The sequence below is a fragment of the Asticcacaulis sp. genome (genome assembly GCF_051954415.1).
GTDB lineage: Bacteria > Pseudomonadota > Alphaproteobacteria > Caulobacterales > Caulobacteraceae > Asticcacaulis.
Genome location: NZ_JBQCHT010000016.1, coordinates 1 through 51,488 on the forward strand (window position 1 = coordinate 1; position 51,488 = coordinate 51,488).

Annotated in this window: 53 protein-coding genes and 2 riboswitches; of the genes, 26 read left to right on the forward strand and 27 right to left on the reverse strand. The window is 58.6% G+C overall.

Features of this window, described 5'->3' with window-relative positions; genetic code table 11:
- Nucleotides 1-33 precede the first annotated feature (33 nt).
- The 5 genes from ACTHND_RS05280 to ACTHND_RS05300 form a co-directional block, all read right to left on the reverse strand.
- Nucleotides 34-501, reverse strand: coding sequence for a hypothetical protein (locus tag ACTHND_RS05280; protein WP_440176475.1), 468 nt, complete (start codon nt 499-501; stop codon nt 34-36).
- Nucleotides 502-612: 111 nt separating this feature from the next.
- A complete protein-coding gene (gene thiC / locus ACTHND_RS05285) occupies nt 613-2,454 on the reverse strand; it encodes a phosphomethylpyrimidine synthase ThiC (RefSeq protein WP_440176477.1) in 1,842 nt (613 codons plus the stop codon).
- 54 nt (nt 2,455-2,508) lie between these two features.
- Nucleotides 2,509-2,623, reverse strand: a riboswitch (TPP riboswitch).
- Nucleotides 2,624-2,661: 38 nt separating this feature from the next.
- On the reverse strand, nt 2,662-3,087 hold the full coding sequence (locus ACTHND_RS05290; RefSeq protein ID WP_440176576.1) for a hypothetical protein: 426 nt from the start codon (nt 3,085-3,087) through the stop codon (nt 2,662-2,664).
- On the reverse strand, nt 3,080-3,541 hold the full coding sequence (locus ACTHND_RS05295; RefSeq protein ID WP_440176479.1) for an AlbA family DNA-binding domain-containing protein: 462 nt from the start codon (nt 3,539-3,541) through the stop codon (nt 3,080-3,082). Before ACTHND_RS05295 ends, ACTHND_RS05290 begins: the two co-directional genes overlap by 8 nt.
- A gap of 83 nt (nt 3,542-3,624) precedes the next feature.
- The gene (locus tag ACTHND_RS05300) at nt 3,625-5,337 is read right to left on the reverse strand and encodes a hypothetical protein (RefSeq protein ID WP_440176481.1); all 1,713 of its coding nucleotides are present in this window, start codon (nt 5,335-5,337) and stop codon (nt 3,625-3,627) included.
- A gap of 221 nt (nt 5,338-5,558) precedes the next feature.
- Here ACTHND_RS05300 and ACTHND_RS05305 point away from each other — a divergent pair, with 221 nt between their 5' ends.
- Together ACTHND_RS05305 and cytX are read left to right on the forward strand one after the other, a co-directional pair.
- Complete coding sequence (locus ACTHND_RS05305; RefSeq protein ID WP_440176483.1) at nt 5,559-6,392, forward strand: TIGR00266 family protein; 834 nt, start codon at nt 5,559-5,561, stop codon at nt 6,390-6,392.
- Between the two features lie 76 nt (nt 6,393-6,468).
- Nucleotides 6,469-7,770, forward strand: a complete 1,302-nt coding sequence (gene cytX / locus ACTHND_RS05310) for a putative hydroxymethylpyrimidine transporter CytX (RefSeq protein ID WP_440176485.1) — start codon at nt 6,469-6,471, stop codon at nt 7,768-7,770.
- Here the strand turns inward: cytX and ACTHND_RS05315 are convergent.
- Nucleotides 7,767-8,240, reverse strand: coding sequence for a hemerythrin domain-containing protein (locus ACTHND_RS05315; RefSeq protein ID WP_440176487.1), 474 nt, complete (start codon nt 8,238-8,240; stop codon nt 7,767-7,769). The two genes, cytX and ACTHND_RS05315, sit on opposite strands and share 4 nt — an antisense overlap.
- Before the next feature lie 201 nt (nt 8,241-8,441).
- On the opposite strand from ACTHND_RS05315, the gene ACTHND_RS05320 reads away from it, so the two are divergent.
- The 4 genes from ACTHND_RS05320 to ACTHND_RS05335 all read left to right on the forward strand — a co-directional run bounded on the left by ACTHND_RS05320 (nt 8,442) and on the right by ACTHND_RS05335 (nt 15,843).
- Complete coding sequence (locus ACTHND_RS05320) at nt 8,442-8,813, forward strand: hypothetical protein (RefSeq protein WP_440176489.1); 372 nt, start codon at nt 8,442-8,444, stop codon at nt 8,811-8,813.
- Nucleotides 8,814-8,896: 83 nt separating this feature from the next.
- Nucleotides 8,897-10,525 carry an alpha-amylase family glycosyl hydrolase gene (locus tag ACTHND_RS05325; protein ID WP_440176491.1) on the forward strand — a complete coding sequence of 543 codons (1,629 nt, stop codon included), beginning with the start codon at nt 8,897-8,899 and terminating at the stop codon, nt 10,523-10,525.
- A gap of 121 nt (nt 10,526-10,646) precedes the next feature.
- Nucleotides 10,647-12,680 (forward strand): alpha/beta hydrolase family protein, encoded by a 2,034-nt coding sequence (locus ACTHND_RS05330; RefSeq protein WP_440176493.1) that lies wholly within the window; start codon nt 10,647-10,649, stop codon nt 12,678-12,680.
- A gap of 202 nt (nt 12,681-12,882) precedes the next feature.
- Nucleotides 12,883-15,843: a TonB-dependent receptor domain-containing protein gene (locus tag ACTHND_RS05335; RefSeq protein WP_440176495.1), complete on the forward strand. Its 2,961-nt coding sequence runs from the start codon at nt 12,883-12,885 to the stop codon at nt 15,841-15,843.
- A 113-nt stretch (nt 15,844-15,956) separates the two neighbouring features.
- On the opposite strand, the gene ACTHND_RS05340 is transcribed toward ACTHND_RS05335, so the two are convergent.
- Nucleotides 15,957-16,727: a PhoH family protein gene (locus ACTHND_RS05340; RefSeq protein ID WP_440176497.1), complete on the reverse strand. Its 771-nt coding sequence runs from the start codon at nt 16,725-16,727 to the stop codon at nt 15,957-15,959.
- 364 nt (nt 16,728-17,091) lie between these two features.
- Here ACTHND_RS05340 and ACTHND_RS05345 point away from each other — a divergent pair, with 364 nt between their 5' ends.
- Together ACTHND_RS05345 and ACTHND_RS05350 are read left to right on the forward strand one after the other, a co-directional pair.
- Nucleotides 17,092-17,622, forward strand: coding sequence for a gamma carbonic anhydrase family protein (locus tag ACTHND_RS05345; RefSeq protein WP_440176499.1), 531 nt, complete (start codon nt 17,092-17,094; stop codon nt 17,620-17,622).
- 54 nt (nt 17,623-17,676) lie between these two features.
- Nucleotides 17,677-17,964 (forward strand): zf-TFIIB domain-containing protein, encoded by a 288-nt coding sequence (locus ACTHND_RS05350; protein ID WP_440176501.1) that lies wholly within the window; start codon nt 17,677-17,679, stop codon nt 17,962-17,964.
- Between the two features lie 7 nt (nt 17,965-17,971).
- Here the strand turns inward: ACTHND_RS05350 and ACTHND_RS05355 are convergent, their stop codons facing one another.
- From ACTHND_RS05355 to ispH, 3 genes are all read right to left on the reverse strand, one after another.
- Complete coding sequence (locus tag ACTHND_RS05355) at nt 17,972-18,796, reverse strand: flagellin (protein ID WP_440176503.1); 825 nt, start codon at nt 18,794-18,796, stop codon at nt 17,972-17,974.
- A gap of 97 nt (nt 18,797-18,893) precedes the next feature.
- A complete protein-coding gene (rnhA, locus tag ACTHND_RS05360) occupies nt 18,894-19,346 on the reverse strand; it encodes a ribonuclease HI (protein ID WP_440176505.1) in 453 nt (150 codons plus the stop codon).
- Between the two features lie 2 nt (nt 19,347-19,348).
- Nucleotides 19,349-20,305 carry a 4-hydroxy-3-methylbut-2-enyl diphosphate reductase gene (ispH, locus tag ACTHND_RS05365; protein WP_440176507.1) on the reverse strand — a complete coding sequence of 319 codons (957 nt, stop codon included), beginning with the start codon at nt 20,303-20,305 and terminating at the stop codon, nt 19,349-19,351.
- Nucleotides 20,306-20,599: 294 nt separating this feature from the next.
- On the opposite strand from ispH, the gene ACTHND_RS05370 reads away from it, so the two are divergent.
- From ACTHND_RS05370 to ACTHND_RS05440, 15 genes are all read left to right on the forward strand, one after another.
- Nucleotides 20,600-21,271 (forward strand): Tat pathway signal sequence domain protein, encoded by a 672-nt coding sequence (locus tag ACTHND_RS05370; protein ID WP_440176509.1) that lies wholly within the window; start codon nt 20,600-20,602, stop codon nt 21,269-21,271.
- Between the two features lie 60 nt (nt 21,272-21,331).
- On the forward strand, nt 21,332-23,167 hold the full coding sequence (gene argS, locus ACTHND_RS05375) for an arginine--tRNA ligase (RefSeq protein ID WP_440176511.1): 1,836 nt from the start codon (nt 21,332-21,334) through the stop codon (nt 23,165-23,167).
- 230 nt (nt 23,168-23,397) lie between these two features.
- Nucleotides 23,398-24,087 carry an NYN domain-containing protein gene (locus ACTHND_RS05380; protein WP_440176513.1) on the forward strand — a complete coding sequence of 230 codons (690 nt, stop codon included), beginning with the start codon at nt 23,398-23,400 and terminating at the stop codon, nt 24,085-24,087.
- Nucleotides 24,080-24,514 carry a hypothetical protein gene (locus ACTHND_RS05385; protein ID WP_440176515.1) on the forward strand — a complete coding sequence of 145 codons (435 nt, stop codon included), beginning with the start codon at nt 24,080-24,082 and terminating at the stop codon, nt 24,512-24,514. Before ACTHND_RS05380 ends, ACTHND_RS05385 begins: the two co-directional genes overlap by 8 nt.
- Before the next feature lie 166 nt (nt 24,515-24,680).
- Nucleotides 24,681-25,175 (forward strand): Panacea domain-containing protein, encoded by a 495-nt coding sequence (locus ACTHND_RS05390; RefSeq protein ID WP_440176517.1) that lies wholly within the window; start codon nt 24,681-24,683, stop codon nt 25,173-25,175.
- Nucleotides 25,175-25,543 (forward strand): hypothetical protein, encoded by a 369-nt coding sequence (locus ACTHND_RS05395; RefSeq protein WP_440176519.1) that lies wholly within the window; start codon nt 25,175-25,177, stop codon nt 25,541-25,543. The genes ACTHND_RS05390 and ACTHND_RS05395 overlap by 1 nt, the downstream gene beginning before the upstream one ends.
- Before the next feature lie 44 nt (nt 25,544-25,587).
- A riboswitch (glycine riboswitch) is annotated at nt 25,588-25,676 on the forward strand.
- Nucleotides 25,677-25,783: 107 nt separating this feature from the next.
- Nucleotides 25,784-26,920, forward strand: a complete 1,137-nt coding sequence (gene gcvT, locus ACTHND_RS05400; protein WP_440176521.1) for a glycine cleavage system aminomethyltransferase GcvT — start codon at nt 25,784-25,786, stop codon at nt 26,918-26,920.
- A gap of 11 nt (nt 26,921-26,931) precedes the next feature.
- A complete protein-coding gene (gcvH, locus tag ACTHND_RS05405; RefSeq protein WP_440176523.1) occupies nt 26,932-27,309 on the forward strand; it encodes a glycine cleavage system protein GcvH in 378 nt (125 codons plus the stop codon).
- A 153-nt stretch (nt 27,310-27,462) separates the two neighbouring features.
- Nucleotides 27,463-28,803, forward strand: coding sequence for an aminomethyl-transferring glycine dehydrogenase subunit GcvPA (gene gcvPA, locus ACTHND_RS05410; protein WP_440176525.1), 1,341 nt, complete (start codon nt 27,463-27,465; stop codon nt 28,801-28,803).
- Nucleotides 28,800-30,338 carry an aminomethyl-transferring glycine dehydrogenase subunit GcvPB gene (gene gcvPB, locus ACTHND_RS05415; RefSeq protein ID WP_440176527.1) on the forward strand — a complete coding sequence of 513 codons (1,539 nt, stop codon included), beginning with the start codon at nt 28,800-28,802 and terminating at the stop codon, nt 30,336-30,338. The genes gcvPA and gcvPB overlap by 4 nt, the downstream gene beginning before the upstream one ends.
- Before the next feature lie 96 nt (nt 30,339-30,434).
- On the forward strand, nt 30,435-30,839 hold the full coding sequence (locus ACTHND_RS05420; protein ID WP_440176529.1) for a PGPGW domain-containing protein: 405 nt from the start codon (nt 30,435-30,437) through the stop codon (nt 30,837-30,839).
- Nucleotides 30,840-30,994: 155 nt separating this feature from the next.
- Nucleotides 30,995-31,378, forward strand: coding sequence for a hypothetical protein (locus tag ACTHND_RS05425; RefSeq protein WP_440176531.1), 384 nt, complete (start codon nt 30,995-30,997; stop codon nt 31,376-31,378).
- A 165-nt stretch (nt 31,379-31,543) separates the two neighbouring features.
- Entirely contained in the window at nt 31,544-31,993 is a 450-nt protein-coding gene (locus tag ACTHND_RS05430) for a hypothetical protein (RefSeq protein WP_440176533.1), read from the forward strand.
- Nucleotides 31,994-32,107: 114 nt separating this feature from the next.
- A complete protein-coding gene (locus ACTHND_RS05435; RefSeq protein WP_440176535.1) occupies nt 32,108-32,482 on the forward strand; it encodes a hypothetical protein in 375 nt (124 codons plus the stop codon).
- A gap of 68 nt (nt 32,483-32,550) precedes the next feature.
- Nucleotides 32,551-33,501, forward strand: a complete 951-nt coding sequence (locus ACTHND_RS05440) for a cation diffusion facilitator family transporter (RefSeq protein ID WP_440176537.1) — start codon at nt 32,551-32,553, stop codon at nt 33,499-33,501.
- Nucleotides 33,502-33,536: 35 nt separating this feature from the next.
- Here the strand turns inward: ACTHND_RS05440 and ACTHND_RS05445 are convergent, their stop codons facing one another.
- From ACTHND_RS05445 to ACTHND_RS05490, 10 genes are all read right to left on the reverse strand, one after another.
- Complete coding sequence (locus ACTHND_RS05445; RefSeq protein ID WP_440176539.1) at nt 33,537-34,028, reverse strand: F0F1 ATP synthase subunit B family protein; 492 nt, start codon at nt 34,026-34,028, stop codon at nt 33,537-33,539.
- 5 nt (nt 34,029-34,033) lie between these two features.
- Nucleotides 34,034-34,729 carry a F0F1 ATP synthase subunit B family protein gene (locus ACTHND_RS05450; protein ID WP_440176541.1) on the reverse strand — a complete coding sequence of 232 codons (696 nt, stop codon included), beginning with the start codon at nt 34,727-34,729 and terminating at the stop codon, nt 34,034-34,036.
- 61 nt (nt 34,730-34,790) lie between these two features.
- Entirely contained in the window at nt 34,791-35,048 is a 258-nt protein-coding gene (locus ACTHND_RS05455; protein WP_090644350.1) for a F0F1 ATP synthase subunit C, read from the reverse strand.
- A 46-nt stretch (nt 35,049-35,094) separates the two neighbouring features.
- Nucleotides 35,095-35,856 (reverse strand): F0F1 ATP synthase subunit A, encoded by a 762-nt coding sequence (locus tag ACTHND_RS05460; protein WP_440176574.1) that lies wholly within the window; start codon nt 35,854-35,856, stop codon nt 35,095-35,097.
- Between the two features lie 62 nt (nt 35,857-35,918).
- Entirely contained in the window at nt 35,919-36,215 is a 297-nt protein-coding gene (locus ACTHND_RS05465; protein ID WP_245678844.1) for an AtpZ/AtpI family protein, read from the reverse strand.
- 247 nt (nt 36,216-36,462) lie between these two features.
- Nucleotides 36,463-39,936: a chromosome segregation protein SMC gene (smc, locus tag ACTHND_RS05470; RefSeq protein WP_440176544.1), complete on the reverse strand. Its 3,474-nt coding sequence runs from the start codon at nt 39,934-39,936 to the stop codon at nt 36,463-36,465.
- Between the two features lie 113 nt (nt 39,937-40,049).
- The gene (locus tag ACTHND_RS05475) at nt 40,050-40,667 is read right to left on the reverse strand and encodes a DsbA family protein (RefSeq protein WP_440176546.1); all 618 of its coding nucleotides are present in this window, start codon (nt 40,665-40,667) and stop codon (nt 40,050-40,052) included.
- A 3-nt stretch (nt 40,668-40,670) separates the two neighbouring features.
- On the reverse strand, nt 40,671-41,294 hold the full coding sequence (locus tag ACTHND_RS05480) for a thioredoxin domain-containing protein (RefSeq protein WP_440176548.1): 624 nt from the start codon (nt 41,292-41,294) through the stop codon (nt 40,671-40,673).
- A gap of 8 nt (nt 41,295-41,302) precedes the next feature.
- Nucleotides 41,303-41,950 (reverse strand): DsbA family protein, encoded by a 648-nt coding sequence (locus ACTHND_RS05485; RefSeq protein WP_440176550.1) that lies wholly within the window; start codon nt 41,948-41,950, stop codon nt 41,303-41,305.
- A gap of 117 nt (nt 41,951-42,067) precedes the next feature.
- Entirely contained in the window at nt 42,068-42,619 is a 552-nt protein-coding gene (locus ACTHND_RS05490) for a DUF721 domain-containing protein (RefSeq protein WP_440176552.1), read from the reverse strand.
- Here ACTHND_RS05490 and ACTHND_RS05495 point away from each other — a divergent pair.
- Nucleotides 42,618-43,697, forward strand: coding sequence for an A/G-specific adenine glycosylase (locus ACTHND_RS05495; protein ID WP_440176554.1), 1,080 nt, complete (start codon nt 42,618-42,620; stop codon nt 43,695-43,697). The two genes, ACTHND_RS05490 and ACTHND_RS05495, sit on opposite strands and share 2 nt — an antisense overlap.
- Nucleotides 43,698-43,755: 58 nt before the next feature.
- Here the strand turns inward: ACTHND_RS05495 and ACTHND_RS05500 are convergent, their stop codons facing one another.
- The 6 genes from ACTHND_RS05500 to ygfZ all read right to left on the reverse strand — a co-directional run bounded on the left by ACTHND_RS05500 (nt 43,756) and on the right by ygfZ (nt 48,281).
- Nucleotides 43,756-44,874: a site-specific DNA-methyltransferase gene (locus tag ACTHND_RS05500; RefSeq protein WP_440176556.1), complete on the reverse strand. Its 1,119-nt coding sequence runs from the start codon at nt 44,872-44,874 to the stop codon at nt 43,756-43,758.
- Nucleotides 44,875-45,031: 157 nt separating this feature from the next.
- Nucleotides 45,032-45,637, reverse strand: coding sequence for a ribonuclease HII (locus ACTHND_RS05505; protein ID WP_440176558.1), 606 nt, complete (start codon nt 45,635-45,637; stop codon nt 45,032-45,034).
- Between the two features lie 46 nt (nt 45,638-45,683).
- Nucleotides 45,684-46,277, reverse strand: coding sequence for a DUF805 domain-containing protein (locus tag ACTHND_RS05510; RefSeq protein ID WP_440176560.1), 594 nt, complete (start codon nt 46,275-46,277; stop codon nt 45,684-45,686).
- Between the two features lie 22 nt (nt 46,278-46,299).
- Entirely contained in the window at nt 46,300-46,917 is a 618-nt protein-coding gene (locus tag ACTHND_RS05515; RefSeq protein ID WP_440176562.1) for a DUF805 domain-containing protein, read from the reverse strand.
- A complete protein-coding gene (locus ACTHND_RS05520) occupies nt 46,856-47,446 on the reverse strand; it encodes a DNA-3-methyladenine glycosylase I (protein WP_440176564.1) in 591 nt (196 codons plus the stop codon). The genes ACTHND_RS05515 and ACTHND_RS05520 overlap by 62 nt, the downstream gene beginning before the upstream one ends.
- On the reverse strand, nt 47,433-48,281 hold the full coding sequence (gene ygfZ, locus ACTHND_RS05525) for a CAF17-like 4Fe-4S cluster assembly/insertion protein YgfZ (RefSeq protein WP_440176566.1): 849 nt from the start codon (nt 48,279-48,281) through the stop codon (nt 47,433-47,435). Before ygfZ ends, ACTHND_RS05520 begins: the two co-directional genes overlap by 14 nt.
- 42 nt (nt 48,282-48,323) lie before the next feature.
- Between ygfZ and ACTHND_RS05530 the strand changes: the two genes are divergently transcribed.
- Together ACTHND_RS05530 and ACTHND_RS05535 are read left to right on the forward strand one after the other, a co-directional pair.
- On the forward strand, nt 48,324-49,283 hold the full coding sequence (locus ACTHND_RS05530) for a glycosyltransferase family 9 protein (RefSeq protein WP_440176568.1): 960 nt from the start codon (nt 48,324-48,326) through the stop codon (nt 49,281-49,283).
- A 68-nt stretch (nt 49,284-49,351) separates the two neighbouring features.
- A complete protein-coding gene (locus ACTHND_RS05535) occupies nt 49,352-50,680 on the forward strand; it encodes a dihydroorotase (RefSeq protein WP_440176570.1) in 1,329 nt (442 codons plus the stop codon).
- On the opposite strand, the gene ACTHND_RS05540 is transcribed toward ACTHND_RS05535, so the two are convergent.
- A partial coding sequence (locus ACTHND_RS05540) for a hypothetical protein (RefSeq protein WP_440176572.1) occupies nt 50,677-51,488 on the reverse strand: 812 nt, incomplete at its 5' end. The two genes, ACTHND_RS05535 and ACTHND_RS05540, sit on opposite strands and share 4 nt — an antisense overlap.

The following is a 51,488-nucleotide window of genomic DNA, read 5'->3' on the forward strand; positions in this document are numbered from 1 at the left end:
GTATCCATACCGATCCTTATAATATTATCCATTTTAGGTCCTCCCAATGAGTTCGGAAATCATAGACCTGTAGGCCTTGAACTCCGAATGTGATTGAGAAGCCGTCCACACCAACACATTGGCTATTTCACCGCTGCATATGGCTTGCGAGAGTGCCGTCATTTGCTGGATACTGGCTTTAACCTTATCCTGAATGGGTTGCAGAGTGGACGGGTCATAGTCGTTCTGGATCAGCTTGTCATGAAGGCTTGTAAGTTGCTGGTCAGCCGTAGTTACTGAAAGCGAAGCGTTTTTGGCCAGATCGCAGGCTTTTTCAGCGTCGCTGGTTGCCAGGTTGATGGCGTCTTGAGCGTCCTTGCCGGCGGGAATAAGGTAGGTATCGGCAATGGTTTTGACCTCTATCTGAGGATCAAAGCCAGGCTGTGCTTGTGCCATCGGTGTAAGAAGGGCTAATGATGTAAACGCCCACAACAGAGCCATGCCGGTTTTGATGATTGTCATATTTCCCCCCAATTTTTGCCGACCCTAGCGTCGGTACCTAATACTGACAAGGATTGATTTATTGGGCACAGTTCCACTTTGTGGCAAAAGTGAAACTGTGCCTTCGTTACGCTATCCCTTTGCTACGGCTATATCGATTTCCGAGCCAAGGGCACGGAATTTTTGCGACATATCCGCCATGCCGTTTTCTATGTCGGCGCGTTCGTTATCGGTCAGGGTGGCGGAGTAATCCCGCACTTCCTGGCTGATCTTCATCGAGCAGAACTTCGGCCCGCACATCGAGCAGAAGTGCGCCGTCTTGTGGGCTTCCTTCGGCAGGGTCTCGTCGTGGAAGGCACGGGCGGTTTCCGGATCGAGCGCCAGGTTGAACTGGTCCTGCCAGCGGAACTCGAACCGCGCCCGGCTCATGGCGTCGTCCCAGGCTTGCGCGCCGGGATGCCCCTTGGCGAGGTCGGCGGCGTGGGCGGCGATCTTGTAGGTGATCACGCCGGTTTTGACATCGTCACGGTTTGGCAGCCCCAGATGTTCCTTGGGCGTGACATAGCACAGCATGGAGGTGCCGAACCAGCCGATCATGGCCGCGCCGATGCCCGAAGTAATATGATCATAGCCCGGCGCGATATCGGTGGTGAGTGGCCCCAAGGTGTAGAAGGGGGCTTCGCCGCAGGTTTTTAGCTGCTTGTCCATATTGGCCTTGATCTTGTGCATCGGCACATGGCCGGGGCCTTCGATCATCACCTGGCAGCCCTTTTTCCAGGCGATCTGCGTCAGTTCACCAAGCGTTTCCAGTTCGGCGAACTGCGCGGCGTCATTGGCGTCGGCAATCGAGCCGGGGCGCAGGCCGTCGCCTAAGCTAAACGACACATCATAGGCGCGCATGATGTCGCAGATCTCTTCAAAGTGCGTGTAGAGGAAGTTCTCCTTGTGGTGCGCCAGGCACCACTTGGCCATGATTGAGCCGCCGCGCGATACGATGCCGGTGACGCGCTTGGCCGTCAGATGGACGTAAGACAGGCGTACGCCGGCATGGATGGTGAAGTAGTCGACGCCCTGCTGGGCCTGTTCGATCAGGGTGTCGCGGTAGACCTCCCAGGTCAGGTCTTCGGCCACGCCGTTGACCTTCTCCAGCGCCTGGTAGATCGGCACGGTGCCGATCGGAGCCGGGGAGTTGCGGATGATCCACTCGCGGATATTGTGGATATTACGGCCGGTCGACAGGTCCATGACATTATCCGCGCCCCAGCGGATGGCCCAGACCATCTTTTCGACCTCTTCTTCCATCGAGGAGGTGACCGCCGAATTGCCGATATTAGCGTTGATCTTGACCAGGAAATTGCGGCCGATGATCATCGGCTCGACTTCGGGGTGGTTGATATTGGCCGGAATAATGGCCCGGCCGCGCGCCACTTCGTCACGGACAAATTCCGGCGTCACGTAATCGGGGATGGAGGCGCCAAAGTCTTCGCCGTCGCGGATGACCTCAGCGGCCTTGGCGCGGCGCAGGTTTTCGCGGATGGCGATATATTCCATTTCCGGCGTGATGATGCCGGCGCGCGCATATTCATATTGCGTGACCGATTTGCCGTCTTTGGCACGCAGCACCTTCGGCAGGTTGGGGAATTGCGGGGCCAGGGCGCCTTCGGAGACATTGCCGTTGTCTTCTGGCTTCACTTCGCGGGCCTCGATATATTCGACATCGCCACGATCCACGATCCACTGTTCGCGCAGGCGCGGCAGACCCTTGGCGATGTCGGGCGTGAAGTTTTCATCCGTATAGGGACCGGACGAATCGTAGATGGTCACCGGCGGTTCGTTGGCGCTTTCGTGCAGCGCTACCTCACGGAAAGGCACGCGGAGTGCCGGAAAGCGGACGCCCGGCTCATAGACCTTGCGTGAGCCCGGAATAGGGGAATTCTCGACCTTGATAGGCTTCTGGATGACAGGTTTATTCATTATGTCCCTCGCAAATTAAGAGGGATCATGCGCGCAGATTGCGGGCGCTAATTGTGTTTAGCGTATCCAACTCCCTTCGCCGGCATGACCCGGATCAGGTTCGGCGGGTTTGAAGGACTAGACCCTCGTCTCAGCCCGCCTTTACGCGCGGACACCCCGGTGAACTGCGGATGAGCATAGGCGGAATGAAGCTGGGGTCAAGCTGTTTTATTGTGATGCAGTTTTGTAAGGATTAATAATTCCATAATTATTTTCCAGAACACTTTCAATAATTTTTATGTTACTGGCCATTTCGGGGAATATAGACCGAATCAGGTTTCTTAATTCATTGATTTTCATATTGTTATAAATGTCACCTCTGGAAAATGATAAAATATTCATTAGTATAATTTTTTGTGAATTAATAGTATTTAAAAATCTTCTTATAGAATTAAGTGCCATGACAATATTTTCATTACCTTTTATAATTGAATATGATTCAACCATAATTCGATCTATCATTTCCATATTATAAATGTCATTTATGAAATAATTGTCTGGCACGTTGCAGTGCGCGTATAGTGAATCTCCAATATGTCTGAGTTCAACTACCATAAGAGTTAATTTTTCTCTTTTTTCCTCATAATTATTCATTTGTTGCCTGACACTCTTCAAGTGTCATCTGGGTGCAATCGGCACCTTGGCGTTTCCAAAATATTCGCTCGTCTTGAGGGGTGGGAAGATGTGGGCGTCTAAGGCTAACAGGAATTTCAAAAACGTAGAGTAATTTTTCTGAATTTGGGGCGGCTATTATTTTAGGTCTGGGTACAGTTATGTCAGGGCTCGCCTTCAATTTTGCATTGAATTTGCCATATAATTCTTTGTCGGCGTCAATTCCAATAATTTCAAAATTAGCATGGCCACTATCTTTGATTCCAACAATTATGAAGCCTCCAAAAGTATTTGCAAATGCGCAGCAAATTTTCGTAAGATTTTTTGTATCTGGCAAATTGAATTTGAAATCATGTCTGTCGCTTTCTGAGCTCCCGGCAGTACACAAATATTTTATATTTTCGTATGACCAGTCATCTAATTTTGTAGGTATCATGCTTTGCTCACTATGCGCCTGTGCTTCCAATTTTATAGATTGTAGCAACGTAAGTAATTAAGTCATTTTATAAATGAATATAGTTAGTGCCTTAGGTCGACGGGCTTCGCCGATTGCGCCGTGGCGGTCAGGGCCTTCATCCGATCGATGACCGTCTGGGCCTCGCGTTTATGTACGTCCGCCAGGCGGGCCGTATTGATGATCGAAAGCGTCAGCCCGTAAACCGGCGTTGAGTCGGTGATGTAGACGTCGTGATCGTCATTGCCCGTCAAATCCATCACGGCATAGACGATCACGCCGCACCGGTCGGTTTCGCCGGGTGCCGCGGCCGAAGTATCATAGGCGCGCGCACCATAACGATCGGCGTAGATCGCCTTCAGTGGCCAGTTGCTGTCCAGTCCGTCATAGGCGTATTTCGACACGCAGTAGGTGGCCGGAGCCGGCTGGGCCGAAAGGGCCCGGTAAAGCGTCATGAAGGCCGGGGTGCCGGCTTCAATCGGGGAGGGGACGGTGAAATTGGCGTCATTTAATCTGATCCGGGTCGAGAGCCCATCCGGCGAGGCCTGCAGGGACCAGGCTTCCGGCTGCAGGGGCGTCTGTCCGTCGGGATAGACCCACGCCACCACATTGCGATAAACAAAGGACGGTGTCCCGAACTGGTTGCGCAGGGGATCGAGGATGACATTCATCGGCTGCGGACTGGGGTGATCCGCCAGCGGAGGGCGGCCGCTGGCATCGAGAGAAGGGCTGTCGGTGAAGCGTTGCGAACGTATGATCGCCGCCACCGTGCCTTCGGGCGCATATTCGACACTGAGAAGATTTTCGTCCTCATGGCCGATGCCGGTGCAATGCAGGCAGAAGCGGGTGGTTTTCAGATAGGGGCGCACCAGTGAGCGGATTTCGGCGCTGTTTTCCGGATTGGCCAGCCAGGCATTGACGCCGAGATAGTCCGGGCTATAGGCGGCGCCTTTCCGGTAGGCTTCCCAGGCCAGCAGGCGGGCGCCGATTTCTATGCTGCCGGGGCTGTAGGTCTGGCCAACCGCCTGGGCCTGGATGCGGACCTCGCCGTTTTCCGAGGCGCACAGGGTGTCAATCACCTTGCGGCGGTTCATGCCCAGTTCGATGCCGCGGATGGAGATAGGCGCGGGCGGAGTGGCGTCGGGCGAGATGAAGAGGCAGGGCTCCTTCTTCATCTCATCGATATAATAGGGGATGGTGCCGACATTTGCCGAAGGGGCGGCTGCCGAGCCTTGCGCATCGTCCTGGCGCTGGCTGGCCTCCTGAAGCACAGGACTGACCGAAAGGACACGGCGCAGGAAGCGTTGCTCTACGCCTGCCATGAGCACCGCCTGGGCGATGACCGTGCGGTGGGTGGTTATTTCCTGGGCGTGGGTAAGGGCACTGTTTGGGTCGGTCCCGCTGTAATTGACATGTTCGGGGTCGATCTGCGCCAGCAGGCCGTTCTCTATGGATATCCGGCGTTTCAGTTCCTGGAGGTTGGCCTTGCGCGCCTGGGCAAAGACCGCCAGGCGCCCGAGTTGCCCGGACTCGCCGGATGTCAGTATGGTCTTCAGTTCGGTGTTCAGCCGTTCGTTTTCCGCCTTGAGCTTGTCCTTGAACGCCTGGCGGGCCGCATCGGGCATCTTGCCGAGGGTGGCGCGGGCGAAGGCCATTGCGGAGGCGGGATTTTTGACCACGTCTTCCGGTGGGCTGCGGGTGTTTCCGCAGGCCGAAAGTGAGGCACACACCAGCGACAATATAATCAGGACCAGAGGTAATCTGGAACTCGAAATCATGGGCATAGCTTCCCCGGCCACCCGGTTTCACCGGTCCGACAATGACGGAAATGTCTCGAAAGGCGTGTGTTTCTGAACGCTTCGGGAAACCTACTGCAAGGGCGGCGTTTCGGCAAGGTTTACAACGAAGTATCGTCGCCTGTTCACTTCCTTTTGCAAAGTCCCTTCACATTGGCGTCGGCATCGCTACATCTTCGGGAACTGTCACCAGAGAGGTTTCCATGCTGCCGTCCGTTCCCGTCACTCACCACCGCCAGTCCGGTATAGCCGATGATATCGATTTCGAGATCAAGGGGCAGGAACTGCAGTTCGTAGAGATTGAACTCGATCCAGGCGAAAGCGCCATCGCCGAAGCCGGCGCCATGGTCTGGAAGGATGCCAGTGTCGGCATGACCACGGTGTTTGGCGATGGGTCAGGCCAGCAGGGCGGCGGCTTCATGGGCGCGCTGCTCGGCGCCGGCAAGCGCCTGATCACCGGCGAGAGCCTGTTCACCACCGTGTTCACCCATAATGGCCGCGACAAGGCCCGCGTGGCGTTTTCGGCGCCGGTGCCGGGCGCCATCGTACCGATCAAGCTGTCGGATGTCGGCGGACGCCTGATCTGCCAGAAGGACGCCTTTTTGTGCGCCGCCAAGGGCGTGTCTCTCGGTATCGCCTTCCAGAAGCGGGTTATGACCGGTCTGTTCGGCGGCGAGGGCTTCATCATGCAGAAGCTCGAAGGTGACGGCTGGGTATTCGTCCAGTTCGGTGGCATGGTGATCGAGCGCGAACTGAAGGCCGGAGAGGAACTGCACGTCGATACGGGCTGTGTCGCGGCCTTTACCGATACGGTCGATTTCGACCTGATCCAGGCTGGCGGGGTGAAATCCATGCTGTTCGGCGGGGAAGGGGTCTTCTTCGCCCGCCTGACTGGGCCGGGCAAGGTTTGGGTGCAGTCCCTGCCGTTCGCACGCCTGGCCGGACGGATAGGTGCAGCCATCGGCGGTGGTGGTCCGTCGCGTGGTGAGGGCTCGGTCCTGGGCGGCCTGGGGGATCTGATCGGCGGGAATAATTAAACGACAGGCCAGCCGGGGTGTCCTGCGGCGGCAAGTCTGTTAAGAATAAGGTTTATCTGATTCCAGAACCTTACCCATGACCGAAATCTCCGACCAGGACGCCTATGACCCGCTCGTGCCGGTGCCCGAAAATAAGCGCACCCTGACCCTGCGCGACGCTTTCTCGCTGTGGTTCTCACTGGGGATCGGCCTGCTGGTGCTCCAGGCGGGCGCCTATCTCGTCCCCGGCCTGTCGCTGGCCGAAGGATTGCTGGCTATTATTATCGGCAGCGTGGCCGGGGCGGTATTGCTGGGGCTGGCCGGCGTGGTTGGGGCCGATACCGGCCTATCTACCATTGGGAGCTTGCGCCCGACGCTGGGCGTACGCGGCGCATCGGTGGCGGCGATCCTCAATATCATCCAGTTGGTCGGCTGGGGGGCGTTCGAGATCATCGCCATGCGCGACGCCGCAAATACGCTCTCGACCAACGCCTTCCATTTCACCTGGCCAGTCTTGTGGACGCTCGTTTTTGGCCTTGCCGCCACCGGCCTGGCCTTTCTGGGGCCTCTCAGTTTTGTCCGCCGTTTCCTGCGCCACTGGGGCATCTGGCTGTTGCTGGCGGGGGCGGCCTGGATGACATATGCCTTGCTGGCCGACCATAACCTGGCGGAGGCTTTTGCTCGTAAAGGCGACGGTTCAATGTCTCTGGGTGGCGGTATCGATCTGGTCATTGCCATGCCGTTGTCATGGCTACCCCTGATCGCCGATTATGCCCGCTTCGGCAAGTCTCCCGGCGCGGTCTTCAAGGGCTCGACCCTTGGCTATCTGCTGGCCAATATCTGGTTTTTCGCGCTCGGCGCCGCCTATGCCCTGATGGCGGTGGGCAATCCGGATCAGTTGCTGCTGTCGGCCCTGGCGACCACCGGCGGCGGGCTGGCCCTGCTGCTGATCCTGATCGACGAAACCGATAACGTCTTTGCCGATATCTTTTCGGCGGCCACATCACTCGGCAGCCTGCTGCATTTTCGCATTCGCCATCTGGTGATCGGTTTTGGTGTCCTGTGTACGGGAATCGCCCTGTTTGTGCCGATGGCCGAATTCATGAGCTTCCTTTACATGATCGGTTCGGTTTTTACGCCGCTCTATGGTGTGCTGCTGGTCGATCACTTCCTGATCCGCAAGCGTCAGGTGTCGATGTTGGATATCAGTCGCATCAGTGGCGTCTATCGGTTCAGTTATGGCGTGCATGTCAGCGCCTTTGCCGCGTGGGCGGCCGGTATCGCCACCTATTACTATGTCCTCAGCCTGCTGCCGGCGTTGGGCGCCACACTGCCGGCCTTCTTTATCTCCGCTGTCACATATTGGGCGCTGGCAAGGATGTTTGGAAAGCCGGCCTAGAGATAAATGACAGCCGAAGAATCCTGACCGGCCAGGATCTGCTGTTTCAGTGCATCCATCTGCAGAGCCAGGCGATGGGCGTCGAGCGGTGAAATGGCTTCCTTGGCGCGCGGGAATATCTCGCCTTCTTCCTTGGCGACATGGTGTTCGATGGCGAATTTCAGTTCGCCGAACTTTTCCATCCATTCCTCGCTGCTGATCGAAAACCGGTCCAGCACATGGAGCAAAGCCCTTATTTCATGGTGCTCGTGTTCGGAATGTTCGAGCTTATCGTTCATTTCCTGGGTCGGGATGGCGTGTTCGAGGGCGGCGTAGAAGGTGCGCTCTTCGGAATCGCTGTGCGCAGACAACTCGGTTTTGATCTGATCGAACAAGGTTTGCCTGACCGCTGGCAGCCGGATTGACATCAGGTCGTCCATCAGGCCGGACAGTTTGCGATGATCGCGGACGATATAGGCGTAGATATCCATGGCATGCGCTCCTTTATCCACAGGAGGATGCGACCGTGGGAATAGTTTGAAAATGCGGGTTTTGCCTTTCCTTGCAAGGAATGTGTAAATAAGAAGCAGGGCGTTTGCGAGATATTTCCACAGTTGTGGAAAATATTAACCCTTGGGGCGTAAGTTTACCTGCGCGGCAACTAGTGCCATGCGGGGAACGATGCAACGCCAATGCTTGCCCTGATCTTCAGATTTATCCTTATTGCCGGCAGCAGCCTGATCCTGTCGGGCTGCAATCACATCGGCCTGTGTACGGAAGAGCAGGTCGATACGATTGACTCACCGACCGGTCATTATCAGGCGGAAGTCATCAACAAGGATTGTGTGTGGGGCTCGCCGGTACAGGAGGTCTTTCTGCGCCGCACGGAGGGGCTGATGAATGGCCGGACGGCCGTGGCAATCTTCGATTCCTCAAACCCGCATAAACCGGTGGACTTGGCGGTCAAATGGCGGGGCGAACACCGCATCGTTATTACCGCTCACGGGGCAAAAGTCTGGTCTTTCCAGCCCAACTGGCGCGATGTGCGGGTCATGGAGCGTTAATTCGCGCATACGTATTCAGCTTCCCAAGCCGCGGGCGAGGTGCCACCTTGCGGCACAGAATAAAAATAAAAGGGAGCTCAATCATGTCTATGAAGCATATCGCGCTATGCGCCGCCGTATCCATACTGGCCCTGGCAGGCGCCGCCCAGGCGGAGATAGACGTCTCGCCGGTGGCTGTGGAAGCCAAGGCCAGCGCCCTGCCAAAGGACTGGAACAAGACCGCCGCTTTCATGGAAATCTTCGTCCGTTCCTACAAGGACAGTAACGGCGACGGGGTAGGGGATTTCAACGGCCTGACCTCGCAGCTCGATTATCTGCACGAACTGGGCGTGACTGGTATCTGGCTGATGCCAATGATGCCCAGCCAGGATGGCGACCACGGTTATGCCGTCAATGATTATCGCGCCGTCAACCCCGATTACGGCACCATGGCCGACTTCGAGCACTTCGTGCAGGAGGCGCACAAGCGCGGCATTGGCGTTATTCTCGATTTCGTCGTCAATCACTCCGGCAGCGGCAACGCCATTTTCCAGGACGCGGCGAAATCGAAGGCCAGTCCGTACCGCGGCTGGTATGTTTTCGCCGACAAGAACCCCGGCTGGTACAATGAAAAAATGCGCGGTGTCAGCGGCGCCTATTATAACGATCCGTGGAAGCCTGTGACGAAGATCGTGCCCGGCGGGGTCGGGCTCTATTATGGTGTCTTCTCGGATTCCATGCCGGACATGAACCTGAAGAACCCGAAGGTGATCGCCTATCTGCAGGACACCATGCGTTTCTGGATGAACAAGGGCGTGGATGGGTTCCGGCTGGATGCCGTCACCATGCTGATCGAGGATGGGCCGAAAGCCTATTTCAACAATCCTGCCAATCCCGGCATCGTGGCGAAGCTGCGGGAAGCGCTCGATGACTATGACAACCGCTACATGATCTGCGAAGCCTCGGAAGGGGCGGACATGTATGTCAAGGCGTGCAGCGCCTTTGCCTATGGCGTGCAGGGATCGATTATCGACAGCGCGAAAAAGGGCGCACTACAGGCGCCACTGGTCAGGCAACTTGCCAATCCCAATCGGGATCTGATGCCGCTGGCCCTGCAAAGCCATGACGCCTATGTCGGTGACCGGCTGATGAACCAGTTCGGCGTCAATAATCCGGCAGATTACAAACTCTCCGCCGCCATCTCGATCCTGGCCTCGGCCACGCCCTTTGCCTATTACGGCGAGGAAATCGGCATGAGCAATGGCGGCGTGTTCAACGACCCCGGCATCCGTTCGCCGATGAGCTGGACCGGATATCCGCGCACCGCGGGCTTTACCACGGGTAGGCCTTACCGCGACGTGGCGATCAATGTCGCCAGCCAGAATGTGGCGATCGAAGCAGGCGACCCGAATTCGCTTCTCGAATATTACCGCGCGCTCTATACGCTCCGCCGCGATCATCCGGTTTTCGGCACGGGCGAAATGTCGGTGCAGTCGAAGGCCGGCGATCCCGCTTTGGTTTTCACGCGCAGCAGCCCGAAGGATAAGGTGGCCGTGATGGTCAATCTCTCCGATGCGCCGCAAGCCTTAAGCGCCACGGTGGGTGAGGGGCGGTTCGTCCAGTCCCTGCATGTGGTGGGAGAGGTGCCGGCCGCAGCGGTCGCCAGCGAAGGCGGCAGTCTGACAGTCGTGGTGCCGGCCAAGACGGCCTGGGTTTTTACGAAAAGCCAATAGGCGCAGGGCGCATTACAAATTGTTAAGGTGACGCAAAAGCGCCGTCAATCCGCCGCAAACGGGTTGACGGCGGCTTTGTGTCATGGCCAGTTTGTTGCAAAATTTACCGGAGCGCTGCCCCATGACACGCGTATCATTCAATCCTCTTAAAACCCTGCTGAAATCCACCGCCGTCGCTGCCGTGTCGGTTGGGCTGATGGCGGGTGGTATCGGCATTGCTCATGCCGCCTACACACCGCCGGCCAATCCTGTGTCGATCGACGACCTGGCGCGCTACGACGAGCTGACCGGCGTCACTATTTCGCCGGACGGTAAGCACATCGCCGCTCTGATTGCGGTAAAGGACCAGCAATGGCCGGTCATTTCGATCTGGAATGCCGATGATCTCAGCCAGAATCCGGTGTGGATACCCTCCAAGACCCAGCGCATTATCGCGGTCGATTTCTTCAGTAACGACAAGATATATTTCATCACCGAACAGCCGATCACCGGTGGTGACGGCAAGCCGACATTTACCAACAAGCTCTACTATTCCGACCTCGAAGGCCGCAAGATCGAGGAGCCCTTCAAGATGACGGGCACACTCAACAAAGACGTGCGCGATTCCCTGGAGCGTGGCATCTCGGCAACCATTTTCAACCGCAATCTCTATGATAACAGCAAGGTGCTGATGGAAACGGTCAATCCCGATGATTTTGCTCAGAAAATATTTGAACTCGACACGAAGACCGGCAAGACGAGAACCATCGCTCTCGGTTCAACCGAATTCAACTATTTGGCCGCCGGCGTCGATCTCAACACCGGCGAACCGTTGATAAGGGAACAGATAGACGCCGTGAGTGGCGAATACTGGTATAAGGTCTATATCAAGGATAAGGCTAGCGGTCAGTGGGTCTATCATGCGCCATTGAGCTACAAGGTGGCTGAACGTAAAAATATTACCATCCTCGGTTTCGACACCGATCCAAACCAATTGGTGATTTCGACCAATATAAACGGCGATCACAGCGCCATCTATGATTACGATATCAAAGCGCAGACGTTCTCAGCGGAGCCTCTGTTTGCCAATGACAAGTACGATATCAACAAGGTCAGCTTCGCTATTGACCGTGCCAACAAGAAAACGGACATCTTCGCGGTTGCAGTCGAGGGGCCGGATACCATTGTCAGCTACCTTGATCCGAAATGGGCGGCGGCGCAAAAATCGATAGAAGCCAGTTTCCCTGGTAAAAATGTACACTTGACCATCAACCGCGACACTTACCAGATGGCGGTTGTTGAGGTTGAATCCCCGGACTTTCCACCACAATATTACCTGTACAAGAATGGCAAGCTGCAATCATTGGGCGGCGCCAAACCTTGGATCGATCCAAAGACGCTGGGTAAACCGGAATTCGTCACCTACAAGGCGCGCGACGGCCTTGAAATTCCGGCCTTCATCACCTATCCGCCGGGCTGGACGCCCGATCAGAGACCGGTGCCGTTGATCGTCCTGCCGCATGGCGGCCCTTGGGCGCGCGACGAACAGACTTGGGACATGACCGGCTGGCCGCAATTTTTTGCTACCCGCGGCATCGCCGTCATCCAGCCCCAGTATCGTGGCTCGGAAGGTTGGGGAGACAAGTTGTGGAAGGCCGGGGATAACGAGTGGGGCCTGAAGATGTCGGACGATAATGATGATGCCGCCGCATATATGGTGTCGCGCGGTGTTGCCGATCCGAAGCGTATGGCGATCATGGGATATTCCTATGGCGGTTTCGCGGCCATCGCTGCCAGTGTACGACCGAACAGCCCTTACAAATGTGCCATTGCCGGTGCAGGCGTTTCCAGCCTGCAACGCATCGGCAATCTGTGGGGAGGTAGTCATGTTCAGCGGGATATCCAGGGCCATACGGTCGATGGCATGGATCCGCTGAAGAATGTCGACAAGGCCAATATACCGATCCTGCTGTTCCACGGAGACCACGACCGCCAGGCCGATACCGAGCATTCCCGCATGTTTTATGCGGCCATGAAAGCGGCTGGAAAGGATGTGCAATATACCGAAATCAAAGGCATGTGGCACACCTTGCCGTGGCATGTAGAGTGGCAGGAGCAGAGCCTGGGGCTGATGGAGGCTTTCCTGAAAAGCCCGAAATGCGGCCTGATCAATTAGGTATTTCAGCACTACAAACATGAACGATTTGTAATATATCGCCCCTTTACAACGCACTGTTTTGCCTTGTGTTTATTGAAGTGCGGCAAAGTGATCACACAATTACTTATAAGTTTGCATTGCAAACATTTTGTTATTGCGTCGAAATTGTGACGGGATAGTGTTCGTTCAGGTCCGGGGACCATACACAATGGAGCTTTTTATGTCGAAATCGACGAATTTGACGCGCAAATGGTTGCTGGCCGGCACCATTCTGACCACGCTGTATGTGGGGGTGCCGGCTTTTGCCCAGGATGCGCCGCCCGCAAACGACACGACAACTGCCCCCGCAGCCCCGGAAGCCGCGCAGGCCGATGAAGGCACGACGGAGGTTGTGGTTACGGGGTCTCGTATTCGGAAGTCCGAATTCAATTCAGCCGCTCCCGTCCAGATCATCACATCGGAACGTTCGAGTCTTTCCGGCATGATCAGCGCTGCCGACGTACTCCAATCTTCGTCGATCGCGGCTGGTGCAGGTCAGATCAACAATACCTTTACCGGTTACGTAGTGGATGGCGGGGATGGTGTGAACACACTCTCCCTGCGTGGCCTGGGCGCGCAGCGCTCGCTGATTCTGATTAACGGCCGTCGTATGCCGCCTGCCGGCGTCAGCGGAACCGTTGGTGCGGTTGACTTGAATTTCATACCGCAATCCCTGGTGTCGCGTTATGAAATCCTCACCGACGGCGCTTCGTCAATCTATGGTTCCGATGCCGTCGCCGGCGTGGTCAATATCATCACGACAAAGAACTATGACGGTCTGCACCTGGAAGCTTCGGGGTTAAAATCCGAAAAGAGCGGCGCCGATAGCTACAGCGCCAGCGCCATGTGGGGCAAGAGCTTTGACAAAGGCAATATCCTGGTTTCCGGCGAATATTACGAGCAAAAGCCGCTGTACCTGTCCGATCGTCCTGGCCTGGCTTGCCCGCAGGATTACTATTATAACGCTGACGGCAGCCGCGCAGATCTGGTAGACGTAAATACTGGCAAATATAAGTGCTATAACGCCAACGGCCTGGCCCAGAACGTCGTGATTGATGCTTTAACCGGCCGTTACTACCGTTCCATGCCGGGGGCGGTGACTACGGTTGGTATACCCGGCATTCCTGATTTCGAATCCGTTACGAAGAATTCGCAAATCGATTTTGATCCCCAGGAAGCGCTCGATTCTACAGCGTTTTCGCCGGTAAAGCGCTCTTTCCTTTACGCGCAAGGCAATTATCGCCCCGACTGGATGGGGGGGGCAGAGCTCTACACCGAACTCATGTGGGGACGCCGCGAGTCATCGCAATCGCAATACGGAGAGCTCTTCCCGTATTATTCCGATTACGCCTCGGTCAACCCATTCCCGACCATTGCTCAGCCGATTGCCTTGCATAAGTTTGTCTCGACGCAAAAGGTCGACTTCACCCGTCTCCTTGGGGGCGCGCGCGGTAATATAGGCAACTGGAACTGGGATGCTTATGTGTCGCATTCAAAGAGCGACGGAACCTATGCCGGTACCGCTATCTATGCAGATCGCGTAAACTGGGGCACCGGTTTTGATCAGGTGAATTTCGATTATATGGATCAAAATACGGGCGATGCTTGCGGCACCGGTGCGCCGGCGGGTTGTATTCCGCTCAATCTGTTCACCAATGACGCCCTGACCAAGGCCAAGCTCACACCTGAAGAAGAAGCCTGGTATTTCACCCAGGACGTTGGCAAGACTGTCTATGAACAGAACATCGCCGAAGCCACAATCACAGGTGATCTGTATCAATTGCCGGCCGGTGCTCTGGGCGCAGCATTTGGTGTCAGCTTCCGGGAAGACAAGATCGATGACTTGCCGGGGGAACTGTCGCGTTCCGGTAATTCCTATAATCAGTCTTCGGCGGGTGAAACAAAGGGCACCGACCATCTGTCTGAAGCCTTCTTCGAACTGGAAGCACCGGTGGTGCGCGGCAAGAAGTTCTTTGAAGACCTGACCCTCAATCTTTCGGGCCGTTACAGCAACTACAAAAGTGTTGGCGGTTCCGGCACCTATAAGGTTGGTTTCAACTGGGCTGTCGATAACATCTTCCGCGTTCGCGGTACGGCAGGAACATCGTTCCGTGCGCCGGCTCTCTACGAACTGTATCTGAATGACCAAACCGGTTATCTGAATCAGTTGGGTCTCGACCCCTGCATCCGTTATGATGACACCGATGCCGTCACGGGCCGCCCGAAGGTCAGCCCAACCATCAAGGCCAACTGTCTGGCGGATGGCATTCCGGGTGATTATGATGGCGCCAATCCATCTGCTGTCATCACGACTCACGGTGGTACCGATCTGGAGCCTGAAACCTCTTATGCCACCACGCTTGGTTTCGTTCTGACGCCGCCGAGCACGGGCTTCAAACTGGCGATCGATTTCTGGAAAATCAAGATCGCCAACCAGATCAGCTCCAGTGGTGCGGCTGTCGTGGGCGCCTGCTATGCCAGCGTCGATTTCCGCTCCAAGCCGGGCTATTGCGATCAGTTCGTCCGTGATATGGACCCGCTTTCGCCGACCTATCATTCGATCCTCACGATCGATGGCAGCTATCGCAACATTCCGACAGAAGCCAGTGCAGGTATCGACTTTACGGTCAATTACGAGCATGAGTTCAACTATGGTACTCTGTCGTCCGACGCTAAATTCACGTACTATAAGTACGACAAGATTCAGCTTTATCCGGACTCGATCATTGACAACTATACGGGGCTGATCGGTCAGCAACATTGGGCGGGTGACGTACAGACGCGCTTTACGCACAAGGACTGGACCCTGGCCTGGACATTCAACTACATCGGCAATGCCAGCAATATGGGTTTCCGCAACGAAACCGGTAATACGGGCGGCAACGTCTCTTACGCCCCGAACGCTACCTATGCGGCTTCGGTTCCGCCCTTTGTCACGCATGATCTTGAACTGCGTTATCGGGCGAAGACCTTTGAAGTCATTGCCGGTGTCAATAACCTGTTTGACAAGTATGCGCCGATTATCGGTTCAGGCGTCTATGCCGGATCGGCAAGCCGTTTTGGCAATTATCCTTTCGGAAGCCAATACAGCACCGGCATCATCGGTCGTCAGTTCTATCTGAATGTCTCGAAGGACTTCTAGGTTCTGACAGATCAGCTACAAGAGAAGCGGCGAGGGTGACCTCGCCGCTTTTTTATGCGCAAAAAACGGCGGGCCGAAACCCGCCGTTTTCGTTTGAGCGGCAGTCGCTGCGCCTACAGCACGCCCAGCATCTGCGCCACCAGCGGATGGCGCACGATGTCCTTGTCCTTCAGGCGGACCACCTCGATGGTCTCGACCGTCTCGAACTTGTCGGCCACGTCGGCCAGGCCGGAAATGCCCGGCAGCAGATCTGACTGGTGCGGATCGCCGGTGACGACCATGGTCGAGTTCCAGCCCAGGCGGGTCAGCAGCATCTTGAGCTGGACATAGGTGCAGTTCTGCGCCTCGTCGATGACCACGAAGGCGTTATTGAGCGTGCGGCCGCGCATATAACCGACCGGGGCAATCTCGATCAGGCCCTCGGCCATCAGGGCCTTGACGCGCTTCATGCTGAGGCGGTCGGTGAGGGCGTCATAGAGTGGGCGCAGGTAAGGCGCCAGCTTGTCCTCCATATCGCCGGGCAGGAAGCCGATCGATTCGCCGGCCTCGACGGCGGGGCGGGAAAGAACGATGCGGCCGACTTTGCCGGCTTCCAGTGCTTCCACGGCCTTGGCAATAGCGAGGTAGGTCTTGCCGGTGCCGGCGGGGCCGAGCGCCAGGACGAGGTTCTTTTCATCGATGGCCGCCATCAGGGCCGCCTGGCCTTCGGATTTCGGCTTGATGGTCTTCACATAGGATTGGTCACGTTCTTCATTGGCCGGCGACCAGCCGTTATTGATGCCGGCACCATGCACATTCATACGGCGCACTTTCGTATCCGGCGCGAATTGCTCCGCATCCAGATTGCCTTCGCGCATGAAACGTTTGGCGGCTCGCTTGGTCATGGTGGGCTCCTAAAAAAGAACATGAAAAAAGGCGACGCCGGAAGTGGCTCGCCTTTGTGTACGGGATACGCGGTTGGGGGAGGAGATTCGGCAGCCGCCGGAAGGGGCGTAAGAGGGGCCATCATCGCCGTGGGGCGGTGGAGGAGAAGCAAGGGATGAAAACGCAACCCGGACTGCCACTGTTAAACCTCTAAGGCTGGAACCTTCAAGTCTGATGCCGATCACGGAAAGGGCGTACTGATTCCCCTGCCTGTGATGACGCTATCAGATTCGCCGAGCTTGGTTAGCGATATCTTAATTGAGCCGATCACTTTCATAATTTCGCAAATGCGTCATAAAGAACCAATCAGAAAGGGAAGCGGTCATGGCCATCTACACACTGGGAGGCAAGACGCCGAATCTGCCGGCGGACGGCCGTTTCTGGATCGCGCCCTCGGCCGATGTAATGGGGGATGTGACGGTTGGGGAGGACGCCAGTATCTGGTTCTGCGCCGTGGTGCGCGGGGATAACGACCCGATCACCATCGGCGCGCGCACCAATATCCAGGATGGCGCCGTGCTCCATTCGGATGACGGCCTGCCCCTGATGATCGGTGATGATGTGACTGTGGGCCACAAGGCGATGATCCATAGCTGCGAGATTGGGGATAACAGCCTGATCGGCATCGGCGCCGTGATCCTGGCGCGGGCGAAGATCGGGAAGAACACTATAGTCGGTGCGGGCGCCCTGGTACCGGAAGGAAAGGAATATCCTGGCGGTGTTTTGCTCATCGGCCAGCCGGCACGGGTGGCGCGTGAATTGACGCCGGAGCAGATCGGCAAGCTGACCCACTCGGCGGCGCATTATGTGCGTAACTGGCGGCGCTTCAAAAGGGGTCTGAAGGTTGTCCCTTGACTTTGGATTTTACAGTTCCATGTCAGAGGGATAGGTCCATCTGAAGGAGTTGCCATGCCGGCCCTGATCTGCCCTGTCTGCCAGGGATCGTTTCGTGAAGTCATCCGCGAAGGCATACTGATCGATATCTGTACCCAATGTCAGGGTGTCTGGCTGGACCGTGGCGAGTTGGAAAAGCTGATTGCCCTGTCGAAGGACGACCGGGATATCCCTCTGCCGCCACCGGCGCAGCCGCGCGCCCGGCGAGAGGACGAGTATGACAGCCGCTACGAGGGGCGTGACTTTTCGCATCGGAAGAAAAAGAAGCGCTTCGACTTTGGCGATATCTTCGATTTCGACTGACCGCTCACTATCGGAACAGGCTGAGCACCCATGACTGGGACTGTGCGGAGAACGACAGCATCTGAATGGCCAGTTGCTGCCTGACCTGGAGGGATTGCAGTTTCGCGCTTTCCTTCGCCAGGTCGGCATCGACCAGATTGCCGATCCCGGCGGTGATCGTATCCTGCAACTTGCCGATAAAGGTCAGGTGATTATCCAGGGCTTTTGACGACGTGCCGAGCCGTGCCAGGGCGGCTGAGACATTATTGATCGAGGAATCAAGCGTGCTCAGCAGAGCCGAAGCCGAGGTGGCGGTCGAGAAATCGGCATTGGCGCCGAGCGTCACGATCGAACCACCCAGCGACATGTTCTGCGCGGCTACGGTCAGCCGGCTGGTGCCTTCGGCATTGGCCAGGGCGGCGATGGAGGTTTTGGAACCGTCGAGCAGGTTGATGCCATTGAAGCCTGCGGTGGCCAGCGTCTTGGTGATCTGGTTGCGGATGGCGACGAAATCGTTCTTCACGGCGCTGCGGGCGGTGGAATCGAGCGAGGTGTCTGAGGCCGCCAGGGCCTTTTCCTTCAACTGGGTCAGCAGGTCAGACACCGACTCCCCGGCGGTCATGGCAACATCGACCACGGACGAATTGCGGGAGAGTGACTCTTTAACGGCATCAAGCGAGGAAACAGTGGAGCGCTGGCTCTGGGCGATGGCCCATGTGGCCCCGTCATCCTTGGCGCTGGCCACCTTCAGGCCGGTCGAGATACGGTTCTGCGTCGTCTGAAGATCGCGGTTTATGGCGTTCAGATTCTGCAGGGCAATCATGGCCCCGATATTCGTGTTGATGGAGTTCATTTCTGAACCTGCGCTGCGATGACATTCTGTCCAAGGCCATCATGCCACGACAGGGCTAACGGAGGTTAAAGATCAGGAAATAAATCAGGCACTGAAGTTAAGTTCTGGCGCGCGCTTCCTCTATGCCCTTGTTGGCCAGTTGGTCGGCGCGTTCGTTCAGTTCGTTGCCGGCGTGGCCCTTGACCCAGATCCACTTGATCTTGTGCGGCTTCGCGGCGGCATCGAGCCTGATCCACAGGTCGTCATTCTTTACCGGCTTCTTGTCGGCGGTCTTCCAGCCGCGCGCCTTCCAGCCCCTGATCCACTCGGTCATGCCCTTCAGCACATACTGGCTGTCGATATAAAGCTTGACGTCGCAAGGCTTTTTCAGGGCTTCCAGCCCGGCGATGGCGGCCATCAGTTCCATGCGGTTGTTGGTGGTGCTGGGGTCGTAGCCGTATAGTTCCTTCTCGTGCAGGCCGGACATCAGGATGCAGCCCCAGCCGCCGGGGCCGGGATTGCCTTTGCAGGCGCCATCCGTATAGAGGGTGACATGGGCGCGTTCGGTCATGCTCAGGCGACGGCTTTGGGCAGCTTGAAGGTGACCGTCTCCCGCACGCCATTGTTCTCGATCACCTCGGCGTCGAAACGGGCGGATATGGCGGCGACCAGTTCTTCGATCAGGTTTTCCGGTGCCGAGGCTCCGGCGGAAATGCCAAGCGTATCGACACCGTCAAACCATGACCAGTCGACATGGCTTGCATCATCAACCAGATAGGCGGCCCTGGCGCCGCCGCGCAGGGCTACCTCGACCAGTCGCTGGGAGTTGGATGATTTGGCTGAGCCGATGACCAGCACCAGGTCGCAGTCGGCCGAGACTTGCTTGACCGCTTCCTGACGGTTGGTTGTGGCGTAGCAGATATCTTCCTTGTGGGGCACCTTGATCTGAGGGAACCGCGCTTTCAGGGCGCCGACGATCTCGGCCGTGTCATCGACCGAAAGCGTGGTCTGGGTGACAAAGGCCAGGTTATCCGGATCGACCGGTGTAAATTCGCGGGCCTGCTCGACCGTTTCGATCAGTTTCACGGTCCCTTCGGGCAGTTGCCCCATGGTGCCGATAACTTCCGGGTGGCCGGCATGGCCGATCAGGATGATCTCGCGGCCTTCACTATGGTGACGCTCGGCCTCGACATGAACCTTGGAGACCAGCGGGCAGGTGGCGTCGAGATAGAACATCTGGCGGTTCTGCGCATCCGCCGGCACCGATTTCGGCACGCCGTGGGCCGAAAAGACCACCGGGCGATCGGGCGGGCACTGGTCGAGTTCCTTGACGAAAACGGCGCCCAGGCCCTTCAGGCGGTCAACTACATGCTTGTTATGCACAATCTCGTGGCGCACATAGACAGGCGCGCCATAGCGCTCGATGGCGCGCTCCACAATCTGGATGGCGCGGTCGACACCGGCGCAGAAACCGCGCGGCGTGGCGAGATAGACTTTCAAAGGGCGGACAGCGGAGCTCATAGGGCTCACATAAGTCTTTTCGGCGGATTTGGGAATATGCGTCTCCAACTACTGCAAAGCAATCGTTGGCAAGGGCGACTGCCCGCCCGAGCCTGATGTGAGGAAGCCCGCCCAGCCAGACATGTATCAAGAGGGCATATCAATGGTGAAGCCCGTCCGCCGCACTTTGGCCGCAAGTCCTCCATAAAACCCTTTGAAAAGTGATTTCAAGACGCTACACATCCGTTAAGGATGCGCTTCGCTTAAAAGCCGCTTCATCCATCTTATTCGCTGTTGGGGAACTTCACGCCTATGTCAGTTGTTATGCGCCGTATTTGGGCCGGGGTTTGCCTGGGTGTGCTCCTTAGTGGTTCAGCCGGTGCCGCCATGGCGCAGATGGGCGGACGTGGTGGCGACGCTGACGACGACCAGCAGGCTGCGGCCGATCGGCAGAAAAAGGACGAGGAGTGGGGTAACCGCTCGCTGAACCTGAAAAAGCGCAAGGCAGAGGGGGCGTGCCCTTACGTCAAGGTGCTTTATGATGCCGCGCGTTACCACCAGTTCAAAAATGATGTGCAGACGACCGCCGCCGCCATGTGGACCGGCGAAATCAACGGCATTCAGTCGGAATGCGCCTATCAGGGCACCGATCCTATCCAGGTCGGGATGGATATCAGCTTCTCGCTCGGCCGCGGGCCGCAGGCGGAAGGCCAGACCAATGTCTATCATTACTGGGTCGCTGTCACAGAGCGCGACAAGACCGTGCTGGCCAAGCAGGAATTTGAACTGCCGGTCACCTTCGCCGAAGGTCAGCAGCGGGTGGATGTCAATACGCGCCTGGAAGGCATCTATATCCCGCGCAAGGACATCACGATTTCGGGTTCGAATTTCGAGGTGCTGATCGGTTTCGATGTGACGCCGCAAATGGCCGAGTTCAACCGCGAAGGCAAGCATTTCCGCTATGTGACGCCTACCGAGCAAAAGCCGGCGCAATAAGCGTCTTGTTTTAGGTGCGGCGAGACCCTATTACGGCGGAAGTTTTCCCCGGATACCACCATGCCTGCCTTTACCGAAGCCTTCATCGAGTCCCATGACTTCAAGACCGAGCTGAGCGCCAGCACGGCCTCTGCCTTTGTGGCGGAAGGCTTCGATGCCTCGGCCGGGCGCGTGAATGCTTCGGACCGACCTGACCTCGCCGATTTCCAGTGCAATGGCGCGCTGGCCGTCGCCAAGGCCGCCAAGGCCAATCCCCGCGAGGTGGCGACGAGGATCGTCTCGCATTTCGATGGCGATGCCCGCCTGAACAAACTGGAAATCGCCGGGCCAGGCTTCCTCAATTTCACCCTGTCGCACGGCGCCTTGTCGGATCGCGCCAATGCCCTGGCGGCGGATCCGCGCATCGGTGCGCCGAAGGTGGCGCAAAAGCGCAAGGTGATGATCGATTTCGGTGGCCCCAATGTGGCCAAGGAAATGCACATCGGCCACCTGCGCACGGCGGTGATCGGCGAAAGCCTCAAGCGCACCCTGCGGTTTCTCGGTGACGAGGTCATCGGCGATGCCCATTTCGGCGATTGGGGCCTGCAAATGGGCCAACTGATCGTCGGGCTCTCCGAAGAGCAGCCGGACCTGCCGTATTTCGATGCGGGCTTCACGGGGCCATATCCGGCGGAAACGCCGGTGACCCTGGCGGATCTTGGCCGCATCTACCCGAAATCGAGCGCGCGCATCAAGGCGAAGGACGCGGCGTTCCTGGCCGCCGCCCGCAAGGCCACCAAGGAACTCCAGGACGGCCGGCCAGGCTATCGCGCCCTGTGGCAGCACTTCGTCGTGGTCAGCCGCGAAGCCCTGAAGCGCGACTATGCCGCGCTCGGCGTGGAATTTGACCTATGGTACGGCGAATCCGACGCCGATCCCTATGTCGAGCCGATGATCGCCGACCTGAAGGCCAAGGGACTGCTGGTTGAGGACAATGGCGCCCAGGTGGTGCATGTGGCGCGTCCCGGCGAGACCCGCAAGAAGAAGCTGGATGATGGTTCGGTGGTCGAAGTGCCGAGCCCGCCGCCCTTGCTGGCCGTCTCGTCGGAAGGCTCGGCTATGTATGGCACTACGGACGTGGCTACCATCGTGCAGCGCCAGAAGGAATTCGGCCCCGATCTCAGCCTTTATATTGTGGATCAGCGTCAGGCCGAGCACTTCGAGCAGGTCTTCCGCACGGCCTATCTCGCCGGCTATGCGCAGGAGAGACAACTTGAGCACGCCGCCAATGGCACCGTCAATGGCCCCGACGGCACCCCCTTCAAGACCCGTGATGGCGGCACGCTCAAGCTGGGCGACCTGATCAGCCAGGCCGTCGAGAAAGCCAATGCACGCCTGCATGAGGCTGGGCTGGGTGAGGGGCTTTCGGAAGCGGCCTTTGCCGATACCGCGCACAAGGTGGCTGTGGCGGCGCTGAAATTCGCCGAACTCAGCAATCACCGCCTGACCAACTACATTTTTGACCTGGATCGCTTCATGAGCTTCGAGGGCAAGACCGGGCCTTACCTGCTCTATCAGGCGGTGCGGATGAAATCGATCCTGCGTAAAGCTGGCGAGCAGGGCCTGGCCGCTGGCTTAATCACCGTGACCGAGCCTGCTGAACGTGAACTGGTCCTGCTGCTCGATGGCTTCGATAATGCCTTGAAAGAAACCTATCTCAAGCGCGCGCCGAATATCCTGGCCGATCATGTCTACCGTCTGGCTCAGGGCTTCTCGAAGTTCTACGCCAATTGCCCGGTGCTGGTGGGCGAGGATGCCGCGCTCAAGGCTTCGCGCCTGGGGCTGGTCAGCCTGATCCTGCGCCAGCTCGAACTGGGCCTGGACCTGATGGGGCTCAGCGCACCTGAACAAATGTGAGAAATCTCCTCCCTACGAAGTGGGGAGGAGAACCGCGAAGCGGTGGAGGGGCGCCCCTCCGTCGCGGACAAGCCGCGCCACCTCCCCATCACGATGGGGAGGAGATTGCCATGGCCAAACAAACCTGCTGACAAACGCCCGTAACTGAGGTTTATTGTTACCAAGACGTTAACGGGCGAGCTTTGAGTATGTCTAAAAGGCGGGAGACAGCGACGGGAGGCGGGTGGTCTTTGCCCTTCTTCCGCAAGCGCGCCGCCTTCTATTATGACGGTTTCAATCTCTATCACGCGGTTGATGCCTACAAGCGCCCCTATCTCAAATGGTTGAATCTAAAAGCTTTAGGTCGCGCCATCGCGCCGAAATCAGAGGTGGTCAAGCGCGTGGTCTGGTGCTCGGCATTCTCACCGACCAGCCGCTCAAAACTGCAACGCCACGAGGATTACATGAAGGCGCTGGTGGGGCAGGGTGTGATCTGCCGTATGGGCCACTTCATCCACGCCATGGATGGCTGCAACAGTTGCGGCCATAAATGGCAGATCTCGGTCGAGAAGCAGGGCGATGTCAATCTGGCGCTTTCCATTGCCGCCGATGCCGAAGACGACCTGTTCGATGTCTGTTACCTGGTGACAGCCGACGGCGACCATGCCGCCACGGCGCGCTATCTGAAAGAGCGGTTTCCGAAGAAGAAGCTGGTGCTTGTCACGCCGCCGGGACGCTATCATAATCGCCATATCGAACGCATTGCCGACGAATGCGTCGAGATCCAAACTCACCATCTGGAGGCGTCGCTCTTGCCGGAAATGGCGAAATACAAACAGCGCTTCCTGGGACGCAAGGAAGTGGTGCCGCGGCCGGAACTCTATGATCCGCCGCAGGTGCGCGTCAAAAGTCATCTGAAGCTTATCGTCAATAATGGTTAAACCGCTTGAGAAGGGTCTGTATGACCTGCTGGAAACCCGCCTGTCGCCGGAGTGCCTGGCGGCTTTCAAGGCGCGCGGTGATGATGCCTGGGTGCTGGGCGATCTCGATGATGATTCCACGACGGACTTCTATATCGATGATATGCTGACCCTGCTGGCCATTCATGGCGTCAAACCGCCGGCGGAACAGAAGGTCAGTCCGTTCTGGTGGCTGTGGCCGGACAAGTGCCTGGTATACAGGGATTTCACGGTGGGTGAACTAAAGGCGTTGGCCAAAAGCAAGGTCTGGCCGGCAGATGCTTATTCTTACGAGCCGATTCCCTTATCGCAAAAACTGACCAGCCTGACGGTGATGCTGGTTCTGGCCGGTCTGGTGATAGGGATTGCAGCCTTGTTGGTGTTCTGGCTGGTGCATTGGCTGCGTTAATATACTTTAGCTTGCGAATATGGATCTGACCATGTAGTGCACTAAAAGTGATCGCTTTTGTGCACAGCTTGTGGATAAATGTGAATCGCCGCATTATATCCACGTATAAGATCCACGAATTATCATACGGGTCGTGATTTTCAATTTAAACGATAGGAGGTGCAGTTTGGTTAGTTCATTAGCTGTCGCCAATACGTTTATCGATGAATTTGGCGGTCAATTTGGTATCCAGCACATGAAGCTACAAAAGCTTGTGTACTATAGTCATGCTTGGTGGTTATCTGCGGAAGCAGAACCATTCCTAAATGAACGCCCGCAAGTTTGGAAATACGGTCCTGTTTTTGGTGACCTATACCATAATCTTAAGGGGTTCGGTTCTAGGCCAATCACTAGCATGCAAAGTGGCGGTCGCTTTAATGATGTGCCTGATCGTATAAGCGAAGACAATAATGAGCTTATGCCATTAATCGAATGGATTTGGGCTCGATACGGTGGCATGACTGCGGAAGAACTGTCAGAACGCACTCATAGAACTGGTACACCTTGGAGAATAATTGCCGAGCAAAACCATTTTAGGGTGCCTAAAGGTAAGGTCATTGATGACCAGACTATCAGGACTTGCTTTTCTGGTGATCCATCAGAAATCCTCAAGGTGCAGTAATGTCTGTGCCTTGGGGGAACTCTGACGATTCACAAGAATTTGTCGATCTGGATGAAACACCGACTCCCGAGGAAGAGAGCGAGGAATTTAAGACGCCAGATGAGTTGAAAATTGAGGAAATTAGAGCTTCCCGCCTTAAGAATAGTCAATTTCAGGATGATATGAAGGCGCGTAGAAAATTTGCAAACAGAGCGTTTGGTATCACAATATTTTGGCTGATTGCGCTGGTAGTTTTTGTCTCTTTGCAATTTACAAAATTTTTTGGCTTTTCACTGACTGAAGCAGAATTTATTACTGTTGTTACTACAACAACGGCATCTGTCTTTGGTTTCTGGATGTTAGTGGGAAGCTATCTTTTTCGTAGGTAATTTCCCTCCCGCCTTGACTCTTAACTCCGCCTAACGCACAAGCGAAAAGACTCGCGGGAGAGAGTGTGACGCTCACACCGCCGAAGGCGCAACCGCCCCGGAAACGCTCAGGCAAACGGACCGCAAGACACATTAAAACGCTGGAAAGTAGAACCCAGGAGGTTCTCGCCGAAGGAGCAAATCTCTCAGGCTAAAAGAGACAGCGGGGGCAGAACGTATTCAAACCGTCTGCGAGCCCCCATGTCTGAACACAGTGATTCTCTGAAAAATACGCCTCTGTTCGATCGCCATGTCGCGCTAGGCGGGCAGATGGTGCCCTTTGCCGGTTATAACATGCCGGTCAAGTATGAAGGCGTGCTGGCCGAGCACAAGTGGACGCGCGCCGAGGCCGGTCTGTTCGACGTGTCGCATATGGGCCAGGCGCGCCTGAGCGGTGAGGGCGCCATAGCCGTGCTCGAAGCCTTGACCCCGACCGATTTCGCCATCCTGCCGCAGGGCAAACAGAAATACTCCCTGCTGCTCAACGAAGAAGGCGGCATTCTCGATGACTGGATGGTGTCGCGCCCGACGCCTGAGGGTTTTATGCTGGTGGTCAATGCCGCCTGCAAGGACCAGGATTTCGACATCATCGCCGACTTTATCGCCAATGACGAAACCGGCGCTGACGTCGAGTTCGAGGTTCTGACCGACCGCGCCTTGCTCGCCCTGCAAGGCCCGAAGGCCAAGGACGTGATGAAGGAACTCTGCCCGGCCGCCACTGAGATGTATTTCATGGAATGCGGTACGTTCCAGCTCCTGGGCGAGGTCGCCTATATCTCGCGCTCCGGCTATACCGGCGAGGACGGCTTCGAGATCAGCTTCCCGGCCGCGCGCGTCGCCGACCTGTGGGACGAGCTGCTTTCCAACCCCATCGTTAAGCCGATCGGCCTCGGCGCCCGTGACTCTCTGCGACTCGAAGCCGGTATGCCGCTCTATGGCCATGAAATGGACGTCAGCTATACGCTGGCTGAGGCCAATCTTGGTTTTGCCATGAACAAGTCTCGCCTGGCGCGTGGCGATATTCGCGGTATTGACCGCCTGCGCGCGCAACTGGACGGCCAACTGGACCGTGTCCGCGTCGCCATCCGTGTGCTCGAAGGCCCGCCCTCACGCGAAGGCGCCAAGATTCTCAGCGAGGATGGTGCGGAACTGGGCATCATCACCTCCGGCGTGCCGTCGCCTTCGCTCGGTTACTCGATCGCCATGGGCTATGTGCCGCCGGCGTCGTCCGCCATCGGCACCAAACTGAAACTTGAAACCCGCGGCAAACCTTATGCCGCCGAAATCGTCTCATTGCCGTTCGTTGCCAACGGCTATCACCGCAAACCCAAAGCATAGGGATTAGTCTTATGAAGTTCACCAAAGACCACGAATGGGTCAATGTTACTCCCGAATCTGGCGGCAATGAAGCCTTTGTCGGCATCACCGCCTACGCCGCCGAAGCCCTGGGCGACGTCGTCTTCGTTGAAGTGCCGGAAGTCGGCAAGGTCGTGAAGACCGGCGACAGTTTCGCCGTCGTCGAAAGCGTCAAGGCCGCGTCGGACGTCTACGCGCCGGTGTCGGGCGAAGTGATCGAAGCCAATGACCTGCTGTCGTCTTCGCCGGAAACCATCAATGCCGTGCCGGAAGCCGGCGGCTGGATCGCCAAGATCAAGCTGGCCGATGCTTCCGAACTGGATGCCCTGATGGATCGCGCCGCCTACGAAGCCTATTTAGCGACGCTGTAATTTACGGGGGAATGCCCTTTCCCCCTCTCCCTGCTTGCGGGGAGAGGGTGGCTTGTTTTCAAGCCGGGTGAGGGGCTGAACGCCGGTGGAATCGCCCCTCACCCTAACCTCTCCCCTCAGGAGGGGAGAGGGGACTTAAGTGCAGGATTTGTAATGAGATATCTCCCCCTGAGCGCGAATGACCGCGCCGCCATGCTGAAAAAGATCGGCGTTGACAGCGTCGACGCTCTATTTGTCGATGTGCCGGAATCGGCGCGCCGTTCGGGTACAGTCGACCTGCCGGCGTTCGCCGGTGAACTGGAAGTCGAGGCGCAACTGAACGCCTTCGCTGCCCAGAACGTCAGTCCTGCCAAGGTGCCGTTCTTTGTCGGCGCCGGCGCCTATCGCCACCATATTCCGGCGACGGTCGATCACATCATCCAGCGTTCTGAATTCCTGACCAGCTATACGCCCTACCAGCCGGAAATCGCGCAGGGCACATTGCAGGTGCTGTTCGAATTCCAGTCGCAGGTGGCGCGCCTGACCGGTATGCCGGTGGCCAATGCCTCGCTCTATGACGGCTCGACCGCCGCCGCCGAAGGCGTGCTGATGGCGACCCGCGTGACCAAGCGTAACAAGGCCGTACTGTCGGGTGGCCTGCACCCGCACTACCGCGAAACGGTCGAAACCCTGGCTCACGCTGTCGGCATCGAAACCGAAGCCTGCGCTGTCGCCGTCGATAACGAAGCCGATGTGCTACAACATATCGACGCCAACACTGCCTGCGTGGTTGTCCAGACCCCGAACGTTTTCGGCACAGCTACCGATGTTACCGAGATCGCCAAGGCGGCGCAGGCCGCCGGCGCGCTGCTGATCGTGGTCGTTACCGAGGTCATGTCGCTCGGCCTGCTGAAATCACCCGGTGAAATGGGCGCCGATGTCGTGGCCGTGGAAGGCCAGTCGATCGGTGTGCCGCTTTCCTACGGCGGTCCCTATGTCGGGCTTTTTGCCGCCAAGGAAAAGTACCTGCGCCAGTTGCCGGGCCGCCTGTGCGGCGAAACCGTCGACGCCGATGGCGAGCGCGGTTTCGTGCTGACCCTCTCCACCCGCGAACAGCATATCCGCCGCGATAAGGCGACCTCGAATATCTGTACCAATTCAGGCCTTTGTGCGCTGGCCTTCAGCATCCACATGAGCCTGCTGGGTCAAACCGGCCTGACGCGCGTCGCCAGGATCAATTATGCCAAGGCCCATGCCACCAAGGATCAACTGGTTGCCGCCGGTTTTGAAGTCGTGACCCCGCGTTTCTTCAATGAATTCACGGTTAAACTGGCGAAACCGGCTATCGCGGTGGTCGAAGCCCTGGCGGAGAAAAACGTCCTCGGCGGCGTGCCGTTTGCCCGCCTGCAAAACGAACCAGATTTTGAGAACCACCTGATCGTCGCCGTCACCGAAACCGTTTCGGATGCCGATATCGCCACACTTGTTGCCACGCTTAAGGAGGTCGCCCAATGAGCATGAATAATGTTGGTCGCCCAAGCGCCCCTGAGATTACGGTCGAAGCCACCTCATTCAAGACCCTGCTCGGTGGCCGTGGCCTGCTGCAATCCGAAAAGCTGATCTTCGAAAAGGACGATTACAGCCGCACCGGCGTCGATTTCGCTGCTATTGAGATCGACGCGTCTGACCTCGACGGCCTGCTGCGTGATGACCTGTCTCTGCCCGGCCTGACCGAGCCGGAAGCCATGCGCCACTATGTGCGCTTGTCGCAGAAGAACCACGCCATCGACCTGGCGCTTTATCCCCTCGGTTCCTGTACCATGAAGCACAATCCGCGCCTCAATGAGAAGATGGCGCGTGTGGCAGGTCTCGGTGATATTCACCCGCTGCAACCGGTTTCGACCGTGCAGGGCGCTCTGGCCCTGATGGATACGCTGGCTCATTGGCTGAAAACCTTGACCGGTATGCCCGCCGTCGCCCTTACGCCGAAAGCCGGCGCGCATGGCGAGTTGTGCGGCCTGCTGGCCATCAAGGCGGCCCACGAAGCCAAGGGGCAGGGGCATCGCCGCACCGTTCTGGTGCCGACCTCGGCCCACGGCACCAACCCCGCCACCGCGGCTTTCGTCGGCTACACCGTCAAGGAGGTGGCCCAGACGGCTGATGGCCGCGTCGATGTGGCGGATCTCGCCTCGAAGCTTGGTCCGGACGTCGCCGCCATCATGGTGACCAATCCCAATACCTGCGGTTTGTTCGAGCGCGATATCGTCGAGATCGCCCGCGTTACCCACGAAGCCGGCGCTTATTTTTATTGCGACGGTGCCAACTTCAACGCCATCGTCGGCCGTGTTCGTCCGGGCGATCTGGGCGTTGATGCCATGCACATCAACCTGCACAAGACCTTCTCGACGCCGCATGGCGGCGGCGGTCCGGGCGCCGGTCCCGTGGTGCTGTCCGAAGCTCTGGCGCCTTACGCGCCAAAGCCGTGGGTCGTGGCGGGCACCAATGGTTTTGACATGCTGGAGCATGACGAGGGTAGTTCTGCCGCCAATTTCGGCCGTATGTGTGCCTTCCACGGCCAGATGGGCATGTTCATCCGCGCCCTGACCTATATGCTCAGCCACGGCTCGGACGGTCTTCGTCAGGTCGCCGAGGACGCCGTACTGAACGCCAACTACATCAAGGCCAGCTTGCAGGATCTGATGAGCGTGCCGTTCCCTGAAGGGCCGTGTATGCACGAGGCCCTGTTCGATGATGCCTGGCTGGAAGGCACCGGCGTGACCACGCTCGACTTCGCCAAGGCGATGATTGACGAGGGCTTCCACCCGATGACCATGTACTTCCCGCTGGTCGTCCATGGCGCCATGCTGATCGAGCCGACCGAAACCGAATCCAAGGACGAACTGGATGGCTTTATCGCCGTGCTGCGCGCCCTGGCCGAAGCGGCGAAAGCCGGCGATGTGGCCCGTTTCAAGGGCGCGCCCTACCTGGCCCCCGCCAAGCGCCTGGACGAGACCCGTGCCGCTCGTGCGCCCAGACTCTCCTACACATAGCCTAAGCTTACACTTAAGGGCCGGCTAACCACTTTTTATCGCGCGAAAGGCGAAGATGGGATGGACTTCCGACGAGGTCCATCCCATCTTTATATCATGACAGTGTTCTTCAAATTGCTGATGACAGTGCTGGGTGTAGTGCTGATGGCGGTGGGAGTGGTAATAACGCCGCTGCCGGGGCCATTTGGCGTGCCCATCATCCTGCTGGGCCTGATCATCCTGCTGAGAAGTTCGATGTGGGTGAAACGGCTGTTTGTCAAACTTGTCCACGCGCATCCGAAGCTGCTGGGGCCGTTGCGCGCCATGCTGCGGCCGGGCGCCAAGGTGGTCGCCATGCTGTGGCTTCAGGCCCTGCGTCTCGAACGCCGTGTTCTGCCAAAGGAGCGACGCTTTCTCTATCGGTTCCGCCATGACCTGAAAGCGATCCTGCGCAATCGCCGTCCGCGTCCAAAGCCGGCCGCCGCGCCGGCTCACAAGCCGCGCAAACTGCTGTCATATTAAGTGATGGCCAAATAACGATCTGTGGCAGGTCGCCGCATCGTTTCTTGATCTCAGTCTCCCTATATAGGTGCCAAGGCCGCTCCTGAGGCGGCCAATAATATGTGGCACAAACAAAGGCGGGCGCATTTCATTCCGGAAAGCGCCTGGACGGGAAAATGGCGATACTGCTGAAACTGCTCATGAGCCTGGCCGGCATGGTGCTGATGGCTTTCGGGGTTGTCCTGGCGCCGCTGCCGGGACCGGTGGGGGTGCCGTTCGTCCTGTTTGGCCTGATCCTGTTGCTGCGCAGTTCGATGTGGATCAAGCGTCAGTTCATGCGCCAGGTCAGGGCGCATCCGCGCTGGCTCGGTCCGGTGCGCGCCATGCTGCGGCCTGGCGCCAAGGTGATTTCGCTGGTCTGGCTGCAGGGGTTGCGCGTCGAGCGCGGACTGATGCCGCGCCGTTTTCGCTTCATGCAAAGTTCGCGTCAGGGGGTAAAGCAGGGCGTGAAATCGGTTTTCAGGAAACGGCCTGCACGCGCTTCGGAGGACGCAGCCTGATACCTGGATAACGCAGGGGAAATTAATTTTTCTCCATATTCACCGGATATTCAGGACGAGCCTTTACATTGCCGTATTGCCTCTCCATATGAGGCCAAGGACGTTATGTTGCGTCGCAAAAAATTTAGAGTTGATGGGGCGTGACAAGGCGTCCAGATAAGCAAAATGTCGAGTGAAAATGGCGCTTCCGCGCCCCAGAAATCATTGGTTTCCGCCAAGTCCGGTCCGCGTGACTGGAAGGCGAAGGCACGCTCGGTGAAGCGGGCCGCCAAGCGCTTCTCGAAGAAGGCGCTGGGCTGGATCATGATTGCGCTCGGCTTTGTCTTCCTGGCGGCGGGCTTCCTGCTGATCATCATTCCCGGTCACTACTTCCTGATCCTCGTCGGCCTGATCATGATCCTGCGCAATGCCTTCTGGGCGCGCCGCCAGTTCATCCATCTCAAGCGCCGTCACCCCAACTGGGTCATGCCGCTGCGCAAGCTGCTGCGCCGCAATCCGCAGGTGGTTTCGATCTTCTGGCAGCAGGTTCTGAAGTTCGAGCGGTTGATCCTGAGGGGGCGCGGTCAGTTGGTCGGCATCCGCCGTCGATTTCTCCGCAAGCCGCGGACGGTCTAAAAACAGCAAATGATTTGAAAGCCCTCCGCTCGCCGGAGGGCTTTTTTGCTGTTTTGAATTTTCATGTTAACCTTTTCCTATGTTACCGCGTTCAGGCGGTAATGGGAGGGGAAAATGGAACCTTATATTCGCACCTTGATGATGGCGTGGCCTTGGGATGTTTTTGGCGGCCTGACCATCGTGGTCAAATTCCTGGTCATGATTATGCTTGCCGCCGGGGCAATAGCAGTGATTGCCGCCTTTATGCGCAAGCTGGGTGGCGGACCTCGCTCAGGTCTGCTTACAGCTATGGGGATTGTTGGCCTTGCCGCCGGGCTATTGGGTGCAGCCTATAATGGGCTGAATTCGTATATTGCCTATCAGATGGTCAAACCGGTGCGTTTCATCGTTGTATTCCCATCCGTTATCGAAGCCGCCTATGTCCTGATTTTGGGGCTGATCATCTGGGGAATATCCCAATGGGGCAATGCCGGATCGAAACGCATCTGACGCCGGTCGCTGCCGATTGAATCCTTATATCGGTGAGCTTTATGTCGCTTCCGGACAAGGAGTGATGCGTGGCATCAGAATCAAACAAGGTCATATTCGCCGCCCTGATCGGCAATATCCTGGTGGCCATCACCAAGGCTGTGGCGGCGGCCATGACTGGCTCTTCGGCCATGCTTTCCGAGGCGATCCACAGCTTCGTCGATACCGGCAATGAGGTATTGCTGCTGTATGGGATGCATCGCTCGCGGCGCAAGCCGGACGAGGCCCATCCGCTGGGCTACGGTCGTGAGGTGTACTTCTGGAGTTTTGTTGTCGCCTTGCTGATCTTTGCGGTCGGGGCTGGGGTGTCTTTTTACGAAGGCATTGTCCATCTGCAAAATCCGGAACCTATGGAGCGGCCGCTCATCAACTATATAGTTCTGGGGCTCTCGCTTGTGTTTGAAAGCGGATCGTGGTGGGTGGCTGTCCGGTCCGTGCGGGCGGATAAGGGCGACCAGAGCTATCTCAAGGCCATTATCAACAGCAAGGATCCACCGAAATTCATGGTCCTGCTGGAGGACAGCGCGGCCATGTTGGGCATCCTGATTGCGCTGGCTGCCACATGGGCTTCGGTGACCTTCCACGAGCCGCGCTTCGATGGAATAGGTTCGCTGCTCATTGGCCTGGTGCTGGCGGCTGTGGCCATTTTCCTTGCCAGGGAAAGCAAGGAACTACTGATTGGTGAGCGCGCCGACCCGGCTATGCAGGAGGGTATTATCCGCCTTGTCGAAGGCATGGACGGCGTCCTGCGGGTCAATGGCCTGCTGACCACCCATATGGCGCCTACGGAGGTGGTGGCGGCGCTCAGCCTGGAGTTCGAGGACGGCCTGACGATCACCGAGGTGGAGCGCATTGTGGCGGATATGGAGGCCGCCATCCGCAAGACCTATCCGGAAATCACCTCCTTATTCGTCAAGCCCCAGACGCCGCAGATTTACGAGGCTGCTGTTGCGCGCATAGAAAAAGGCCCGGAACCGTAGTTCCGGGCCTTTGATCTGTTCTCGCTTTAAGCCGCTTAGTTGAAGCGGCCTTCGAGTTGGCCGATAGCTTTATCGACCTGCGTATCGGTCTTGGCCTTGGCGACCTGATCGAGCAGGATTTGCTCGGCCAGTTGCGCGGCCAGATCGGCAGCGGCGGACTTGACGTCGGCCGTGGCGTTGGCTTCGGCCTGGGCGATCTTGCGTTCGGCCAGGGCCTCGCGGCGCTTGATGGTCTCTTCCAGCTTGACGCGGGCTTCAGCGGCCATGCGAGCCGCTTCTTCCTCGGCAAAGGCAATCAGTTCGCGGGCCTTGGCTTCGGAAGCCAGGCGCTGCGCCTTGATGCTGTTGAGCAGGTCGGTCGCTTCCTGGCGGATGCGGACGGCTTCGTCCAGTTCAGCGCGAACGGCCTTGCCGGTATCGCCCAGCGACGTCCACAGCTTGCCCGGCACCTTGGCGACGAACAGGATGAGGAAGAAGAGGACCAGGGCGGCGCGGACCCAGAATTCGGCTTCGGTAAGCATTTCCATGAGCCTTAGACCTTTCCGAGCGCTGATTTGAGCGCGGCGGCGGTGGCCGCCTTGCCGGTCAATTTTTGAACCAGAAGCGAGGCCGTTTCCTGCGCGATGTCGCTGACATGGCTCATGGCCTCATCACGCTGCGCGCGGATGCGTGTTTCGGCTTCCGCCAGACGCTTGCCCAGCTTTTCGTCCTCGGCGGCGGTGGCTGCAGCCACTTCGGCATTGGAACGGGCCAGGGCCTCGGCCGCCAGCTTGCGGGCAGCGGCATGGGCTTCGGCGGTCTCGGCAGCGGCCTGCTTGGCCTGGGCCTCGGCCTCGTCGCGGTTGGCGCGGGCATTGGCCAGGTCTTCGGCGATGGTGGCGCCACGCGTGTCGATGACGTTGCGCAGGCGCGGCACGAAGACCTTTGCCATCAGCGTCAGGAAGACGAGGAAGATCACCACGAGCCAGATCATCTGGCCGGCCCAATGGTCGGTATTCAACTGTGGCAGGCCGCCTTCCTTGGCCTCATGCTGGCCTTCGGCACCGACCGTTTCGGTGGTGGCCGAAACGTTTTGGGCGTGGGCGTCATGGGCGGAAAGCTGGCTTTCGGCAACAGCCTGACCTGGGACCAGGGTGGCAACCGTGGTCACGCTCGGCGTGGCCGAGAACGAAGCGCCGGAGGCGTCGTCAGCAGATAGGGTGGCCTCTGGTGAGGTAGCGGTTGTCATATCTTATTCCTGAAACCTGTGACCGGCGCAGAAGAGCCCGCGCCGGTAGCCAGTTTTCAACTTACAGCGACGGCGCGTTGAAGAGGATCAGCAGCGCGATAACGAAGGCGAAGATGCCGAGGGCTTCGGTCAGCGCCATGCCGATGAAGAGGTTGGTCTGCTGGGTCTTGGCAGCCGAAGGGTTGCGCAGGGCGCCGACATAGTAGTTGCCGAACAGGATGCCGAGGCCGATACCGGCACCGATCATGCCGAGGGTCGCCAGACCGGCGCCGATGTACTTGAGGCCGCCGGCGATGAGGGTTGCAGATTGAACGTCCATGGGGTGTTAACTCCGAGTTTGGAAAGGGACAGATTGAAAGAAGAACCTAGTGGTGGCCGATATTGACCACGTCACTGAGATAAACGCAGGTCAGAACCGCGAACACGAAGGCTTGCAGGTAGGCGACCAGGAATTCGAGGGTGGTGAGCGCCACGATGGTGCCCATCGAGGCGACGCCGATCAGGGCGCCAAGGCCGCCCAGGGTCAGGCCGGTGACGATAAAGCCGGCGAAGACCTTCATGACGATGTGGCCGCCGAGCATGTTGCCGAACAACCGGAGTGTCAGCGTAACGGGGCGCATGATGAAGGCGATGACTTCGATCGGCACCAGCACGATCAGGATGTACCAGGGCACGCCCGACGGCACGAACAGCTTGAAGAAGCCGAGACCATTGCGGATGAAGCCGACGGCCAGCACCAGAATAATGGTCATGGCGGCGAGCGTCAGGGTGACGGCGATCTGCGAGGTGGCGGTGAAATAGGTGAACATGCCGAGCAGGTTGCAGCTCAGGATGAACAGGAACAGGGTCAGGACGTAGGGCAGGAATTGTTTGCCATCGTGGCCGATGATCGAATCCGCCATGTCGTCGATCAGGCCGAAAACGCCTTCCGCCATGACCTGGCCGCGGCCGGGGATGATGCTGGCGCGGGCGGTGGTCAGAAGGAAGAAGAGGCAGGTCAGGCCGACCGCGATCAGCATGGCCATGACCGAATTGGTGATCGACAGGTCCACCGGCACGCCGCCGATATGGAAGGTGGGGAGCTCGACGATCTTCTCAATCTTAAACTGGTGTAACGGATCGGCCATAAGCCCCAAAACCTCTTTAGACAATTTCATGTGCCCTTGCGGGCGAATTCAAAAACTTGCGCCTATTTTTTCTGACCTGACCGGACGATCGCATATACCGCCACAATCATTCCCAGAATAGCGCCGATGATCACCCCGAAAGGCCGGGTGTGAAGATACTGGTCGCTAAGCCAGCCGAGCCCCAGACCGCCCAGAATCCCCCCCAGCAGCTCCCCCAGGGCCTGGTAGCCCTGATTAGCGCCGACCTCGCCGCTGACATCGTGCGTCTTGCGCTTGCGCGCCTCGATCGCCTTCAGCCGCCTGTCAAGATCGTTGAGTTCGTCTTGATCCGAGGACTTATCGGGTGGTTCATCTGTCACGTTTGGCACCTGGCAGGCGGAATAACAGGGATCGTTATTCCGGCTAAGAACGGCGCGGAACCTACTCAAGAGACACTGAAAGGTCAAGCAATTGCGCGGCACAAAGTGGAGTTGTTTGAAATAAAATAGAAAACAACGCTGTCAGCGGTTTTCCAAGATCATTTTTTGCGACGCGAAAAGGTTAGAAGGCCGCTTATAATATAGCCGAGCGGCTTATACCGTCAAACTTATCGTTTATAAGCGTGCGCTACGCGACGTGTTCAGCCACCAAAGCTTCCGCTTGCGACAGATCGACGCTGACGAGTTGCGAAACGCCGCGCTCTGACATGGTCACGCCGAACAGGCGGTTCATACGCGACATGGTGACGGGATTGTGGGTGATGGCGATAAAGCGCGTCTTGGTGCGTTCGCGCATCTCGGCCAGCAGGCGGCAATAGCGGTCGACATTGGCGTCATCGAGCGGGGCGTCGACTTCGTCCAGCACGCACACCGGCGCCGGATTGGCGAGGAAGACGCCGAAGATCAGGGCGGTGGCGGTCAGGGCCTGTTCGCCGCCAGACATCAGGCTCATGGTTGAGAGGCGCTTGCCCGGCGGGCAGGCATAGATTTCCAGGCCGGCTTCGAGCGGATCGTCCGATTCGACCAGGCGCAGTTCGGCAGAGCCGCCATCGAACAGGGTGACGAACAGGGTTTTAAAGTGCTCGTTGATGATCTCGAAAGCGGCCAGCAGGCGTTCGCGGCCCTCGGCATTCAGTTCGTCGATGCCGTCGCGCAGCTTGGCGATGGCAGTAGTCAGGTCGGCGCGTTCCTTGGAAAGGGTGTCCAGCCGGCCTTCATATTCGGTGGCTTCTTCCTCAGCACGCAGGTTGACCGCGCCCAACTGGTCGCGTTCACGCTCCAGACCGGACAGCAGCGATTCGGCACCAGAGGCATCGGCCGGGGTGGCGATGGCTTCTTCCTTCAGACGCTTGCCCAGATCGTCAGGCGTGCCGCCTGTCTGGTCGAGGATGATGGCTTCGATTTCGGCGGCCTTGCCCTGGATGGCTTCGAGGCGGGCGGCGGCGCCGGCGCGTTCCTCACGGGCGGCCGAGGCTTCCTGTTCGCGGGCGCGGACATCGATATCGGCGTCGCGGCGTTCGGCCTCGGCGGCATTCAGCTTGTCGCGGGCTTCACTGAGGCGCTTTTCGGCGGTTTGCAGCGAATCGACCAGGGTGATGCGCTTGCTTTCAAACTCACGCGGTGCGGATTGGGCGGCTTCCAGCGCGGCCTGCGCGGTGGCCTGGTCCTTTTCCAGCTTGAGCAGGCGAGCGGCAGAGTCTTGCGTCCGGCGGCTCCAGTCGGTCAGCTCGCGGGTCAGGGTGCGTTCGCGGGCTTCACGCGCCTGACGGTCGCGGGCGTCCTGGTCAAGATCGGCGCGGGCGCGCATGACGGCCTGGCGATGGCTGTCGGCCAGTGCGCGGGCCTCATTAAGGCGAGCGCGCATGGTTTCATTGTCGAGCGCGGCGGACTGGCTGGCCAGCAGGGCGTCATAGGCCGTCTTTGCCTCGGCATGTTCGGAGGTCAGGCGGGCGAGGGTGGCCTCCAGCGATTCCAGACGGGCTTCGTATTGTGTCTGGGCACGCAGACGGTTTTCAAGGTCATTCTGGCGGGTGCGCAAGGCCCGCTCCAGATCGGGCAGGCAGTTGCGGGCGTTGCGCAGACTGTCTTCGTGGATGCGCTGGGCTTCGGCGGCCGCGGCTTGCGCTTTTCTGGCCTCTTCCAGTTTCGGTTTCAGCCCGTCGATCTCGGTTTCCAGTTCGTCGTGACGCGTGCGCTGGGCCAGACGGACGGCGGCGGGCTTGGGCGCCTTGGCGCGCACGATCAGGCCATCCCAGCGCCACAGGTCGCCTTCCTTCGATACCAGACGTGCGCCGATCGGAAGCTGGCTTTGCAGCCGGTCGCCCTCGACCTGTGCCACCACGCCGATGGTGGAGAGGCGCAAGGCCATGGCGGCGGGCGCCTTCACATGGGCGTTCAGAGGCGTCACGCCAAGCGCCGCCATATCAATGGCTTTTGCCTGGCTCTCAAAATCCTCGCTCCAGAAAGCGAGTGCAGTCTGCACGGCCTTCTTAGACAGGCTGAGATTAAGGTCATCACCCAGCGCTGCGGCCAGGGCGAGTTCATAGCCCTTGTCCGGACGAACAGCATCCAGTACCGGCGCGCCTTCTTTGCGAACGCTGGTCAGGATTTGCGACAGACCGCGCGCCTCCGCGGTCAGGCGGCCCAACTGGTCCTCAATCTCGCGCATCGCTTTACGGGCCTGGGCCTCTGCATTGGCCAGGGCCGGACGGGCGGTTTCCAGGTCTTCGGCGGCCTTGCGGGCGGCTTCCAGATCGGATTGCGCCGTTGCCGCCTGCGCCTTCAGGCCGTCCAGGGCGCTATAATCGAACGTCCCCAGGGCCTTGCGATCATTTTGTGCCGTCTGCAGTTGCTGGCTCAGGCGGTCGAAACGTGATTTCGCCTCGCCGAGACGCGAAGCTTCCAGTCGCTGGCGCTCGACCTGCGCGGCCTGTTCGGCGGCGATGGCCTCGATCGCCTGGTCGGCCTTGACGCGCTCGGCTTCGGCGGCCTCGACGGCGCGTTTCAGTTCCGGTTCACGCGAGGGGGCGCTGGCGATTTCTTCCTGCACCCGCGCCAGACCCGATTGCAGGCGCTCGACCTGCAGCGAGCCATCGGACGACAGATCGACCTCACGCTGGAAGTCACCGCGCAGCCGGGCGATGTCACCCTTCAGTCGCTCGATCTCGCTGGCAACCTGTTTTTCTTCCAGATCGAGACGTTCCTTCTCGATATTGAGCCGGTGATTGACCGTGGCGGCCACGGCCTCTTCCTCGCGCAAAGGACCGATGGCCTCGGCGGCTTTCAGGGCGGCGGTTTGCGCGACCGCAGCAGCGCGGGCCGTGGTTTCGACCCGCTGGCTTTGCGCCTGCATGTCGTTGACCGCGCCTTCCAGCAGGGCGCGCACCTCCAGCCACTTGGCGTGCAGGATGGCCTTTTGCAGGGCGCGGATTTCGGCGGAAATCTTCTTGTATTTGTCGGCCTGGCGGGCTTCGCGCTTGAGGCGGGAGAGAGCGCTGTCGAGTTCGCGGGCGATATCATCGAGGCGCGACAGGTTCGATTCAGCGGCCGAAAGGCGCAGTTCGGCCTCATGGCGGCGGGTATGCAGGCCGGAAACGCCACCGGCCTCTTCGAGCACGCGGCGACGATTCTGTGGCTTGGCGGCGATCAGTTCCGATATCTGACCCTGACGCACCAGCGCCGGCGAGTTGGCGCCGGTACTGGCATCCGCGAAGAGAAGCTGCACGTCACGGGCGCGCACCTCCTTGCCGTTTATCTTATAAGAGGAACCCGCCCCGCGATCGATGCGGCGGGCGACATCAAGGATCGGCTGATCAGTAAAGGGCTGCGGCGCCAGGCGTTCCGAATTGTCGATGGTCAGGGTGACTTCGGCCCAGTTGCGCGAGGGGCGCTTGTCCGAGCCGGCAAAGATGACGTCGTCCATGCCGGAACCGCGCATGGCCTTGGCGGAGGTGGCCCCCATCACCCAGCGCAGGGCTTCAAGCAGGTTCGACTTGCCGCAGCCGTTCGGCCCGACAATGCCGGTCAGGCCCGGATCGATGCGGAACTCGGTCGCATCGACGAAGGACTTGAATCCCGAAAGCTTGATCTTCTGAAAGTGCAAGGATGAACCCAATTCGCCTTTTTGGCGCGCAATATCGATTCCTCCACCTTCATAGCAGAACGGCAGGCGTCAAGAAACTTTGCACAAGACAGGGTTAATTCCTGTGGATGAGCTTACCTGGCGGCCTTGATGGCGGCGTCCAGGGTGTCGAGGTCGTGACGCTCCATTTCCTTGCCGTTGACGAACAGGCTGGGGGTGCTGCGTATGCCCGATTCGATGGCAGCCTTATGCGCCTGTTGCAGGCGGGCGAGCCCGGCGGCGTCACCGGCGCAAGCGTTGAAGGCTGTTTCCGACAGGCCAAAGCCTGCGGCGATCTTTACCAGGATCGGCTGGGCAATGATATTGCTTTCGCCCCAGGCGTAATAGTCCTTCTGGCCGCGCATGACGGCATCGACCACGTCGAAATATTTACCGGGACCAGCGCATTCGGCCATGCGGGTGCCGGCCACGGCGATCACCGGCACGCCGGTCAGCATGGGGCGGAAAACATAGCGCACCTTGCCGGTGTCGATATATTTCGCCTTTAGCTGCGGGAAGACGGTTTCATTGAAACTGGCGCAGGCCGGGCAGGCGACCGAGCCATATTCGATGATCGTGACCGGCGCCTTGGCGCTGCCCAGGACATGATCCGTGGGCATGACCTTGACCAGCGCCGGGGATAGATCCGCCGCTTGAGCCAGGGGGGTAAAAAGGAAAGCAGCCAGGGCAACCGCCGCGATACGCCGGATCATGGATTACTTGCTCGCCAGCAGAGGCGCGAAAGCCTCATCGAAGTCGGCAATAGTGCCGGTCTTGCGCTCAAATCGCTTGCCATTGATGAAGAAGGTCGGCGTGCCGGTGATGTCGTCTTCCTTGAGGTATTTGTCGACATTATCCTGGAGTCGCGCCAGGCCCTTTTCATCGGTAATGCACTTATTGAAGGCATCGTCCTTGATGCCGACAGAGGCGCCGATGCGCTTGAGAACGGGCAGGGCATTGGTGGTGGTGCCGTCACCGAACATCTCGCCCTGGGCCTTCATGATTTCATCGACGACCTTGAAATAGTTTTCCTTGCCGGAGCAGCGCGCCAGCAGGATGCCGGCGGCCGAGACATCGCGCGGCTCGGTCAGGAATTCGCGGTAGACATAGCGGATCTTGCCCGGCGTGATGTACTTGGCCATCAGTTCGGGCATGACGTCCTTGTTGAACTCGGCGCAGTGGGCGCAGGTGACCGAAGCATATTCGATCAGGGTCACCTTGGCATTTTCGCCGGCGCCCAGGCTCATATCGCCTTCAACCGGCTTGATCGATTTGCCGCAGCCGGCCAGAAGAAGGGCGGTGGTTGTCAGGGCCAGGAGAGTCCGTCTGGAGGAGATCATGTCGGTCCTTACTTGCTGAGCGCGGGCTTGAGGGCCGCATCGAAATCGCCGATATTCAGCGGGATGCGGTCAAGCTTCTTGCCGTTGATGACGAAGGTCGGGGTGCCGTTGACGCCATCCCTGGTCATATATTGCTGGTTCAGGTCGTTCAGGCGCTTCAGACCCTTTTCATCGGTGATGCACTTGTTGAAGGCGTCTTCCGACATGCCAAGCGACTGGCCGATGCTGAACAGGACCGGGCGGGCGTTGGCATAGCCGGTTTCCTCGCCGCCCATCGCTTCCTGCGAACGCATGACCTGATCTATAACCGTAAAATACTTGTCTTTGCCGGCGCATTCGGCCAGCAGATGTCCGGCGGCGGCCACGGCGGGATTGCCGGTCATCATCGGACGATAGACATACCGCACCTTGCCGCTGTCGACATATTTGGCCTTGAATTCCGGCATGACCGTTTCATTGACGTGACCGCAGATCGGGCAGGCGACCGAGGCGTATTCGATGACGGTCACCTTGGCATCCGCCGGGCCCATAGACATTTCATCGGCACCGACCGTGCCGGTAGAACCGCCCTTGCTGCAGCCGGAAGCCAGAAGCGACAGGCCCATGGCCGCCACTGCGCCGCTCACACGAAGGGTTTTGCCGACAGAAATTTGCATATTCAGCCCCGAAAATGATTTGGAAAAGGGAGACTCGGCCCTTTGAAAGTCTTTGCCTTTTTAAAGCGTTCGATTGCGCTGTAAATATGGCATTTGAGTTTTGTCGATAGGTTTCGCCTATCCCTTCATATTCTCGCGTTTGAGAACCGAACGACCGAGTTGCAGCAGGGATTTTTTCAACTTTTCATCGGTCACATCGCTCAAGGATTGCTGGAGCGCCAGTTCCTCCTGCGCGGAAAGGGGTTTGGGCCGGGTATATTGTGGCTTTTTCGGTGCCTGGGTCAGCGGCCCCTGGATGATCCGCAGCTTGTCGATGGTCTTCGCGCCAAGAAACAGGTTGATCCGGTCGATCAGTGTGGCCGACTGGTGCTGGACCAGCGGTGCATAGGCCCCCATGACGCGGATTTCCAGAGCGCCGGCCCCGTGGGCGCGGCCCTTGATGATGCGGACAGGTTCGCACAATTTGGCCAGGGCCTCGCCGGCGATCTCCGTCCAGCGGTTTTTCAGCTTGCCGGCCCCGTCGTCCATCTGCTCAAAGCGCGCGTGCAGGCTTTTCAGCAGCGGCTGAACCTGCTTCTTTACTGGCGGCGGTGGCTTGGGCATACGCCTCGTGTGAGTCGTGCGCAGGATGCGGAGCGAGTCTTCAAGGGATGGCAGCGGACGTTTCATGAGCGGGATTATACTGAAGGACAGGGCGGTTGTCGCGCGTTTAAGGCGCGATTTGTTGGCGTGGTATGACGCGCATGGCCGCAAGTTGCCGTGGCGGACGGGCGAGCGTGATCCTTACCGCGTCTGGCTGTCGGAGGTCATGCTCCAGCAGACGACCGTCCCGCATGCCGCCCCGTATTACGAAAAATTCCTAACGCTGTGGCCGACAATACGCGATCTCGCCGCCGCCGAGGATGGTCGCGTGATGGCGGAATGGGCGGGGCTTGGCTATTATGCCCGCGCCCGCAAGCTGCTGGAATGCGCCCGGACCGTGGTGCGCGAGCATGACGGCGTTTTCCCGGCGGATGAGGCGGAACTGCTGAAACTGCCGGGCTTTGGCCCCTATACCTCGGCGGCGGTGGCGGCCATCGCTTTTGGTCATGCCGCCAATGTGGTGGATGGCAATATCGAACGCATCATTACCCGGCTTTACGCCATCGAGACGCCAATGCCCGCCGCGAAACCTTTGATACGCGAGGCGGCGGCACAATGGGTGACTGAGGATCGTGCCGGTGACTGGCCGCAGGCTCTCATGGATATGGCGACGCTGATCTGCCGCCCAAAATCACCGGCCTGCGGCGAATGCCCACTGGCGGAAGCCTGCCTAGCACGGGCGCGTGGTGAGCAGGAACGCTTTCCGGTCAAGCTGGTCAAGGCCCCCAAGCCGCGTCGCTATGGCGTGGTGTTTGTTATTCAGTCCGGCGATGGCGTTCTGGTGGAGCGCCGGGCGGACAAGGGGTTGCTTGGGGGTATGCTGGGCCTGCCGCACAACGAGTGGCGATCGGAGCCTTACCGTACGGAGGAAATTACGCCGCCGATTTCAGCACCATTCGAGGTCGTGGGCAGCTATGAGCATGTCTTTACCCATTTCGCCCTGACACTGGAGGTTTGGCGCGCGCAGGTTTCAGATGAGTCAGTGTGCGATTTCCTGCGCCGGAACAACAGCTTCCAGCTTCTGCCTGTCAGCGAAAAAGCCCTGCCGACGGTCTTTGCCAAAGCCTTGAAGGTGAGGCCCACCTCACCCGGATTGTTTGACTAAAAAGCGCGGACGTTACCGCCCGCGCTGTCAAACTTACGGGTGAAGGGCCCGTGGCCCTTCAGTTCATGTCGGCGCGGATGCGTGAACGCAGGTCGTCTATCGGCTTGAGGCCGGCGTCGGTCTTGAAGCGCCAATAGGTCCAGCCGTTGCAGGCCGGGGCCTGTTCCATAATGGCGCCCATCTTGTGGATCGATCCGCTCAGTTCGCCGTGAACCAGCGAGCCATCGGCGCGGACGCGGGCCGTTTTATCGCCCTTGGGGGTGTAGAGAATATCGCCCGGCTGGAGCAGGCCGGCCTCGACCACGGCGCCGAAGGGCACGCGCGGTTCGGCCTTCTTGGAACCCATGACCTTGAGGTCTTCGGCGGTGGCCGGAATGACGCGGGCGATGCGCTCGCTGGCGACCTTGCGATAGGTCTCTTCGCGCTCGATACCAATGAAATGCCGGCCCAGGCGCTTGGCGGCGGCGCCGGTGGTGCCGGTGCCGAAGAAGGGGTCGAGCACGATATGGCCGGGCTTGGTGCAGGCCAGCAGAACGCGGTAGAGCAGGGCTTCCGGCTTTTGCGTCGGATGCGCCTTGTTGCCGTGTTCGTCTTTCAGGCGCTCATCACCGGTACAGAGCGGAATAGACCAGTCGGACCGCATCTGGGTGTCTTCGTTGAAGGCTTTCAGGGCATCGTAATTGAAGGTGTAGCGCTTTTGGCCCTTGGCCTTGGTGGCCCAGATCAGGGTTTCGTGGGCATTGGTGAAGCGGGTACCCTTAAAGTTCGGCATGGGGTTGGCCTTGCGCCAGATGACGTCGTTCATCACCCAGAAGCCCATGTCCTGCATGGCCACGCCGAGCCGGAAGATATTGTGGTAAGAGCCGATGACCCAGATGGCGCCGTCGTCTTTCAGCACGCGCTTGCATTCACGCATCCACTCGCGTGTGAACTTGTCATAGGCTTCAAAGCTGGCGAACTGGTCCCACTCGTCATCAACCGCATCGACCTTGGAATTGTCGGGGCGCAGCAGGTCGCCGCCGAGCTGGAGATTGTAGGGCGGATCGGCGAAGACCAGATCAACCGAGGCGTCGGGCAGGGTTTTCAGCACTTCGATGCATTCGCCCAGATGGATGGTGTCGAGCTTAAGCGGCGCCTGCGGAACGGACGGGAGTGTGATAGCGGTCGATTTGCGCAAGACGAAGATCCTTCTGACACTGGCGGGCGGTATAAGTCCCTGAATCCAATGACTAGAATCGTTTCGCGGTTAATGGCTGGTTAAATTAACCATACTGGCGAATCGGCCGATTCGCTTTTTTGGGAGTGAGTCCGAAAAGACTCACTTTTTGCGCGGATCAGGCGCTCTCGCCCCAGCTTAGTTCACGAATTGTCGCCCAGCTTGTGCGGTGGATCGGGGAGGGGCCGTGCCGTCGCAAAGCCTCCAGATGGCTTTCCGCCTGGTAGCCCTTGTGTTTTTTGAAGCCATAGACGGGGTAGACGATATCCATCTCGATCATAATACGGTCGCGCGCTGTTTTGGCCAGGATCGAGGCGGCGGCAATGGACAGCGAACGGGAGTCACCGCCAACCAATGGCGTAGAGGGAATGGCCAGTTTCGGGCAGCGGTTACCGTCGATCAGGGCATGTTCGGCGCAAGGGGTGAGCGCCTCGACCGCGCGCTTCATGCCTTCCATGGTGGCCGCCAGGATATTCAGGCAGTCGATTTCCTCGACCGTCATAGTGATCACCGACCAGCAGACGGCCGCTTCCTTGATCAGCGGTTCCAGTTCGAAGCGACGCTTTTCGGTCAGGGCCTTGGAATCGTCTATGCCTTCGGGAATATTGGCCGGATCGAGAATGACGGCGGCCACGCATAGCGGGCCGGCGCACGGGCCGCGCCCGGCTTCATCAACGCCGCAGATAAGCCCGGCAAAGGTGGATTCAAAGCTGAGATCGGCCATGAATCGCTCTTACCGCGATTTGTGGCCGTTGTCTCGCTGGCTTCAATCAAAATACGCTTTCGGGGGTAGCCTGAACGCCGCGGCCCTTGGGATCGGGACCAAAGCGGTTGGTCGTCGGGGTGCCGTCTGTGACATAGAAGACGAACATGACGATTTCGGCGACCAGCAGCGGCAGGACCAGGCAAAGGAAAAACGAGCCAAACATGCTGAAAAAGAACTGCATGGATTGCTGGTCGGTCATGTTGCCATTGTTGCCGATCAGGGTGAATATCTGCGTGCCGAAGAAGATGAAAAACAGGATCATGCCAATAAACGCGACGACGATGGGCATAATATACCACCAGCCGGTACGGTTGATGTCATGCAGGCGCCGCACGGCCACCGCAATGCTGGGCAGCAGCAAACCCAGGTTCACGAGCTGGAGTACGGGCATGACCGAGAAATAGCGACCCATGAATTGCGAAGGATCCGGGTTCTGGAAGTTCATGCCTGTGAACATGACGCTGGTCATTACGGTGCCCATCACCATGCCAAGGGCAATACGGAAAAGTACCCACAGCCAGAATTCCGATCGCCGGGCACGGCCCTGGAAATCGACATATTTAACAAGCGGCTGGAAAATCAAAGGCACATTGGACATCGAAACCCCCATTATCGATCGATCAGAATACACTCGTATCGCCGCCGCGACCCTTGGGATCGGGGCCAAAACGGTTCGGGCCCGGCGTGCCGTCCATTACATTGAAAACGAATGTAACGAGCGAAGCCGCGAACCAGGCTAAAAAGACCCACCACATGGGAGCCAGGGCTGTCATCATGGCCATGGCCTGGTCCGGTGTGGGATTAGGACCAATATCCGAAAAGGACTTCAAGTTGTTGATGAAGGCCCCGCCGCTGACTGAAAAGAAGACAATCAGCGCGACGATCAGGACGGCCAGCGGGAAGACGATCCACCAGCCCGTACGGTTGATGTCATGAAAGCGGCGCACGCCCACGGCCAGGGTCGGAAGAAGGATGGCCAGCGAAAAAAGGAAATTAAGCAGTTCAGCCGTGTTGCCAATCGCGGATTTGAGGATGCTGAACACCAGGCTGGCGATCATCTGGAACAGAAACCACAACCAGTATTCGGTGCGGCGGGAGCGGCCGTTGAAATCGACATAGCGCTTTAGTGGTTGAAACATCAGTTCCATAGCGTCCCCCGGATAATCTGAGTTGAGGCTATCGCGTTTTTCCCATGTTCGCAATCTCGGCGTGACGAAAACACGCCGTTGTATGGTCATTGACCATGCCGACCGCCTGCATGAAGGCATAGACGATGACGGGGCCGCAGAACTTGTAACCCTTGCTTTTCAACAGCTTGGCCAGTTCCTGTGAGGTTTTGGTTTCGGTCGGAATTTCGCCCCAGTCATAGTGGTTGGTGATCGGTTTGTGATCCTGAATGGCCCAGATAAAGTCGGTGAAATTTGTGCCTTTTTCACGCAGGTCGAGCGTGATCCGGGCACTTTCGATAGCCGAAACGATCTTGGCCCGCGATCGCACAATGCCGGGATCGTTCATCAGGCGCTCGATATCGGCGTCTCCGAAGCGCGCCACCTTTTCAGGATCGAAACCGGCGAAGGCCGCACGAAAAGCATCGCGTTTGCGCAGGATGGTGATCCATGACAATCCCGCCTGGAAGCCATCGAGCACCAGCTTTTCCCACAAGGCGCGCGGGTCATATTCCGGCACGCCCCATTCCTCGTCATGATAGGCGCAGTAAAGCGGATCGGTCTTGGGCCAGGGGCAGCGGCAGCGTTCACCAATACTCATCGTCTGCTCCGGGAAAAGGAAATTGACCAGCCAGCCAATTTGTCAGGTACAGTTCAAGAGAAATGCCGTCACTTGTCGCATTTACGTCTTCCAGACGATCCAGACGCATTAGTCCGATGCCGGAGGTTTCGTTGGACGCGATAACCTCGCCGATCTTGCGTTCGCCAATCAGGATTTCAGCTCCCTTGGTCAATTGGCCGTCGCAGTTAAACGGCATGATACGGTTCTTGATCTGGCCGCGTCGCTTCATGCGTGATGTCAGTTCCTGCCCGACGTAACAGCCTTTATGAAAATCTATCGCATCCAGCAGATCGAAATTTGCGTCAATAGGGTAAAGTTCATCCGCCCCAAAATCGAGGCCAGGATCGGCGATGCCTGTGGTGAGACGAAAGCCTCTCCAGTCTTCGGCCGAGGCATTGGAACCTTGCAAGCCGTAGGACATGCCGACCTTTTCGCCAAAGCGCGGATCACGCATGAAGCCTTCCGGGCGGCCATTCCAAGCCACGTAGACCGGATGATCGAGCGCTGTGATCGTCACCTTGGCGCGCAGCCTGTACATGTTGAGTTTCGCCAGCAGGTCATCGCGCTCGGATAGCGGCACGTCCAGCCAGATTTCGTCGGCAGAGACGGCATGCAGCAGAACATCACAGATCATCTTGCCCTGGGGCCGCAAAAAAGCCCCGTAATGCAGCCTATGAAATTCGCCCCTGGCCGTTTCCTCGACGATATTGTCGATATGGGCGGTACAGAGCCCTTTGAGAAACCTCGCCCAGTCCGGGCCGGAGACGGCAATCAGGGCACGGTGGGGAAGGGCGGTAACGTAAGCTGTGGTCATGATGGGTCTTGTTATGATCGTCTCAGGAATTAAGTATGGCTCATGACAGGTGAATTTCCGATTCTTTTTCTGGCCCTGTGCGAACCGTCCAAGGCCCTGGCCCTGAGTGGTCTCATCGCGCGCCTGAAAACGGAAATTCCCCATGCCCGGATCACGCTGGCGACAACGCAAACCTCGGCGGTTCTGTTCCAAGATGACGACTTGATCGACGAGTTACAAGCCTTTGACGGCGCCTTATTTAAGCTGAAGTCGCTGCACGGCCTGAGCGAACTTAGCCGGCGCAAATGGGGGCTGTGCGTCGATATCGGCCCCACCCTGATTTCGCGCATGATGAAGGCGAAAACGCGCTTTACGCTCAATCCGAATGACAGCGCCGGCGTGCTGGAGCAGATCGCTGCCAAGCTCAGGCTCGATCCGCTGGAAATCATGCCGGCTTTACGCGTATCGCCGCGCCGCGAAGCGCAAACGCGCACCCTGATCGATAGTGGCCGCGAAACCGGACCGCTGATCGTTATGGCGCCGGGTGCCGGTTGGCTTGGAAGGCGCTGGCCGACGGAGCGGTTTGCCGTATTGGCGACGCGTCTGATGCGTGAGGAGGGCCCCTTCGCCAGCCATCGTCTGCTGATTATCGGCTCCGAGGCCGAGCGTGACACCTTGCAGGCCCTGCGCATGGCGACGCCGCGCGCCCAGGTGATGGAGATCGGCGGGGACGTCACCGAAGTCAATGCCTATGCCGCCTTGCGACAAGCCGTCCTGTTCGTCGGCAATGACGAGCTGTGGCTGCACCTGGCCGCGGCCGCTGGCATCCCGACCTTCGGCCTGTTTGGGCCTTCGGATGAAGCCGAAGCCCCGATCGGCGGCCATGTGCTGGTCATTCGCGGGCCGCGCTCGTTGGCGGATATCCAGATTGTTGATCCAAAGCTGAAGCAGAATGTCTGCCATATGCTCGACCTGACGATCGATCATGTGGCGGCCGTGATCGAAAGAGAGATGGCGGGTTAAGTTTCGCTTCACTTGACGGTATCCGAGGTCTACTGTCCGCCCACTGATTTGACTAAAGGACCACCGCCATGCCTCGTAATTTCGATCTGATCATCCGCAATGCCGATATCATCAATCATGCCGGGCGGGGCAAGGGCGATATCGGCATTACGGCTGGCAAGTTCGCGGCCTTCGGCGACCTGTCTCAGGCGTCGGCCGGTGAGATTTTCGACGCCACCGGCCTGCTGGCCATGCCGGGGGTGATCGATACTCAGGTCCATTTCCGCGAGCCTGGCCTGGAATGGAAGGAAGACCTGGAGACCGGCTCCCAGGCTGCGGTCATGGGCGGGGTCGTGGCGGTCTTCGAGATGCCCAATACCAACCCGACGACCACCAATGCCGAAGCCTTTGCCGACAAATTGCAGCGCGCCCATCACCGGATGCACTGCGATTATGCCTTCTATGTCGGCGGCACACATGAAAATGTTCATGAACTGGGTGAACTGGAGCGCTTGAAGGGCTGCTGCGGCGTCAAGGTGTTCATGGGGGCCTCGACCGGCACGCTGCTGATCGCCGATGACGAGGGCGTGGCCAAGGTGCTGGCCAATGTCAACCGCCGCGCCACTTTCCATTCCGAGGACGAATACCGGCTGGCCGAACGCCGGCCTCTGGCGCGCGAAGGTGACTGGACGAGCCACGATTTCGTCCGCGACGCCCAGTCGGCCATCCAGTCGACCCATCGCCTGGTCCGTCTGGCGCGCGAGGCAGGCAAGCGCATCCACGTTCTTCATGTGACCACTAAGGAAGAGATCGATTTCCTATCAGAAAACAAGGATATAGCCACCGTTGAGATCACGCCGCAGCACCTGACCCTGGTGGCGCCGGAAGCCTATGAGCGTCTGAAGGGCCTGGCCCAGATGAATCCGCCGATCCGCGACCAGTATCATGTCGATGGCCTGTGGCATGGCATCAACGGCGGCATTGCCGACGTGCTGGGGTCCGATCACGCGCCGCACACCCTGGAAGAAAAGGCCAAGCCCTATCCGGCCTCGCCGTCGGGGATGCCGGGCGTCCAGACCCTGCTGCCGGTGATGCTGAACCATGTGGCGCACGGCCGGATGTCGCTGGAGCGGCTGGTCGACCTGACCTCGGCGGGCGCTCAGCGCGTCTTCGGCGTGGCCGGCAAGGGACGCATGGCCGAGGGCTATGATGGCGACGTCACCCTGGTTGACCTGAACCACAGGCGGGTGTTGCGTCATGCCGACATGCGTACGCGCTCGGGCTGGACGCCGTTTGATGGTCTTGAAGTCACCGGCTGGCCCAAGGCGACGATCATCCGCGGCAAGGTGGTCATGCGTGATGACGAGATCGTGCGGCCGTCACTGGGCGAATCCTGTCGCTTTATGGAATCGCTTTAAGCGGGGCACGCCTTCAGCAATTGCGCCTTGTGCGCCTCGTATTCCGGCGAAGGGCGGGCGCGGGAGATGAACAGATCGGGTGACAAGGCCTTGTCGGGCGAGCCCATCCATTTGCCGTCTGTATCTATGATCAGGCCCGGCAGGCATATAGGTGCGCTGCGCGGCAGGGCGAACAGGTCTACGAGATTGGCCGAACGGTCCGGGCGACGTTGCAGCAGCCAGGCCTTGTCTCCGGCGATGACGACCTCGCCATTGACCGGCAGGACATAGCGGTCGTTACCAACCTTTTGCGCGCAACTGGCCTTGAGCGGATCGCCGGAATCGACCGCCATGTCACGGGTACACAGGCCCAGCGCCTTGAGGGTGGCGGCATTTTCAACCGAATAGGCGGTGAAATAGGTGGCGAAGGTGGCATCCTGCACGCCGATGCGCAGGCCGTCGAACAGGCCGCGCTGGATGCCATCGAAACCGGCGGGGCTGACCAGCACATAACGGCCGGTCGTGCCAACCGGTCGCCAAAGATCGGGGCTGTAGACCGAGCCGGTAGGCATCATGACCGAGAGATAGGGGAGGGCGGCAACGTCAGCCTTTATCAAAGGTTGCCATTTTTTCCCCTTCAGAACCTCGCATGTTTCCTTGCCGCAATCGCCGGCGCGGACCTGGACGGAGGGCCGCGTCGCCTTCGGATCTGTGGCCGGATATAGCTGGACCTCGCCTTTTGCCGTGGGGGCAGGGATGGCGTAGGCGGGACCGGCCTCTGGTTTAGTCAAGAGATCGCAGCCACCCAGAAGCATCAAGGGAAAAACGG

Excerpts from the sequence above, each read along its gene's own strand:
- ACTHND_RS05280 (WP_440176475.1), bottom strand. The coding sequence starts at position 501 with ATGACAATCATCAAAACCGGCATGGCTCTGTTGTGGGCGTTTACATCA.
- thiC (WP_440176477.1), bottom strand. The coding sequence starts at position 2,454 with ATGAATAAACCTGTCATCCAGAAGCCTATCAAGGTCGAGAATTCCCCT.
- ACTHND_RS05290 (WP_440176576.1), bottom strand. The coding sequence starts at position 3,087 with ATGAATAATTATGAGGAAAAAAGAGAAAAATTAACTCTTATGGTAGTT.
- ACTHND_RS05295 (WP_440176479.1), bottom strand. The coding sequence starts at position 3,541 with ATGATACCTACAAAATTAGATGACTGGTCATACGAAAATATAAAATAT.
- ACTHND_RS05300 (WP_440176481.1), bottom strand. The coding sequence starts at position 5,337 with ATGATTTCGAGTTCCAGATTACCTCTGGTCCTGATTATATTGTCGCTG.
- ACTHND_RS05305 (WP_440176483.1), top strand. The coding sequence starts at position 5,559 with ATGCTGCCGTCCGTTCCCGTCACTCACCACCGCCAGTCCGGTATAGCC.
- cytX (WP_440176485.1), top strand. The coding sequence starts at position 6,469 with ATGACCGAAATCTCCGACCAGGACGCCTATGACCCGCTCGTGCCGGTG.
- ACTHND_RS05315 (WP_440176487.1), bottom strand. The coding sequence starts at position 8,240 with ATGGATATCTACGCCTATATCGTCCGCGATCATCGCAAACTGTCCGGC.
- ACTHND_RS05320 (WP_440176489.1), top strand. The coding sequence starts at position 8,442 with ATGCTTGCCCTGATCTTCAGATTTATCCTTATTGCCGGCAGCAGCCTG.
- ACTHND_RS05325 (WP_440176491.1), top strand. The coding sequence starts at position 8,897 with ATGTCTATGAAGCATATCGCGCTATGCGCCGCCGTATCCATACTGGCC.
- ACTHND_RS05330 (WP_440176493.1), top strand. The coding sequence starts at position 10,647 with ATGACACGCGTATCATTCAATCCTCTTAAAACCCTGCTGAAATCCACC.
- ACTHND_RS05335 (WP_440176495.1), top strand. The coding sequence starts at position 12,883 with ATGTCGAAATCGACGAATTTGACGCGCAAATGGTTGCTGGCCGGCACC.
- ACTHND_RS05340 (WP_440176497.1), bottom strand. The coding sequence starts at position 16,727 with ATGACCAAGCGAGCCGCCAAACGTTTCATGCGCGAAGGCAATCTGGAT.
- ACTHND_RS05345 (WP_440176499.1), top strand. The coding sequence starts at position 17,092 with ATGGCCATCTACACACTGGGAGGCAAGACGCCGAATCTGCCGGCGGAC.
- ACTHND_RS05350 (WP_440176501.1), top strand. The coding sequence starts at position 17,677 with ATGCCGGCCCTGATCTGCCCTGTCTGCCAGGGATCGTTTCGTGAAGTC.
- ACTHND_RS05355 (WP_440176503.1), bottom strand. The coding sequence starts at position 18,796 with ATGAACTCCATCAACACGAATATCGGGGCCATGATTGCCCTGCAGAAT.
- rnhA (WP_440176505.1), bottom strand. The coding sequence starts at position 19,346 with ATGACCGAACGCGCCCATGTCACCCTCTATACGGATGGCGCCTGCAAA.
- ACTHND_RS05370 (WP_440176509.1), top strand. The coding sequence starts at position 20,600 with ATGCGCCGTATTTGGGCCGGGGTTTGCCTGGGTGTGCTCCTTAGTGGT.
- argS (WP_440176511.1), top strand. The coding sequence starts at position 21,332 with ATGCCTGCCTTTACCGAAGCCTTCATCGAGTCCCATGACTTCAAGACC.
- ACTHND_RS05385 (WP_440176515.1), top strand. The coding sequence starts at position 24,080 with ATGGTTAAACCGCTTGAGAAGGGTCTGTATGACCTGCTGGAAACCCGC.
- ACTHND_RS05395 (WP_440176519.1), top strand. The coding sequence starts at position 25,175 with ATGTCTGTGCCTTGGGGGAACTCTGACGATTCACAAGAATTTGTCGAT.
- gcvT (WP_440176521.1), top strand. The coding sequence starts at position 25,784 with ATGTCTGAACACAGTGATTCTCTGAAAAATACGCCTCTGTTCGATCGC.
- gcvH (WP_440176523.1), top strand. The coding sequence starts at position 26,932 with ATGAAGTTCACCAAAGACCACGAATGGGTCAATGTTACTCCCGAATCT.
- gcvPA (WP_440176525.1), top strand. The coding sequence starts at position 27,463 with ATGAGATATCTCCCCCTGAGCGCGAATGACCGCGCCGCCATGCTGAAA.
- gcvPB (WP_440176527.1), top strand. The coding sequence starts at position 28,800 with ATGAGCATGAATAATGTTGGTCGCCCAAGCGCCCCTGAGATTACGGTC.
- ACTHND_RS05420 (WP_440176529.1), top strand. The coding sequence starts at position 30,435 with ATGACAGTGTTCTTCAAATTGCTGATGACAGTGCTGGGTGTAGTGCTG.
- ACTHND_RS05425 (WP_440176531.1), top strand. The coding sequence starts at position 30,995 with ATGGCGATACTGCTGAAACTGCTCATGAGCCTGGCCGGCATGGTGCTG.
- ACTHND_RS05430 (WP_440176533.1), top strand. The coding sequence starts at position 31,544 with ATGTCGAGTGAAAATGGCGCTTCCGCGCCCCAGAAATCATTGGTTTCC.
- ACTHND_RS05435 (WP_440176535.1), top strand. The coding sequence starts at position 32,108 with ATGGAACCTTATATTCGCACCTTGATGATGGCGTGGCCTTGGGATGTT.
- ACTHND_RS05445 (WP_440176539.1), bottom strand. The coding sequence starts at position 34,028 with ATGGAAATGCTTACCGAAGCCGAATTCTGGGTCCGCGCCGCCCTGGTC.
- ACTHND_RS05450 (WP_440176541.1), bottom strand. The coding sequence starts at position 34,729 with ATGACAACCGCTACCTCACCAGAGGCCACCCTATCTGCTGACGACGCC.
- ACTHND_RS05455 (WP_090644350.1), bottom strand. The coding sequence starts at position 35,048 with ATGGACGTTCAATCTGCAACCCTCATCGCCGGCGGCCTCAAGTACATC.
- ACTHND_RS05460 (WP_440176574.1), bottom strand. The coding sequence starts at position 35,856 with ATGGCCGATCCGTTACACCAGTTTAAGATTGAGAAGATCGTCGAGCTC.
- ACTHND_RS05475 (WP_440176546.1), bottom strand. The coding sequence starts at position 40,667 with ATGATCCGGCGTATCGCGGCGGTTGCCCTGGCTGCTTTCCTTTTTACC.
- ACTHND_RS05480 (WP_440176548.1), bottom strand. The coding sequence starts at position 41,294 with ATGATCTCCTCCAGACGGACTCTCCTGGCCCTGACAACCACCGCCCTT.
- ACTHND_RS05485 (WP_440176550.1), bottom strand. The coding sequence starts at position 41,950 with ATGCAAATTTCTGTCGGCAAAACCCTTCGTGTGAGCGGCGCAGTGGCG.
- ACTHND_RS05495 (WP_440176554.1), top strand. The coding sequence starts at position 42,618 with ATGAGCGGGATTATACTGAAGGACAGGGCGGTTGTCGCGCGTTTAAGG.
- ACTHND_RS05490 (WP_440176552.1), bottom strand. The coding sequence starts at position 42,619 with ATGAAACGTCCGCTGCCATCCCTTGAAGACTCGCTCCGCATCCTGCGC.
- ACTHND_RS05505 (WP_440176558.1), bottom strand. The coding sequence starts at position 45,637 with ATGGCCGATCTCAGCTTTGAATCCACCTTTGCCGGGCTTATCTGCGGC.
- ACTHND_RS05510 (WP_440176560.1), bottom strand. The coding sequence starts at position 46,277 with ATGTCCAATGTGCCTTTGATTTTCCAGCCGCTTGTTAAATATGTCGAT.
- ACTHND_RS05515 (WP_440176562.1), bottom strand. The coding sequence starts at position 46,917 with ATGACCATACAACGGCGTGTTTTCGTCACGCCGAGATTGCGAACATGG.
- ACTHND_RS05520 (WP_440176564.1), bottom strand. The coding sequence starts at position 47,446 with ATGAGTATTGGTGAACGCTGCCGCTGCCCCTGGCCCAAGACCGATCCG.
- ygfZ (WP_440176566.1), bottom strand. The coding sequence starts at position 48,281 with ATGACCACAGCTTACGTTACCGCCCTTCCCCACCGTGCCCTGATTGCC.
- ACTHND_RS05530 (WP_440176568.1), top strand. The coding sequence starts at position 48,324 with ATGACAGGTGAATTTCCGATTCTTTTTCTGGCCCTGTGCGAACCGTCC.
- ACTHND_RS05535 (WP_440176570.1), top strand. The coding sequence starts at position 49,352 with ATGCCTCGTAATTTCGATCTGATCATCCGCAATGCCGATATCATCAAT.